The 57,671-nt window shown below is 41.3% G+C and carries 54 protein-coding genes and 8 pseudogenes (1 of these 62 running past the window's edge); 31 read left to right on the top strand and 31 right to left on the bottom strand.

Annotated features, from left to right (window positions below; genetic code table 11):
• The 7 genes and pseudogenes from V7K56_RS34360 to V7K56_RS34335 all read right to left on the bottom strand — a co-directional run.
• Nucleotides 1–181 (bottom strand): annotated as a pseudogene (locus tag V7K56_RS34360) (ATP-binding cassette domain-containing protein); its annotated part reaches 201 nt to the left of the window's first position; the annotation flags it as partial.
• Nucleotides 182–415 carry a DUF6887 family protein gene (locus V7K56_RS34355; RefSeq protein ID WP_334918198.1) on the bottom strand — a complete coding sequence of 78 codons (234 nt, stop codon included), beginning with the start codon at nucleotides 413–415 and terminating at the stop codon, nucleotides 182–184.
• Nucleotides 372–506 (bottom strand): DUF6888 family protein, encoded by a 135-nt coding sequence (locus V7K56_RS37375; RefSeq protein WP_442940368.1) that lies wholly within the window; start codon nucleotides 504–506, stop codon nucleotides 372–374. The genes V7K56_RS34355 and V7K56_RS37375 overlap by 44 nt, the downstream gene beginning before the upstream one ends.
• Nucleotides 507–667: 161 nt before the next feature.
• Nucleotides 668–2,911, bottom strand: a pseudogene (locus V7K56_RS34350) (NHLP family bacteriocin export ABC transporter peptidase/permease/ATPase subunit).
• Between the two features lie 302 nt (nucleotides 2,912–3,213).
• A pseudogene (locus V7K56_RS34345) lies at nucleotides 3,214–3,457 on the bottom strand (hypothetical protein); the annotation flags it as partial.
• Nucleotides 3,458–3,467: 10 nt separating this feature from the next.
• Complete coding sequence (locus V7K56_RS34340; RefSeq protein ID WP_334918196.1) at nucleotides 3,468–4,586, bottom strand: NHLP bacteriocin system secretion protein; 1,119 nt, start codon at nucleotides 4,584–4,586, stop codon at nucleotides 3,468–3,470.
• A gap of 66 nt (nucleotides 4,587–4,652) precedes the next feature.
• Complete coding sequence (locus V7K56_RS34335; protein ID WP_334918194.1) at nucleotides 4,653–5,075, bottom strand: biotin/lipoyl-binding protein; 423 nt, start codon at nucleotides 5,073–5,075, stop codon at nucleotides 4,653–4,655.
• Between the two features lie 226 nt (nucleotides 5,076–5,301).
• Here V7K56_RS34335 and V7K56_RS34330 point away from each other — a divergent pair.
• A pseudogene (locus V7K56_RS34330) lies at nucleotides 5,302–5,508 on the top strand (IS4 family transposase); the annotation flags it as partial.
• 483 nt (nucleotides 5,509–5,991) lie between these two features.
• A complete protein-coding gene (locus tag V7K56_RS34325) occupies nucleotides 5,992–8,040 on the top strand; it encodes a serine/threonine-protein kinase (protein ID WP_334918192.1) in 2,049 nt (682 codons plus the stop codon).
• 970 nt (nucleotides 8,041–9,010) lie between these two features.
• Here the strand turns inward: V7K56_RS34325 and V7K56_RS34320 are convergent.
• Nucleotides 9,011–10,246: a peptidase gene (locus V7K56_RS34320; RefSeq protein WP_334918231.1), complete on the bottom strand. Its 1,236-nt coding sequence runs from the start codon at nucleotides 10,244–10,246 to the stop codon at nucleotides 9,011–9,013.
• A gap of 546 nt (nucleotides 10,247–10,792) precedes the next feature.
• On the opposite strand from V7K56_RS34320, the gene V7K56_RS34315 reads away from it, so the two are divergent.
• The 5 genes from V7K56_RS34315 to V7K56_RS34300 all read left to right on the top strand — a co-directional run bounded on the left by V7K56_RS34315 (nucleotide 10,793) and on the right by V7K56_RS34300 (nucleotide 14,661).
• Nucleotides 10,793–12,853, top strand: a complete 2,061-nt coding sequence (locus V7K56_RS34315; RefSeq protein ID WP_334918190.1) for a serine/threonine-protein kinase — start codon at nucleotides 10,793–10,795, stop codon at nucleotides 12,851–12,853.
• An 846-nt stretch (nucleotides 12,854–13,699) separates the two neighbouring features.
• Nucleotides 13,700–13,933 carry a glycosyltransferase gene (locus tag V7K56_RS37370; protein WP_442940367.1) on the top strand — a complete coding sequence of 78 codons (234 nt, stop codon included), beginning with the start codon at nucleotides 13,700–13,702 and terminating at the stop codon, nucleotides 13,931–13,933.
• Between the two features lie 142 nt (nucleotides 13,934–14,075).
• Complete coding sequence (locus tag V7K56_RS34310; protein WP_334918188.1) at nucleotides 14,076–14,237, top strand: glycosyltransferase; 162 nt, start codon at nucleotides 14,076–14,078, stop codon at nucleotides 14,235–14,237.
• Entirely contained in the window at nucleotides 14,210–14,440 is a 231-nt protein-coding gene (locus V7K56_RS34305) for a hypothetical protein (protein WP_334918186.1), read from the top strand. Before V7K56_RS34310 ends, V7K56_RS34305 begins: the two co-directional genes overlap by 28 nt.
• A gap of 29 nt (nucleotides 14,441–14,469) precedes the next feature.
• Nucleotides 14,470–14,661, top strand: a complete 192-nt coding sequence (locus tag V7K56_RS34300; RefSeq protein WP_334918184.1) for a hypothetical protein — start codon at nucleotides 14,470–14,472, stop codon at nucleotides 14,659–14,661.
• Between the two features lie 63 nt (nucleotides 14,662–14,724).
• On the opposite strand, the pseudogene V7K56_RS34295 reads toward V7K56_RS34300, so the two are convergent.
• From V7K56_RS34295 to V7K56_RS34285, 3 genes and pseudogenes are all read right to left on the bottom strand, one after another.
• Nucleotides 14,725–14,913 (bottom strand): annotated as a pseudogene (locus V7K56_RS34295) (hypothetical protein); the annotation flags it as partial.
• 37 nt (nucleotides 14,914–14,950) lie between these two features.
• The gene (locus V7K56_RS34290; protein WP_334918182.1) at nucleotides 14,951–16,264 is read right to left on the bottom strand and encodes a TldD/PmbA family protein; all 1,314 of its coding nucleotides are present in this window, start codon (nucleotides 16,262–16,264) and stop codon (nucleotides 14,951–14,953) included.
• A 292-nt stretch (nucleotides 16,265–16,556) separates the two neighbouring features.
• Nucleotides 16,557–17,417: a Tab2/Atab2 family RNA-binding protein gene (locus V7K56_RS34285; RefSeq protein ID WP_334918180.1), complete on the bottom strand. Its 861-nt coding sequence runs from the start codon at nucleotides 17,415–17,417 to the stop codon at nucleotides 16,557–16,559.
• A gap of 386 nt (nucleotides 17,418–17,803) precedes the next feature.
• Between V7K56_RS34285 and V7K56_RS34280 the strand changes: the two genes are divergently transcribed.
• Complete coding sequence (locus tag V7K56_RS34280; RefSeq protein WP_334918178.1) at nucleotides 17,804–19,147, top strand: polysaccharide lyase; 1,344 nt, start codon at nucleotides 17,804–17,806, stop codon at nucleotides 19,145–19,147.
• Between the two features lie 96 nt (nucleotides 19,148–19,243).
• On the opposite strand, the gene V7K56_RS34275 is transcribed toward V7K56_RS34280, so the two are convergent.
• Both V7K56_RS34275 and V7K56_RS34270 read right to left on the bottom strand, forming a co-directional pair.
• Nucleotides 19,244–19,891, bottom strand: a complete 648-nt coding sequence (locus V7K56_RS34275) for an HAD-IA family hydrolase (protein WP_334918176.1) — start codon at nucleotides 19,889–19,891, stop codon at nucleotides 19,244–19,246.
• A gap of 163 nt (nucleotides 19,892–20,054) precedes the next feature.
• Nucleotides 20,055–21,248, bottom strand: coding sequence for an NAD(P)/FAD-dependent oxidoreductase (locus V7K56_RS34270; RefSeq protein WP_334918174.1), 1,194 nt, complete (start codon nucleotides 21,246–21,248; stop codon nucleotides 20,055–20,057).
• 258 nt (nucleotides 21,249–21,506) lie between these two features.
• Here V7K56_RS34270 and V7K56_RS34265 point away from each other — a divergent pair, with 258 nt between their 5' ends.
• From V7K56_RS34265 to V7K56_RS34255, 3 genes are read left to right on the top strand one after another with little or no spacing between them, the layout of a single operon-like run.
• Nucleotides 21,507–21,824 carry a hypothetical protein gene (locus V7K56_RS34265; protein ID WP_334918172.1) on the top strand — a complete coding sequence of 106 codons (318 nt, stop codon included), beginning with the start codon at nucleotides 21,507–21,509 and terminating at the stop codon, nucleotides 21,822–21,824.
• Nucleotides 21,814–21,981: a hypothetical protein gene (locus V7K56_RS34260; RefSeq protein ID WP_334918170.1), complete on the top strand. Its 168-nt coding sequence runs from the start codon at nucleotides 21,814–21,816 to the stop codon at nucleotides 21,979–21,981. The genes V7K56_RS34265 and V7K56_RS34260 overlap by 11 nt, the downstream gene beginning before the upstream one ends.
• A 54-nt stretch (nucleotides 21,982–22,035) precedes the next feature.
• Nucleotides 22,036–22,419, top strand: a complete 384-nt coding sequence (locus tag V7K56_RS34255; protein WP_334918168.1) for a hypothetical protein — start codon at nucleotides 22,036–22,038, stop codon at nucleotides 22,417–22,419.
• 29 nt (nucleotides 22,420–22,448) lie between these two features.
• Here the strand turns inward: V7K56_RS34255 and V7K56_RS34250 are convergent, their stop codons facing one another.
• From V7K56_RS34250 to V7K56_RS34215, 8 genes are all read right to left on the bottom strand, one after another.
• The gene (locus V7K56_RS34250; protein ID WP_334918166.1) at nucleotides 22,449–22,928 is read right to left on the bottom strand and encodes a tetratricopeptide repeat protein; all 480 of its coding nucleotides are present in this window, start codon (nucleotides 22,926–22,928) and stop codon (nucleotides 22,449–22,451) included.
• Between the two features lie 396 nt (nucleotides 22,929–23,324).
• Nucleotides 23,325–24,803, bottom strand: a complete 1,479-nt coding sequence (locus V7K56_RS34245; protein WP_334918164.1) for an amidase — start codon at nucleotides 24,801–24,803, stop codon at nucleotides 23,325–23,327.
• A 116-nt stretch (nucleotides 24,804–24,919) separates the two neighbouring features.
• Nucleotides 24,920–26,407, bottom strand: a complete 1,488-nt coding sequence (locus V7K56_RS34240; RefSeq protein ID WP_334918162.1) for an acyl-CoA synthetase — start codon at nucleotides 26,405–26,407, stop codon at nucleotides 24,920–24,922.
• A gap of 144 nt (nucleotides 26,408–26,551) precedes the next feature.
• Nucleotides 26,552–27,133, bottom strand: coding sequence for a magnesium transporter CorA family protein (locus V7K56_RS34235; protein WP_334918229.1), 582 nt, complete (start codon nucleotides 27,131–27,133; stop codon nucleotides 26,552–26,554).
• Nucleotides 27,134–27,193: 60 nt separating this feature from the next.
• Nucleotides 27,194–27,532, bottom strand: coding sequence for a hypothetical protein (locus V7K56_RS34230; protein ID WP_334918160.1), 339 nt, complete (start codon nucleotides 27,530–27,532; stop codon nucleotides 27,194–27,196).
• 156 nt (nucleotides 27,533–27,688) lie between these two features.
• Nucleotides 27,689–29,749, bottom strand: coding sequence for a tetratricopeptide repeat protein (locus tag V7K56_RS34225; protein WP_334918158.1), 2,061 nt, complete (start codon nucleotides 29,747–29,749; stop codon nucleotides 27,689–27,691).
• Nucleotides 29,750–30,188: 439 nt separating this feature from the next.
• Entirely contained in the window at nucleotides 30,189–32,060 is a 1,872-nt protein-coding gene (locus V7K56_RS34220) for an aspartate kinase (RefSeq protein WP_334918155.1), read from the bottom strand.
• Nucleotides 32,061–32,181: 121 nt separating this feature from the next.
• A complete protein-coding gene (locus V7K56_RS34215) occupies nucleotides 32,182–32,751 on the bottom strand; it encodes a Uma2 family endonuclease (protein ID WP_334918153.1) in 570 nt (189 codons plus the stop codon).
• Nucleotides 32,752–32,848: 97 nt separating this feature from the next.
• On the opposite strand from V7K56_RS34215, the gene V7K56_RS34210 reads away from it, so the two are divergent.
• Together V7K56_RS34210 and V7K56_RS34205 are read left to right on the top strand one after the other, a co-directional pair.
• Nucleotides 32,849–33,079, top strand: coding sequence for a DUF433 domain-containing protein (locus tag V7K56_RS34210; RefSeq protein ID WP_334918151.1), 231 nt, complete (start codon nucleotides 32,849–32,851; stop codon nucleotides 33,077–33,079).
• An 8-nt stretch (nucleotides 33,080–33,087) separates the two neighbouring features.
• Nucleotides 33,088–33,450 carry a DUF5615 family PIN-like protein gene (locus V7K56_RS34205; protein WP_334918149.1) on the top strand — a complete coding sequence of 121 codons (363 nt, stop codon included), beginning with the start codon at nucleotides 33,088–33,090 and terminating at the stop codon, nucleotides 33,448–33,450.
• Nucleotides 33,451–33,577: 127 nt separating this feature from the next.
• Here V7K56_RS34205 and V7K56_RS37365 read toward each other — a convergent pair whose 3' ends face one another.
• The 4 genes from V7K56_RS37365 to V7K56_RS34190 all read right to left on the bottom strand — a co-directional run bounded on the left by V7K56_RS37365 (nucleotide 33,578) and on the right by V7K56_RS34190 (nucleotide 36,432).
• On the bottom strand, nucleotides 33,578–33,838 hold the full coding sequence (locus V7K56_RS37365) for a type II toxin-antitoxin system HicA family toxin (RefSeq protein WP_442940366.1): 261 nt from the start codon (nucleotides 33,836–33,838) through the stop codon (nucleotides 33,578–33,580).
• Nucleotides 33,839–33,840: 2 nt separating this feature from the next.
• Nucleotides 33,841–34,059, bottom strand: a complete 219-nt coding sequence (locus V7K56_RS34200; RefSeq protein WP_334918227.1) for a type II toxin-antitoxin system HicB family antitoxin — start codon at nucleotides 34,057–34,059, stop codon at nucleotides 33,841–33,843.
• 777 nt (nucleotides 34,060–34,836) lie between these two features.
• Entirely contained in the window at nucleotides 34,837–35,577 is a 741-nt protein-coding gene (locus V7K56_RS34195) for a Uma2 family endonuclease (protein WP_334918147.1), read from the bottom strand.
• Between the two features lie 48 nt (nucleotides 35,578–35,625).
• Nucleotides 35,626–36,432, bottom strand: coding sequence for a Uma2 family endonuclease (locus V7K56_RS34190; protein WP_334918145.1), 807 nt, complete (start codon nucleotides 36,430–36,432; stop codon nucleotides 35,626–35,628).
• Between the two features lie 167 nt (nucleotides 36,433–36,599).
• Here V7K56_RS34190 and V7K56_RS34185 point away from each other — a divergent pair, with 167 nt between their 5' ends.
• Nucleotides 36,600–37,634, top strand: coding sequence for a serine/threonine protein kinase (locus V7K56_RS34185; RefSeq protein ID WP_334918143.1), 1,035 nt, complete (start codon nucleotides 36,600–36,602; stop codon nucleotides 37,632–37,634).
• A 60-nt stretch (nucleotides 37,635–37,694) separates the two neighbouring features.
• Nucleotides 37,695–39,050 carry a serine/threonine protein kinase gene (locus V7K56_RS34180; protein ID WP_334918141.1) on the top strand — a complete coding sequence of 452 codons (1,356 nt, stop codon included), beginning with the start codon at nucleotides 37,695–37,697 and terminating at the stop codon, nucleotides 39,048–39,050.
• A 178-nt stretch (nucleotides 39,051–39,228) separates the two neighbouring features.
• On the opposite strand, the gene V7K56_RS34175 is transcribed toward V7K56_RS34180, so the two are convergent.
• The 3 genes from V7K56_RS34175 to V7K56_RS34165 all read right to left on the bottom strand — a co-directional run bounded on the left by V7K56_RS34175 (nucleotide 39,229) and on the right by V7K56_RS34165 (nucleotide 40,512).
• Nucleotides 39,229–39,525, bottom strand: a complete 297-nt coding sequence (locus V7K56_RS34175) for a helix-turn-helix domain-containing protein (protein ID WP_334918139.1) — start codon at nucleotides 39,523–39,525, stop codon at nucleotides 39,229–39,231.
• A 448-nt stretch (nucleotides 39,526–39,973) separates the two neighbouring features.
• Entirely contained in the window at nucleotides 39,974–40,171 is a 198-nt protein-coding gene (locus tag V7K56_RS34170) for a hypothetical protein (RefSeq protein WP_334918137.1), read from the bottom strand.
• 14 nt (nucleotides 40,172–40,185) lie between these two features.
• Nucleotides 40,186–40,512, bottom strand: coding sequence for a hypothetical protein (locus tag V7K56_RS34165; protein WP_334918134.1), 327 nt, complete (start codon nucleotides 40,510–40,512; stop codon nucleotides 40,186–40,188).
• 460 nt (nucleotides 40,513–40,972) lie between these two features.
• Here V7K56_RS34165 and V7K56_RS34160 point away from each other — a divergent pair, with 460 nt between their 5' ends.
• Entirely contained in the window at nucleotides 40,973–41,251 is a 279-nt protein-coding gene (locus V7K56_RS34160) for a hypothetical protein (RefSeq protein WP_334918132.1), read from the top strand.
• Between the two features lie 332 nt (nucleotides 41,252–41,583).
• Here V7K56_RS34160 and V7K56_RS34155 read toward each other — a convergent pair whose 3' ends face one another.
• Nucleotides 41,584–41,961, bottom strand: coding sequence for a winged helix-turn-helix transcriptional regulator (locus tag V7K56_RS34155; RefSeq protein WP_334918131.1), 378 nt, complete (start codon nucleotides 41,959–41,961; stop codon nucleotides 41,584–41,586).
• 118 nt (nucleotides 41,962–42,079) lie between these two features.
• Between V7K56_RS34155 and V7K56_RS34150 the strand changes: the two genes are divergently transcribed.
• From V7K56_RS34150 to V7K56_RS34120, 7 genes are all read left to right on the top strand, one after another.
• Nucleotides 42,080–42,697 carry an isochorismatase family protein gene (locus tag V7K56_RS34150; protein ID WP_334918130.1) on the top strand — a complete coding sequence of 206 codons (618 nt, stop codon included), beginning with the start codon at nucleotides 42,080–42,082 and terminating at the stop codon, nucleotides 42,695–42,697.
• Between the two features lie 251 nt (nucleotides 42,698–42,948).
• Nucleotides 42,949–43,443 (top strand): hypothetical protein, encoded by a 495-nt coding sequence (locus V7K56_RS34145; RefSeq protein WP_334918129.1) that lies wholly within the window; start codon nucleotides 42,949–42,951, stop codon nucleotides 43,441–43,443.
• A gap of 228 nt (nucleotides 43,444–43,671) precedes the next feature.
• Nucleotides 43,672–43,995: a DUF6464 family protein gene (locus V7K56_RS34140; RefSeq protein ID WP_334918225.1), complete on the top strand. Its 324-nt coding sequence runs from the start codon at nucleotides 43,672–43,674 to the stop codon at nucleotides 43,993–43,995.
• 512 nt (nucleotides 43,996–44,507) lie between these two features.
• Nucleotides 44,508–45,770, top strand: coding sequence for an ABC transporter substrate-binding protein (locus V7K56_RS34135; protein ID WP_334918127.1), 1,263 nt, complete (start codon nucleotides 44,508–44,510; stop codon nucleotides 45,768–45,770).
• 7 nt (nucleotides 45,771–45,777) lie between these two features.
• Nucleotides 45,778–46,728: a branched-chain amino acid ABC transporter permease gene (locus V7K56_RS34130; protein WP_334918125.1), complete on the top strand. Its 951-nt coding sequence runs from the start codon at nucleotides 45,778–45,780 to the stop codon at nucleotides 46,726–46,728.
• Between the two features lie 190 nt (nucleotides 46,729–46,918).
• Complete coding sequence (locus V7K56_RS34125) at nucleotides 46,919–47,875, top strand: branched-chain amino acid ABC transporter permease (RefSeq protein WP_334918123.1); 957 nt, start codon at nucleotides 46,919–46,921, stop codon at nucleotides 47,873–47,875.
• A 55-nt stretch (nucleotides 47,876–47,930) separates the two neighbouring features.
• Nucleotides 47,931–48,722: an ABC transporter ATP-binding protein gene (locus tag V7K56_RS34120; protein WP_334918122.1), complete on the top strand. Its 792-nt coding sequence runs from the start codon at nucleotides 47,931–47,933 to the stop codon at nucleotides 48,720–48,722.
• 20 nt (nucleotides 48,723–48,742) lie between these two features.
• On the opposite strand, the pseudogene V7K56_RS34115 reads toward V7K56_RS34120, so the two are convergent.
• A pseudogene (locus V7K56_RS34115) lies at nucleotides 48,743–49,662 on the bottom strand (Rpn family recombination-promoting nuclease/putative transposase).
• Between the two features lie 45 nt (nucleotides 49,663–49,707).
• On the opposite strand from V7K56_RS34115, the gene V7K56_RS34110 reads away from it, so the two are divergent.
• The 4 genes and pseudogenes from V7K56_RS34110 (at nucleotide 49,708) to V7K56_RS34095 (ending at nucleotide 51,789) form a co-directional block, all read left to right on the top strand.
• The gene (locus tag V7K56_RS34110) at nucleotides 49,708–49,860 is read left to right on the top strand and encodes a hypothetical protein (protein WP_334918120.1); all 153 of its coding nucleotides are present in this window, start codon (nucleotides 49,708–49,710) and stop codon (nucleotides 49,858–49,860) included.
• Between the two features lie 192 nt (nucleotides 49,861–50,052).
• Nucleotides 50,053–50,472: a helix-turn-helix transcriptional regulator gene (locus tag V7K56_RS34105; protein WP_334918118.1), complete on the top strand. Its 420-nt coding sequence runs from the start codon at nucleotides 50,053–50,055 to the stop codon at nucleotides 50,470–50,472.
• Nucleotides 50,473–50,646: 174 nt separating this feature from the next.
• Nucleotides 50,647–51,045: pseudogene (locus tag V7K56_RS34100) on the top strand (AMIN domain-containing protein); the annotation flags it as partial.
• 147 nt (nucleotides 51,046–51,192) lie between these two features.
• The gene (locus V7K56_RS34095; RefSeq protein ID WP_334918116.1) at nucleotides 51,193–51,789 is read left to right on the top strand and encodes an SPFH domain-containing protein; all 597 of its coding nucleotides are present in this window, start codon (nucleotides 51,193–51,195) and stop codon (nucleotides 51,787–51,789) included.
• Here the strand turns inward: V7K56_RS34095 and V7K56_RS34090 are convergent.
• Nucleotides 51,770–52,058 (bottom strand): annotated as a pseudogene (locus V7K56_RS34090) (transposase); the annotation flags it as partial. The gene V7K56_RS34095 and the pseudogene V7K56_RS34090 overlap by 20 nt on opposite strands.
• Before the next feature lie 26 nt (nucleotides 52,059–52,084).
• On the opposite strand from V7K56_RS34090, the gene V7K56_RS34085 reads away from it, so the two are divergent.
• The 4 genes from V7K56_RS34085 (at nucleotide 52,085) to V7K56_RS34070 (ending at nucleotide 57,538) form a co-directional block, all read left to right on the top strand.
• Nucleotides 52,085–52,624, top strand: coding sequence for a TonB-dependent siderophore receptor (locus tag V7K56_RS34085; RefSeq protein ID WP_334918114.1), 540 nt, complete (start codon nucleotides 52,085–52,087; stop codon nucleotides 52,622–52,624).
• A gap of 386 nt (nucleotides 52,625–53,010) precedes the next feature.
• A complete protein-coding gene (locus tag V7K56_RS34080) occupies nucleotides 53,011–55,299 on the top strand; it encodes a TonB-dependent receptor domain-containing protein (RefSeq protein WP_334918112.1) in 2,289 nt (762 codons plus the stop codon).
• Between the two features lie 319 nt (nucleotides 55,300–55,618).
• Nucleotides 55,619–56,635 carry a helix-turn-helix transcriptional regulator gene (locus tag V7K56_RS34075; RefSeq protein ID WP_334918110.1) on the top strand — a complete coding sequence of 339 codons (1,017 nt, stop codon included), beginning with the start codon at nucleotides 55,619–55,621 and terminating at the stop codon, nucleotides 56,633–56,635.
• Between the two features lie 99 nt (nucleotides 56,636–56,734).
• On the top strand, nucleotides 56,735–57,538 hold the full coding sequence (locus V7K56_RS34070) for a TonB-dependent siderophore receptor (RefSeq protein ID WP_334918108.1): 804 nt from the start codon (nucleotides 56,735–56,737) through the stop codon (nucleotides 57,536–57,538).
• The last annotated feature ends 133 nt before the right edge of the window (nucleotides 57,539–57,671 follow it).

Raw genomic sequence — 57,671 nt, 5'->3', positions numbered from 1 at the left:
CATCTAGGGCAGAAGTCGCTTTATCCATGACCAATACTGAAGGATTTCTCACTAAAGCACGAGCAATTTCTAAATGTTGGCGCTGTCCGCCACTGAGGTTCATTCCCCCTTCAATCAGCTTGGCATCATATTCCCCAGGCAGAAATAAAATCAAATCGTGAATAACTACAGAAGTACAGCTTTACGACTCACTTTGATTTAACTTAGATTTAAAAATAGCTTCGACGTCCTCATAGGGCATATCATAGGGATAAGGATAAATTTTAACATTAGGGTTGCGGCGGTTAATAAATAATTCTCTGATGGCTTCATCATCAGTCGGATGAGTCAAGATATATTTTTTCAATTCCTTACGGGTCATTTGTTTAAAATCAGGTTTCGTCATCAGTATTAAACTCCCAGTTTCCGTTTTCATAAATGGTAATTTCTAAGCTTTCCTCTCTCCCAGCAATTAAAAAGATGTATTTTTGGAGATAATCGTATCTAAATAATAAAATTGGTTGCAATAAATTAGAAAGTAGTTGACAGACAAAGATAGCAGTATCTTTTTGCTTTTCAGTAGGCAATGACTTAATGTTTCCTTTTTTTACTATATTTACAGATTTATCTTATTAACGGTTCACCTCAGCACCAAAATAAACCGCCTCCTTTGCCTTCCCATCTACAATTATCCTTCAGTACGCTGTAAGCTGGCATATTTCCCCCCTGAGTGCCATAACTCCTCATGCGTTCCTCGCTGCACCACTTTCCCCTGCTCCAGTACAATAATTTCATCGCAATCGCGAATTGTGCTGAGTCTGTGCGCTATCACAATACAAGAGCAACCACGCTGTCGCAAATTCCGATCAATCATCAATTCTGTTTGAGCATCCAGCGCAGAAGTCGCTTCATCCATAACCAATAGTGAAGGATTTCTCACTAAAGCGCGAGCAATTTCTAAACGTTGGCGCTGTCCGCCACTTAAGTTCATTCCTCCTTCAATCAGTTTGGCATCATATCCCCCAGGCAGAGATTCAATCAAATCGTGAATTGCTGCATCAGAGCAAGCCCGCACTAAGTCAGTTTGTGGTACTGTGGAATCCCATAAAGTTAGATTTTCCCGAACTGTCCCAGCAAAGAGAAAAATATCCTGTTCTACCATTGCCAAAGAGTTCGCCAAAACAGAGCGAGAAATCTGAGTTCTGGATACGCCATCAAAGTAAATTTCCCCATCCCAAGGTTCGTAAAGACCGCAAACGAGCTTGGCTATTGTAGACTTACCAGAACCACTACCACCCACTATTGCTACTCGTTTCCCTGGCTTCAAAATTAGGCTAAAGTTCTCAATCAAAGGGTTGTCCACGCGGCTGTAGCCAAAGGTGATATTTTGCAACTCAACGTAGCCCTGTAGTTGGAAGGGGAGTGGAGGAGTGGGAGAGTGGGGGAGTGGGGGAGTGGGGGAGTGGGGGGAGACAAGGGAGAGGGGGAAGACAAGGCAGAAATTCCTCCTTGTCCTCTCCCTACTTCTGCATCAACAGCGTTTTGCAGTACGTCATCAAGGCGGTTTAAGTCAGCTTCTAAATCTTGCAGCGTACTGCCGAAATTGACGAGACTGTTGATAGGAGCTAGGAAACTGGCTGTTAAACTTTGGTAGGCGACGAGCATCCCAATACTAAGGCTGCCGTTCATCACTCGCAAGCCGCCGACAATTAAAATAGAAGCCGTGGTCAGTGCTGTTAAAAGAGTAGGTATTGTTGTGAGAATTTGAGTCTGTAAAGCTAATTCCTGCTGGGCGTTGAGTGCTTTGGCATAGTACCCGGCGAATCTAGCAAACAAGTCAGACTCAAGCCCGGAAGCTTTGATTGTTTCTATAGTTTGAATGCCAGCGATCGCCACTCCATTGACCTTACCATATTCAGCCGCCAGCTTCATATTGGCATCCACACGAGTCCGCGATAGCCACTGGAGAGCAAAAAAGTTGATTGCAGTAAAACCAACAGCTACACCCGTTAGTACAAGGTCATATTGAAGCATAATTAGAAAGTAAAAGACTACCATCACCGCGTCGATGACCGTGGTAGCAAGGCGACCTGAGAGTATATCTGCTACTTTATCGTTGAGTAATACCCGACTGCTGATTTCACCTGCGAAGCGTTGAGCATAAAACCCAACTGGCAAGCGGAGAATATGCCAGAGAAACTGCCCCGACAATGTGACTGACAACTTCAGCATTAGCAAGCGTAGGTAGGTAAGCCGCAGTCTGGCAAGTAGTGCCCGTAGCACACCAGTGAGAACATTCCTAATACCAGCGGTCGTATCCAGTCAGTTCGCTCAGTAATGAGAATTTCATCCACAAATACTTGAGTCAAACCTGGCACTGTTAAACGAGGAATTGTCAGTAATAGCCCTACTATTAAGCAGAACACGATACTGTTGCATGAGTGTTTTAAGCGTGAGGCGATCGCAAAAAAATGTTAGTTTTTTGACCTCCAGTTTGAAATTCCTCTCCTGGTTGCATCATTAAAACGACACCAGTGTAAGCACGGTCAAACTCTTCAATGGAAACTGTCCGGCGTCCTGTGGCTGGGTCGTTGAGGTAGACGTGGTTTTTGGCGAACCCTTCCACCACGAGAAAGTGATTGAAATTCCAAAAGACAATGTAGGGGGGTGTCAGGGTTTTGAGGCTTTCCAGAGACTTTTTTAAACCTTTGGCATTTAAGCCATAGTTCCTTGCAGCTTTGACAATATTAAAGGCGTTGCTACCATCTCGCGAGATGCCACAATCGCGCCGCAATTCTGCCAAGGGGACAATGCGCGAGTAATAGCTGAGAATAATTCCTAAAGCAGCAGCACCGCATTCGGTTGCTTCGATTTGCAGCAGCGTGAGGGTACGGACGCGACTCGTTTGAGGTCGGGGTAGGATACTTGGCATAAAGGCAGAAGGCAAAAGGCAGAAGTAAAAGGAAGAATGTTTTTATCGTAAATCAAGGGGTTTAATACCCCTCTCTTACAAAGTTCTGATCGGAGGTTTCCTCCGATCAGACTTTGCGCTACGTCTATACGTAGCATCAATTTCAGTCAGGGTTTAAATCCCCGTCTGAAAGTGTCTTTAATTTTGAATTTTGAATTTTGAATTGTTAAGCATAGGAATAAATAGTGTATCGTCAGAAATGTTGAATAGCGATACAAAACTTTACATATTTAGTTAAAGTAGTTCTAAAAAGCCTAAAATAGTTAATATAATATCATCTCCTCAAGCCAATGAACATAACTGATTTTTTGACACATACACTATTAAATAACGGAATTTATTTAATAGTGTATGTCCTCATTGTTTGGGAATAGATATAAGCTGTAAAATCAAATATGCTACTAAACTAATGTAAATTTTTATAGTTATACCCTTAATGTTTTTGATAATTAATTTATCAAGTTTTAAGTGCATCTTTAAAAACTTCCACAACAATTCAACGCCCCATGCCTTCTTCTTAATATGTGCCCGTCCAAGAGCGAAATATAGGAATAATATAAGAGATAGGTGTGACTTCTCCAACTTTGACGCGGACTTGCGTAGTCGTACCTGATGAAATTTTGAGTGCTGGTCCATTGGAAGAAGACCATTTGTAACCGCTGACAGTGTTTGGATCTTTTTGTAGTTGGACTTGAACTTGCACGCGAGCTGCGTTACTATTTGCAAGGCTTTTAGCTAAGTCTTCGTTACCAACTTGCGCTGTAATATCTTGAGTTGTTACGGGAAAGGGAGAAACGTTAGTGATTACCCCAACAATTCCACCAAAGCGATCGCGCTTGACAACGCTGGGTGTGACTTGTACTGTCATACCAGGTTTTAGAAACTTGCCATCTTTATCAACAAAGTAAACAAGACTGGATAGTTTGGTGTTGGAGTCTTCAGTTTCAATCGTCCCAATCCGGGTACCTGCGCTGACAATTTGACCAGGGAGGACACCAATTGCCAAGACGCGACCATCATATTTGCTGATAATTTGTGCAGACTGAGTTAATTGCAGTTTCAACTGAGCAATCTTGCTTCTAACTTCCTGAATTTGATTTAATGTTTCTATGGACTTTTCTAAATCTTGTTGAACTAGTTTGGTTTTTTGGGCTTCAATATCTTTAATTTTGGTTTTAATATCGTCAATTTTATTCAAATTTTGCAGGTATTCCCGGTTGGCATTGGTTTTTTGAACTTTAATTTCTTGAATGTTATTTTTGATATCGTCAATTCTATTAAGATTTTGTAGATATTCCCGTTCGCTCGACGTTTTTTGAACATCAAGGTCTTTGAGTTGTGTTTGAATGTCTCCCAGTTGCGTCTCTTGGTTCAACAAGTCCTGCTGGGCTTGCAGCAGTACATCCTGACTAATCACTTTCTGTTGAAAGAGATGACGACGATTTTCAACTCGTTGTTGCAAAGTTTGCAGTAATGACCTAATTTTTGATGAGCGCTCCAGAAGACTTTTGCGTTTTTCTGCTAGTGCGGCAAGAGTTTGTTTGTAAAGCACTGGCTCGACTTTTTCTCTTGACAGGCTTTGCTCAACGCTTTGTCGTTTTTGCTCTAACGCTTTTAACGTTTCGGAGTGTAGCATTGGTGCTACTGACTCTCGACGCAGACTTTCTGAAAGGTCTTTTTGCTGCTGCTCAAGGGTTCTTTGTTACAGGGCTATTTGTTGCTTTTGTAGCCTATCTGTATCTTGGTTCTGCTCTTTGATCTGGATAAATTTTGCGTTTTCTTGTTGTAGTTGTTGCTTAATATTAGATTGATCTATAGTAGCGAGTACTTGACCTTGCCTAACGGTATCTCCTGGCTTGATGTTGAGGGTTAACAATTGACCACCACCAAGTGCTTGAAATTGAACCACATTACGAGGTCGGATTAACACCCCAGAACCTGTAACAGTAAGGGGAATTCGCCCAACTATACTCCAGATGCCAGCTACAGCTACCACTAAGCCCATAGAAACCAAGGGTATCCAGGCTTGGCGGCTTGTAAGCTGCATCAGTCGGTCAAGCTGTTCTGGAGAGTTCAAGCGTTCTAACGCTTCTTCACGGAAAAGTTTTCTCGCTTTATTGGGCATCTTGACGGCAAGTGTATTTACGTAGTTATTATCTGCTTGAAAACACTACGTGCATGGGGCAGAGGCAGGAAGAATTAGTACTTTAAAAGCCAAGGCGATGGATTGTTGATTATGGTTACTAGAATACCCAAAACTTGGTTATAAGTTTTATGCTTCGGTTAGATTAGCACAAACAGAGCGCCCTGCTGAACTCAGAGGGTCAGTCAACGAATATCTCTCCTTCACGGGAGGAAACATCTTTGAAGTATCATCTCTCCCATTTGACCGCATTTCTTTAGAAATGATTTACCGAGGACTTTATCATTTTAGTGTTGCCTATGATAAAGGTAAAGCTCTTGACTCCATTCAATACTTTGCTGCCAAGGAAAATCAGGATTTAGGAATAGTCAAAGCCAAACGATTGCCAGTCCCCAAGCTAGATTTATCCCTTTTTTCGCACCCTCTTGACAAAAGTGTGTACCTCACCAACTATAAATCTGCTGTAAATTGCAGTTTTTTTTAGCTAAAGTATCAAATAAATAATTAATTATGGGCAATTTAAAATACTCAAAACAAATTTAGTAAGCATTTTAACTATATTTAATAGTCAGTAATGATTAATTAATCAGGATTTATCTTCAATACTTAGTCAGTTATTGCTTGCTAAGATACAAGCAAAATTACTAGGTTTGAAAAGTTCCAAAAAATATTTTTATTCAGATTATTATATAATCGATAGAATAATTAATCTTATGGCTCTCGTAGTTTTCCACAGATGAGGAAGACTGACTACTATTTACAAAAGCTAACTATATAAGTAATTCCCCAATCCCCAGAACAGGGTTTATCTACCACAAGTAAGCGAGAGTCAATTATCTTAAGGGAAAGTTCGGGACAAACTTAGCCTAAGTTGTCATGCAGTCGCGCCTGTCAGATCATGATCTGCTGCTTAAATCCCGATTGCTCAAATCCCCTGAATCCCAATGGAAAGAAGTTTTGCCAAAGTTGTAACACCCCGCTGGTGTCACTTTTAAGAAATCGCTTCCGTGTCATCCGAGTCCTTTCAGATGAGGGGGGATTTGGCAGAACCTATCTGTCAGAAGACGTAGATAAACTCAATGAACGCTGTGTTATCAAGCAATTAGCTCCAAAATTCCAAGGAACTTGGTCGCAAAAAAAGGCGATGGAGTTGTTTGCAGAGGAAGCGCAGCGACTACAAGACCTTGGGGAACATCCCCAAATTCCGACTTTGATAGCTTACTTTGAGCAAGACGGCTGCCTATATTTGGTGCAGCAATTTATCAATGGGGAAAATTTATTAAAGGAGTTGCAACAGCGCAAGGCTTATAACGCTAGAGACATTCAATCTATTTTGCTAGATTTATTGCCCATCCTAAAATTTATCCACGATCGCAAAATTATTCATCGGGACATCAAGCCAGAAAATATTATTCGCAATAAAAATGATGGACGATTAAGCCTGATTGATTTTGGCTCCTCAAAGCAATTTACCGCCAAAGTTCAACAGAAATCTGGCACATCTATTGGTTCACATGGTTATTCTCCCTTAGAACAAATTAGAGATGGGAAAGCTTTCCCCGCCAGCGACTTATTCGGTGTGGGGGCTACCTGCTTTCATCTGCTAACGGGAAATTCCCCATTTCAGTTGTGGATGGAATCTGGTTACGCCTGGGTAAGTAATTGGCGGGAATATTTGCAAAGTCCGCTAAATCCTGAGTTGGATTTTGTCATCGACAAGCTTTTGAAAAAAGACATCCATGAACGTTACCAGTCAGCCGAAGAAGTCCTTAAAGACTTGACTCCAAAACAACTCCTTGCTCTACCACCTGCGGGTAAGTCATCTGGAAAATTACCACCAACTAAAGCACCATCTTTACCAAAAAGTTATCCCTTACTAAGAATTTTAATCTTAGTCAGTGCTTTCATTCTGTTGTTTGGATTCAGCGAATCTTGGTATAAAAATTTTCGCCGTATTCAAACCAGTTTGGTCTCTAGGTTGATTCAACACAATAGTCCTGCTAAAAATGACGCGATTTTGAGTCAGATTAGCTTGGGTAAGGTTTCCTTAGCTAACACCCTCCAAGGACATGAAAACTCAGTTTTATCTGTCGCCATCAGCCCGGATGGCAAAACCATAGCCAGCAGTGGCAACGATGGCTACGCCGGGCTACGCCTACGCACAATCAAACTTTGGAATCTCGCAACCGGAAAACTAATCTCTTCCCTCAACGGGCATTTTCAGCAGGTGAATGTCGTAGTAATTAGTCCAGATGGCAAACTTCTGGTTAGTGCCAGTGATGACAACACCATTAAAATCTGGAATCTGGCAACGCGAAAACAAATTCGCACTCTTATGGGGCATTCTGACTCAGTTCATGCCCTAGCCATCAGTGCTGATAGCGAGACTCTAGTTACTGGTAGTGATGACAACACCATTAAAATCTGGGATTTGGCAACAGGAGAGCTAATTCGGACACTAGCAGGGCATACATTCTGGGTGCGGTCAGTGGCTATCAGTCCCGATGGTGTGATTCTGGCCAGTGGCAGTTTTGACAAGACGATCAAAATCTGGAATCTAGCAAAGGGATACCCAATCCGCACACTAGAAGGAAATTCTCAAACAGTGACAACTGTGGCTATTAGCCCAAATGGTAAAACTTTAGCTAGTGCTGGCCGCGATCGCACCATCAAACTTTGGAATTTAGCTACGGGAAGAGAAATTCGCACACTAGCGGGACATAGTAACACTATCACATCCGTAGCCTTCAGTGCCGATGGTAAAATTTTAGCTAGTGGTAGCCGCGATCGCACCATTAAACTGTGGAATTTAGCCACAGGAGAAGAAATTCTCACATTGGCGGGACACACTAACACCGTCACATCCGTCACCTTCAGTCCTGATGGCAAAACCCTTGTTAGCGGTAGTGAGGACAATACTATTAAGATTTGGCGGTTGTCTGAGTGAGTGGGGATTAGGGATGAGGGAGAATTATTGAACAAGTTTACTTCTTGTCTGTTTTTGTTCAAATTCAAAAAGATAAATTTGTGGCATCAGTAGTTGGATAGCGCTCTCTATCATCAGATTAAAGCAGTCCGAGCAGGCGCACTTTGTTTGTATAGCTGCGACTTCCAGTCGTCTCAATTATTCTCTAGAAAAAATCAATAGGGTTCAATTAAGGCTAAAACTTTTTGTGAAAGTCAATTTTTTTAACGAACCACAGAGGTACAGAGAACACAGAGAAAAGGAAGAAATGCTTAACCGAACTGTATTGCTATAAAAAATTAGTTTTAACTGAATACGTCTAAAGGAGTTGGTAAAACACGCCGCCTTTGAATTTGCGAAAAGAAATGGCTGAGGAAATCCAAAATCTATGGAATTTGTATAAGTAACCTGTCATAAATTACGTACACTAATAATAATTCTCAAGCACGTAAGCGTAGCCTGTAGTAAACATCGCCTTACTTCACTTAAGCAACCATTCTCCAATGCGATCGCACTTGGCTATCTCAACTTTTCCCATCCCCGTGAGGGTAAAAGATTGAAAACTAAAAGACTTTCGGTAATCCTTGCGAAAGTTTCACCATTGACTCAAAAATGTACCATTTATGTAGTTTATCATAATTTGAGAGCCGTTGAACAAGCCGATTTAATTCTCTACATCGAAGACGGACAGACAGATTTTAGAGCAAGGTACGCACAAAGAATTACTACGCTTAGGTGGAGATTACAGTGCAATGTATGCCTTAAAATTTGCGGTAAATTTCTATGAAGATGATGTGTATGCAGTTGAAATTTAATGAGAAGGAGTAGGAAGTGGAAAAGCAGGGGAGGAGAAGTAAAAGTCAAGTTTTTCCCCTCTGCCCCTTGTGCTCCATACCCAATTCTTCTAACCCGTGTAATTGCAATAGTCTCAACACTAGAATTAGCAATTAGCTCAGAAGATAGTCAATCTATATTTACCGCGTTCCTGTGGATTTTTGGAAGTAACAACTATATAATATGTATCATCTTCAGGCAACCTAGCTCGGTCAATTAAAGCACTGTAGACACCACTTTTATCTTTGTCTTTATCGATAGCGATCGTCTGTCCTTTAGAATTTAGCAAAGTTACGTAAGGAGAAAACTCTTCATCAACACTATCTACACGAATACTTATAAGCTGATTTTTTTTACCTTGAAAATTAGAAACATTGTAAGCGCCTCCATTTTGTTTCAGGGTTGAGCTTTTGGCAGTTAGTTGACCTGATTCATCTAAAGTATAGCTAGCTCTGTCATTCCTGAGAGCCAAGCTATAGCGACCTGTATCTCCAGGATCTTGACTAGTAACTGCAATCTTGTAAGTGCCATTCTTAGGCAGTCGCGCAAAAATAAATGCATCATCGCCACCACTGCTATCCAAAACGCCTTTTTTGACGATGATATTGTTATCAGGATCGTGCAGAAACAACAAGGGTTTTAAACTCAAGTTATTGGATCTGCGTGTATCATTACTACCAATCAGTCTAATTTGCACTAATTGATTTTCTCTGCCCTGAAACTCATAGAAATGAAAATATCTACCTTCAGATTGAAAGTCACTCTTACTTAAAATACCTAATGCAACATCTACAAAGTTAATCTCTTTGTAAGTTGGTGTTGCAGACGAAGAGAGCGCTGAATTATCGAGATTTTGGTTCCTAGTAGCGACATTAGAACTTGGCTTGCGAACTCTCCCGGAGCCACCATTAGAACGATTGGCGTTTGAGTTAGCAATTCTAGCTCTAGACGATCTAGATGCAGAGCCACCACCATTGGAACGATTAGAATTTGAGTTATAAGTCCTACGTCTAGACGACCTAGAAGTAGAGCTATTATCTGAAACGTTAGAAGTTCGCTGAGAATTTTCTCTATGAGACGATACACGAGAAGTCTGCTGTATTGGTGACTCAATAGATGTCTTCCGTCTTGGAGATACTGAAGCTTGAGAAGCAGGAATTTGCTCAATTCCTTTTTTTACTGCTTCTGGTTGTCTCTCATCTGGTGATTTAGCAATTATGAAGTCTTGATAACTTTGAGATTTCACCAAAGCACTTATAGGCAGCACATTACTTGTGATTAACAAACTACTAGTCACGCAACCAATTAAAACATGACTTAATTTGCGACGATAGTTTTTGTTTTCTAATAACATCATCACGCTCCTAATTTTGCTGATAATTTTGTCTTTCAGGAATAGACAAAATTAATACTAGTTGCTGTTTTAACTACAGCAGTTATTTAAACGTAAAGGGAAATTTAGCGTATATACCTTAGCGGCTTGCTATAGGCATCGCCTGTAATCAAATGAATTCATATATCCTACATACCCAAATGTTTGCCACAATCAAATCGGAAAAATTATATTTTCAATTTAGACTACTAGAGGAAATCTCAATTTCGTAGGTATATACTGAGCTACAAACTTAAATTGCTGCTTTTCGGATTTTTGCCCAGATATTTTTGTAAACCTGACTAGATAGCTCATACAGATGTAATACACAAGCAGACCTGATGCCCATCAATTCCTCAAAAGGCATCGCTCAAACACAATTTTTTGCAAATTATCTAAATTGTTCAATACCTGATGAGGTAAGGAAATTGGTGATTTGTATGGTGTCTCAGTGATATTTACTAACAAGAGAGATTATACTGTATGACTTAAGATGAATATATACCCCAATTGAAATGGATTCCCAGTATGCTCTGTTGTGTGAATCCCGATTGCCAAAAACCCTTAAATCCTGATAAAAACAACTATTGCCACAGTTGTAGAGCGGAATTGATACCCCTGCTAGGAGGTCGCTATCGTCCCACTCAGGTTTTGTCAGACGAAGGCGGATTTGGTAGAACCTATCTGGCAAAAGATGTACACAAACTTAATGAATGCTGTGTTGTTAAGCAATTTGCGCCAAAACTTCAGGGAACTGGGCCGCTAACAAAAGCCGTTGAACTATTTAAACAAGAAGCGAGCCGACTGCAAGAACTGGCAGAACATCCGCAAATTCCAACTTTATTGGCTTATTTTGAGCAAAATAGCTATCTATTTTTGGTGCAACAGTTTATCAATGGGCAAAACTTGCTCAAAGAATCGGAAACGCGGGGAAACTATAACGAAACGGAGATTCGCCAACTTTTGCTAGATTTACTGCCAGTGCTGAAGTTTGTCCATATGCTGGGAGTGATTCACCGGGATATCAAACCACAGAATATTATTCGCCGTCAAAGTGACGGGCGATTAATCCTAATTGATTTTGGAGCTTCTAAGCTGTTGACAGTAACAGTGCAGACTAGAATGGGCACTGTTATTGGCTCACACGGTTACACTGCACTTGAACAGATGCAAGATGGAAAAGCTTACCCAGCCAGTGATTTATTCAGTTTAGGGGCTACTTGTTTTCATCTTCTGACTGGGGTTCGCCCATCTCAACTATGGATATACCAGGGTTATGGTTGGGTTGCATCTTGGCGGCAACATTTAACCAGTCCAGGTAGGGAAGAGATTTCCATATCTGTAGAGTTGGGTGAAGTTTTGGATAAGCTGTTGCAACTAGACATCCAAAAGCGTTATCAATCGGCTGATGAAGTCATTATTGACTTGACACCTCAACTACCACCATTGTCATCAGTGCCCCCAACTATACTTACACAAACATTTGCAGCTACCCCAGCAAACAAGGGGCCAGTTTCACCAAAATCAAATAACATTCTGAAAAGCCAACTGCTGTTAGGTTCTAGCATTTTGGTCTTGGGATTAGGGGGAGTTTGGTATTTCCAGTCTCGTCCCCATAGAGTCAGTGAGGTTCCTGAACCTATTTCTCAGCCTATTCAGCCCCAAAAAAACGTCTCAGAAAATTCTTATCTACCCAAACCCTTCAAGGGACATTCTAGTGACGTGAATTCCGTAGCTTTCAGTCCTGATGGTACAATCCTTGGCAGTGCCAGTGATGATAAGACAATCAAGCTATGGAATCTGACAGATGGACAGGAAATCCGCACTTTAGAAGGACATTCCAATTGGATTTGGACTATAGCTTTCAGTCCTAATAGCAAAATCCTCGCTAGTGGCAGTGCTGACAAGACAATCAAACTATGGAATCTGGAGACAGGAAAGTTAATCCGCACCTTGCAGGGAAATAGCGACGGAGTTACTTCCGTAGCTTTCAGTCCTGATGGCAAAACCCTCGCCAGTGGCAGTGCTAGTAAGGATATGAAAATCAAATTGTGGAATCTGGAGACAGGAAAGTTAATCCGCACCTTAGAGGGACATACCAGTGGCGTTGCATCTGTTGTTTTCAGTCCTGATGGCAAAACCCTTGCCAGCGGTAGCTGGGATAAAACAATTAAATTGTGGAATTTGGGCACAGGAAAGTTAATCCGCACCTTAGAGGGAAATGCAGAGTCGATTCTTTCAGTGGCTTTTGCTCCCGATGGTGTCATCCTTGCCAGTGGCAGTAAAGACAAGACAGTTAAATTGTGGAATCTGAAAACAGGAAAGTTAATCCACACTTTGAAGGGACATAATGATAAGGTTAATTCTGTTGCCTTTTTGCCAAGCGTAAGTTCAAATGGTATCACCCTTGTAAGTGGCAGTAGCGACAAGACAATCAAACTTTGGAACCCAGTCACAGGAAAAGAAATCCGCACTTTGGAAACAGGTTCTGGATATATTTATGCTGTTGCCATTAGCCCAGATGGACAAACCATTGCTGGTGGTGGAAGTGGTGAGAACATTCTCAAAATTTGGCAGATGATTAATTAAAAATATCTAATGTGTACATTCGGGATAGATTGCGACTTTTCCGGGTTTTACCTCAGAATATTTAGCTGTGCAAAAATCTCAAATTAATCCTAGCTTCAAGAGATGATATTGGCGAAGACTGGATTATGATAATATTCTTTACATGCTTAGGATTATAGCTTGAAAAAAAATCAAAATTTATCCCTAAACCTACAAAAGTAGGTTTATATAGGTTTTCTACTGTCAAAAAAAATATCTCTAAATAAAAGGTTATGATTAATAATATATTTTTCCTTTTCATCCTATTTTCTTCACTTTTAGGGCGAGTTAAATTTCCAGGAATAAATAAATATTGGTATTCATTATTTATTACTTCCTACATTTAGCTTGGGAATCATTAGTTTATCTTTAAAATCTATACCAGAAGTTGTTAAGAAGCATCAAATAATTTTGATATCTATAAGTCTAATGTATTTGTGGATGTGGCTGTCCTCATTAATGAGTTAGTAATTATACTCGCCAACGCTTGCTTCAAAATACAAATATTAATTCCGAAAAAATAGTTATTTTACCTAATACATTTAATGCTAGTAAGTTTCTAATAAATTCTAAACCTACCTACTTACTCAAGCGATATAATTTAACAGATGAACAGCCTGTAATTTTAACATTCAGGAGGCAGGAGGTCGAAGGCAGGAGGCAGGAGGAACCCACACTTAAAAGAATGGGATTGAAGCAAGGATGTTTTATACCGCACTTCGTGCCGCTACGCTAACGCTGCAAGCAGTCTCGGTATAATTATTTGTTTAAACTGGGCTTTAGACCCAGAACTAAAGCGGAGCAGGAGTTGCTCCGCCTCCGGTTTTTATTAACACTCATTCCCTCCTGCCTCCTGCCTCCTGCCCCCTGCCTTTCTTTGTAACGCGGCTGGGAAGTATGTCAAAATACAAGGGTTATGATCAAATCCTGCATGCTTTAGTTAAAGTGCGATCGTATCTCCCTAATGTTCACTTTATTCTTGCAGGGAAAGGAGATGATATACCTCGAGTTAAAGCTTTAGTTACCAACTTAAATCTACAAGATTGTGTGACTGGAGTTTAGACTAAATTCTATTTTTCAAGCTACAGCCCTTGTGTAGCAAGCATTTTAAACTTGGGAATCTAAACAAGCCTATAAATTAGTAAAACCTTTCTGGATAAGGGTTTGGCGGTTTGGTAAGCAAAATTAGTCTAAACTTCAATGTGTGATAATTGCCGGATTTGTTCCAGATAAAGAATTGTGCGATCATTACAATCTCTGCGATGTTTTTGCTCTGCCTAGTAAAAGAGAAGGATTTGGGATTGTTTTTCTAGAAGCTTTAGCTTGTGGTAAATCTGTATGGCGGGTAATCAAGATGGTTCTATAGATCCCTTGGCTAACGGAAAATTGGGATGTTTGGTCGATCCTGATAATGTTGAAGAAATTGCCCATAATCTAATTCAAATCCTGCAAGGCGATTGCTCTAATCGAGTAATTTATCAATCAAAATACTTACAACAAAAAACTATTGAAGCTTTTGATTTTAGCCAGTTTCGTGCAAGTTTAGCAAAGTTATTTAGTGGTAATTAGTTACAATTTAAGAAAATTTGTTAAAAGAAATGGAAAATTCAATATTTGTTATATTTCTTGGCTTTGGGTTTCTTTGGGTTTTGATGGGAGTTGTAGGTTGGATTGCGTTTCTCAAATCTGAAGGTGAGGAAATTAAGTTTGGGAAGTGGGGGCTTTTAGTTGCTATTCCAATCTTAATACCAATAATTTTTACTCTGATTATTGGTGTATTTTATCATTAAAAAAATCACTAAAATCTATGTTTTTTACTTTTGAATTGCACCTCTAACCAAAATCATTGTACTTTATATACCAGAAGCGATCGCTTCGGGAATATTACTTTGAGTTGCTTGCTGTAGCAATCCCTCGCGAGAAGCTCCCAAAACTACAACATCGTAACCTTCGGTTTGCACTAGGTTAATCACACCTTCGGCGACTGAATTAGCTTGCACTCGGAGAGCAACTACAGTACTGGACAATTTGCGGCGACGAATTGAAGTAGCTTGTCTCCAATTACGAATTACGAATTATTTAATTGTTTCTTCCTGTGGTAGATAGCCCTTCTACTATCAGAGACGGAGTATAACAAGAACCATTCCAATCAACATCGTTACCTAGTGTAACCAATTGCTTCAGGGCTGTGTAAACATTACCTGCAACCATCGTATCCTTAACACGCCCAATTACTTGACCATTTTGGACACGGTAGCCTAAATCGACGTTGATCGAAAAATCTCCAGAAATACTGCCGCCACCACCCAACATTTGATCGACAATCAAGCCATCATCTAGTTGTTGAATTAAATCTGGTAGCGATGCCGAACCTGCCTGGATGAGAAAATTAAATAAACCAGGGGTGGGATAGCTACCTAAACCAGGGCGAAAACCATTTCCAGTGGTATCAGTACCCAGTTGGGAACCGATAGTGCGATCACTATAAAAATGCTGTAAAGTGCCGTTTTGGATAAATACCAGAGATTGAGTAGGAGTGCCTTCATCATCAAAAGGGCAACTGTAAGGGCCAGCTTCTGGATCTTGGTAAATGGTGAGACTGGGTGCAACTACTTCCTTACCCAAACGTTCTGCCCAAGGTGAAGCTGCTTCTAAAACTTGCTTGCCATTTAAAGCGGCTTGCACAGTAGCCCAAAGCATATCGGCGGCTTTAGAAGTGAACAAAATCGGGACGCGACCAGTGGGAGGTGAGATATTTTCTCTGGCCCAAATTAACCGTTGTAAAATTTGATTAGCTAATCTCTCTGGTTCGAGTTCCCCGCGGTTGGTTTGACCATCAGAAACACTTAAAAAATCATCACCACGTACCCATTCTGCTGATACATAGCAGCTAAGGGTAGTATCAGTATAGTGACAATCTAAACCTTTGGTGTTGACTAATCTGGTGGTTTCAATATCACATTCCCAGTCACCATTGCATACAACATCGGGATAGGCATCACGGATGAGTGCGATCGCTTCTTTGCCCCAGTCCACCAAAACCTCTATCGGTAAACTTTCTCCTAAATCGGGGTAGTCAGGCTGAAAGTTAGAGCCTAATTCGACAGTTTCCGGTTGATTTAGTTGACTCAGAGCCAGAGCTTTTTCCACCATTACTTCGGCTAAGACAGAACCGTAAGCCACCGTCAGTCCCGGACACCCGTTTCGCCAAAGCCGTAGTGCTGTGCCTTCAGATTGGTTAGTTTCTAGCTGTTTGAGTCGGTTTGCCTCAAAAAACACGGGACGAGAAAGCGATCGCGACTGATACACCTCAGCAGCTTCTGCTCCAGATTTTATAGCTAGTTCCAGCAACTGCTCGGCTAGTGTATCTTGTGACAAATTTTCAGAACCCATGACCTTTGGTGAATTGTGGATTTTGAACCGCATATCAACGCTGTCTCAAGAGAAGTGCGATGTCTACGACGGGCTACGCCTACGCACTTTCCAGTAATAAACGCAGATAACTATCCAAAAATCATCAGTGTTTCCTTACAGTTACGATTTGGAACCGCAGATCGACACTGATGGACGCAGTTAATTATCCCAAATCATTGTCATGTCTCAACGGATATTGTCATTTGTCATTGGTCATTGGTCATTAGTCATTCCTCCCCCATGCCCAATGCCCCATGCCCCATGCCCATTTTCACAGATTAACCTGTTGCAACAGCCAAAAGCCAGCAAAAGATTGTGCTTTGGGATCGGACTGTATGCCGATAAAATGTACTCCATTAGCTTTTTGCTTGGCTGCTTCAAAACCTTTAGCTTCTGCTAAAATTTGAGGTTTTTTGATATTTGCCACAATCCAGCTCTCAGTTACACCAGTTTCTAAAAGCAATCTCGCCTCTTCGCTGGCGTCAAATCTTAAGAAAGCCAACTCCAAACCAGACATCCAACCAGCCAAAGGCAACGCTCTTGATGAGAAAATCAAAATACCAGGAATACGGGCTTCGGGTGAAACTTTTGCCAACTCTAAAGGGAAAGCTTCACCAAAGCCAATTTCCCACTCTGGCATATCAGCAAAATCCGCAGCATCTAAGGTAACAAATACCCACTGCTGTCCTTCCAAAGCATCTGGTAAACGTTGCGGTAAAGGTTTCTCCAAGCGGACTGAGGGATTAGTCCCCCCTTGATACCCTGCTTCTTGAGGATATACTTCTTCCATGCGTTGTTCTAACCATTGGTTAAGAACCAAAGTCCGACGGCTAGGCTGGGCGGGAATACCCAAATCTTGGCAGGCTTTAGTAATCATATTATTCATTTGGCGGCGGAAAAAGCGGATTTTAATTGGTGCTTTTCCGGCTTGGTTAATAGCCTCCTGCAATGCTGTCCGCAACCAGCCCGAATTTACCTGGGTACTGGGACAATATTGAGCATAGCGAAACAAAGAGTTTGCTTTTGTGCCGATATCCAAGGGGCTTTCGCAGACTAAGACTTCCCAAACTTTTTTTTGATTATCGTCCAAAATTGGACGGGAGTAAAAATCGATTTCCCAAATACTGCCCATATTTTGTGGTAAAAATCTGGCTGTTATGTTTTCCTGATATGTTGATCATACGAGTGTTGGGGCAGCATGGGGAATAAGCGAGGGGGAATGTAGATTGGGAAGCTTGAATTTTTGACGCTGAGAGTTAAATTCGGGAGTATGAAAACCACTGACTTGATGGCCCCATTCCCTCCAACACCCCAGATGATAGACTAAAGACAAACTACCAGAATGTATCGCCCTTCATTCAAGCGGCCTAACAGTGCGTCTCGTAGAGAGAAAAACAAAAGAGCGATCGCATATAAAAGAGCTTGTTCATGTCATAACCAAGCTTTTAGCTATCTCAATCAATCAGGTAGAGTAGTTTCATAACAATCAATTAGGTAGCAGGTTGTTCTAGATTAACTATGATTATTCTACATTCACCGTCTCTTCACTATCTGCGTATATTTCTGATCACACTGACTTTTTTAATTGCTCAAGATTTAGCAGTTGCGGAGCAACTACCGTTGTTTGATGGTGATTTTGAACAAGGCTTAGGTAGCCTACAGCTTGAATCTTGTTGTTCTCATTCATTCTCTACAATACCTATGATTACTCGGCATGGGCGTTACGGAGCACGATTTGAGCTTAGAAGAAGCGATCCTGATGTAGCAACAAGTAAGAGAGCGGAAGCAAAAACAGCTTTTCCTTTGGTTCAAGAGATGTGGTTTAATCTTAATTATCTGTTTCCAAAAAACTACACATCTGAGCAGTCTCCTGAAATTATTGCCCAGTGGCATGATATTCCTGATTTAGGAGAACATTGGCAAAGACCATCGCTTTCTTTATGGGTTTCAAATAACAAACTTCACCTGACAAATCGATGGCAGTTTAAAAAATTTGGTGATGATAAATATGATGGTGAATCCAATTATGATTTAGGAAATATCAACCTTAATCGTTGGATAAATATTGTTGTTCATATTCGATGGGCACTTGATGATAAAGGATTAATTGAGTTATGGCAGGATGGTGTTCAGAAGATTAAAAAAGTAGGTCCTAATCGCTATAATGACGATCACTATCCTTATTTAAAATTTGGAATTTATAAATATGATTGGAAAATAAGACCTCGAATTTCAACATTGAATACTCGAGTACTTTATGTTGATGATGTTCGAATTGGTTATAAAGACTCAAATTACGCTAAGATTAGTACCTTAGGTACTCCTTATATAAAGGATACATTCACTTCAAAAATAAATCCATTTCAGGTAATAACAGGAGGGACATGGCTTCGACATTTAGAACGTTACGATCTTGTATTGCCTGTACAATCAGATGGATTAGTGACTGCTAACCTCGCTCTTAATAAAGGAACTATTCCTACTAATTTCAATTTAAAGATAGATGCTCAAGTTAACTCTCCTAGCAGTGTAGGAGATTATTCGATAGTGTTTAATTATAAAGATTTACGTAATTTTTCTTATATAAATTTTAGTTTAGTTAATCGTAGAGGGTTTAATGGAATATTTACTGTGAAAAATGGAGCTTTGACAACGCTTGCAACATTTACTTCAGCAATACAGGCTGGCAAATGGGATCATATAGAGCTCAAACAAGCAGGGCCTATGATTGAGGTGTGGAGGAACAGTCAGTTAATAGGACAAGTAGGAGGTAATGAGCCGATATCGGGACGTGTAGGGTTTAGTAGTTCTGCAAATAGTGTGTCATTTGATAATTTATTTGTGTATGAGCTTCCGCAATAAAATTCGCTTATTGGGGGAAGCCTTTAGAAATGACCACCGCAGGCATTGCGTCCATTTAAGGCGCTATAAAAAATAGCATTCGTCAAAATATCTCCCTCATTTTCCACGATTGATCCAAACGCCTCTCAGACCAGCGGCTTTAGCTGCATGATAGTCTTCTACAATGCTATCGCCGATATGCCATGCCGCCTCTGGGGAACATTTATGTTTATTTAAGGCAATGGCAAAAATTTGAGGATCGGGTTTAGCTGCACGTACCTGGGTAGAAATGGTGACGGAGGTAAAAAACTCTCTCAATCCCAAACTTTGCAATACTGAGTAAATCCGAGAATCAAAATTGGACAGCACTCCCAAGCTAACTCCCAACCGCCGCCAGTTGATTAAAGCTGGTAAGACGTCGGGATAGACAAACCACGGTTCGCCAGTACCAAAATGAATGTAAAGTTCGCTAAAAAAAGCCGAAAAGTCAGAAAATTCCTTGAGAACACCTGCTCTTTCAAAAGTGTTCAGAGCAATTATCCGCCACCAATCAAACTCGCGCTGGGGAATATCTTGCAGTTCTGTATCTGGAAATATCGGCGGCGGCGCTGCTTTAAAGCTTTGGATGAAGGCTGTATTTAATGTTTCGGCTGAAACTGTAACGCCAAATTCTTGGGCTATCTGACTATAAACTTCGCCCACATTACCTTTGACATCGAAGAGTGTACCCACAGCATCTAAAAAAATAACTTTCGGTTGTTCCATTAAAGTTTGAAAATTTTGAATGTTGAATTTTAGATTTTGGCTTGTTAAGAGCTTCTGTGGGTAGAGTCTAGCATCTGCTAAGTAGATTGGCGCAAATAAAACAAATCATCGTAAACATCTTGGTTTTTACCAATGCCCAATGCTCAATTCCCAACCTTGAAAGTTATCGAGAAAGTGTTTCTACGATCGGACGGACTAGCCAATTAAAACCAACTTTAAGCTGATGGTCTAAAGTTGGCAATCTATATAAATAAGCAACACGGCGGGCGACGTATGCTAAGGGACCATCTAGTTTAATTCCCAAACCAGTGAGAGTGGCGTTGTCTATTCCTAGTGCCATCATTTCTCCTAACTGCTGGTAGTGGAAGGGAAGGAGGGGGCGATTACTCAGAGTTGCCCAGATATTCCAAGCAGTATAATCAGCTTGTTGAAAAGCCGCTTGTGCAGTAGCGGGGACTTGCTGTCCTTCAGCGTCATGACAGTCTGCTAAATCTCCCAAGGCAAAGATTTCTGGATGATCGAGGACTTGCAGATTGGATGTAGTGGTGATTTGACCACGCTGATTTTGCTTGAGAGAAAGAGATTTCACTACAGGCGCAACCCTAGTTCCCACAGTCCAAATTACCAAATCCACGGGAATCGTATCTAACTGGTTTTTGTACTCTAAAGAAATGCTATTTTGCTCTATTGATTCTACTTTGGTTTCTAAGTCAAGAAACACGCCACGGGCTTCTAGAGCTTTCTTTGCTGCTTCCCGATTAAACTCTGGGGAAGTTCGCAAAATTTGGTCGGCGATTTCAACGATCCGAAAGCGTCCTCTTTCGCCTAGTCTGTCGACTAATTTACAAGCTAACTCTACACCACTGTAGCCAGCCCCAACGATCGCTACCCGAATTTTATCAGCATCTGATTCTTCTAAAAATCGCAAGCGTTCTTCTAAACGATAGGCATCAGAGATTGTGCGGAATGTGTAGGCGTAGGCTGTTGCACCAGGGACTAAATCTAGCGGTGTCTCACCTCCTAGCGCTAGTACTAATCGGTCATAAGGGATTTCAGGACCTTCTTGTATATTTACCCGTTGCTGGTCGATGTCAATTCCAGACACAACTCCTTGATAAAAACGCACCCCTGTCCCTTGTAAAAGTTCTTCAAAGGGTGGGGCAATTTCCCAGGTTTGCAACTCGCCAGTGAGTAATTCGTAAAGTAAAGGAGAGAATAGGAAGCGATCGCTTTGATCTACCAGAACAATTTCGGGTTTTTGCTTAGATTCCCAAGGTAATTGGCTTAAGCGCAGGGCTGTGTAGAGACCACCAAAGCCTCCGCCAAGGATACAAATTCTAGAAGTTTGTTCAGTCATCTATTCTATGCTATGCAACAATCAATATTAGTTGGGCTGTTACCTTCACTCTAACTTACTGGGGACTGGGGAATGGGGAACGGGGAATTTTAATAAACCCGCTCCAATGTAAAATTTAGAGCGGGGAATTTTAACTGAAGTTATTTTACTGATTGCGCGATCGCAACTACAATAAATATCCCCCCAGATACCGACCTAGAATATAGCGCCGCCTTCAATCTGTTTTCGCCGAACAACGTTTTATTCTATGACGGATATTTGGGGATTTTGCAAGCGGATGAACGCTACCTCTGGATAATCAATGAATCAGACAACGAGTACAACATCCAGCCGATGTGGACGGAGGTTTGCAACGCACTTAAAGCCATGCCATCAGGTGTTTATGAAGATCCGCTTTATCCCGATGCCCCTTTTCGCACAATAATGATTGGTAAAGATGGGCTAGAAAGCCGAGTGAAAGCACCACCTAAGTCTGCGGTGTTGTTCCAATACAAATGTGAGTTATCGGATATTAGCCGTGTGGTGATTCTTCCTTTCCCTTGGCGATCACTGTGCCGTCCGCACGATGCTACATAAGATGGAGTATAATGGCCCCGCCTTTGCGTTTGATTTAACGCGCACCACTAATATTGCAGATGTTGCAGATGCGATCAAACATGGTTTTGATGGTATATGGAACCCTGCTTTTCTACACTACAGTCCCGATGCTGGTAGAATTTACCATAGTAAGTGATCAGGTCTATCCTTTGCCTATGAAGTTGAGGAGACAGACGACCCAACGAACGATATGTTTCCCGTCCATGAACGGATGCGCGTTCGATATACGGCACGCTCCCAAAGGTTTTGGTACGCACTGCGACACTGCGACAAAGTACTTTTCAGCCGCACAGGAATTAGCGATCGCGGTGGTGCGATCAATTTGGTCAACAAGCTCCAAAAACAATGCCAGGGGAAGCCATTTCATCTCTTGCTTCTTTCTCCCCAAAGCGACGATGAGTTTTTAGACCTTCCAAATGTGCTGCATTACAATGTCGAGTTTAATCCCGATCGTATGTATGACGATTTGGGGCATTGGATGTACTGTACAGAGATGATGCGAGGAATTCTAGAATCCCTTGGTGTGTCCAGCAAAAACCTCTTTTGGTGTCCACCTAAAATACCGAAGGAGTGAGAAAATGGATTTTAGTTCAATCTGATTCACTATTGTGCTTCTTGGAAAGCCTGAATCGCTAGTCCCTGCTGATCTACGGACAGGTAGTTGATAGATGTCAATAAAGCAGTCTCTAGCAAACTCTCTCCATACGTGCTTTGATTGCTTCCTCCACATATTGGATTAAAGGTGAACTGCCCCTTGTTGTACGCGTCAATAAAACGCCGATAGCTGGAAACAGCCCCTTGATAATTACCTGTTTCAATATATGTGCTGCTTATGGAAAGAAAAGCTTTTCCATAGTCGGGAAATTTGTGGACAATTTCTTCATATTGCTTAATCGCTTCTTGAAACCTACCGAGCCTCTTAAGCGTCGCAGCACGATTGTTGTAGTACATTGGATTGGCGTCATCAAGAGTGATAGCTTGATCATAAAGAGACAGAGCATTTTCAAACATGCTCATCTTAGCGTTTACATTACCTTCGTTGTAAAAGAGTTCGGCTTTAACTTGATCTGTGTAGCTTTTCATAGTTCACATTCCCTAGCTGGAGATTTGTGTTTAGCTACCAGATAGTATTCCCAAAAATCTTGTACGGCATAACATTCCTAATCACCCCAGATAAACTGCAACACCCAACAGATAAGCTGTTGTGCTTTTAATTTGCACTTTCAGGTGGCAGAGGGGCAGAAAAGCAGAGGAGAGGGTTTGCAGGTTTTATCTAAAAGATGATAATGCAACTTGTAGGCGCGATAGCTTAACTTTTAGCGGCGTTGCGTATTGCGATTTGCTATGCAGACGATTGCGTTGTTTGAGTGGCTATGAAATGATCTGCCGATTACTTAGGGCTTGTTTTTGTCACAAATCATCACAAATTGCTTGTAAATCGTAGTTGAAAGCCTTTGCATGTTTTATTGCTGCCATTCCTCAATAGCCGAATGGATGGCGGAAATCACCAACGGCTTTGTCAAGTTGTTGAGCGATCGCTAGCAACTCCATCTCGCGCCATCGCTTGCCAATAATTTGGATTCCAATCGGTAAACCATTGTGAGTTTGCCCAATCGGAATCACCACCGCCGGATGACCACTGAGATTAAATGGCATAGTGTAAGCTCCGTTTGCCACTGCATGAGGATAGGATTTGCCGTCTATATCAATAGCGCTCCAAGCCGGACAATGGGTAAATGCAGGAGTTGCTGTCACAGGAGTGAGCCATACATCCCACGCTTCTAAAGCTTCATCGATTTGGGCAATGAAGCGATCGCGCTCGGTGAGTGTCTCAAAATATCCTTTTAAGCTGGGATTTAAAATTTCTGGCAGAAAGCTGCTGAAATTCCCCAATTTTCGCAATTTTTTGTCGCCTTGAGTTGCTGTGCGAAAGAGTAATTCTAAGCTGCGTAGCACATTATAGCGATCCTTGGGTTGGGCGTAGTTGTTGATGTATGCTTCCATCCGTCCGCAGAGGTTCCACACTGTCGATAAATCAAAATCTTTGGGAAGCCAGCGTTCAACATAAGTACCTGCTTGAGCAAGTTTTTGCACCACTGTCTGTACTGCACCTCGAATTTCCGCAGCAACGGGAACCTCTACCCATTGATCAATCCAAGCAATTTTAAGATCCTGCAAAGACTTGCCTGATGGAGTATCAAGGGGAATCGGTGGCACATCTGGGCGACGCAGATCCGCACCAGCGATCAGCGAGAAACAAAGGCGAATATCTTCGAGCGATCGCCCAAAACAGCCAATAGTCAACATTTGTCGCAAGCAGAGCGGCATTCCCGGTACTTCAGGGATACTTCCGGCAGTGGAAATACGGCGATCTGTTGGCTTTAAGCCATACACACCGCAGAAAGTTGCAGGCTGGCGCACGGAACCTGCAATATCGTTACCTATATCTAATGCTGAAAGTCCGGCTGCAACAGCAGCAGCACTACCTCCAGAACTGCCACCTGCTGTATAGTCAAGATTCCAGGGATTATTTACCCGTGGAAACAGAGAATTTGTACTTTGGTAATCACCAGCCAGTTCTGCCATGTTGGTTTTTCCCAGGATAACGGCTCCTGCTTTCCGCAGCCTAGCAACAACGGTGGCATCCTGTTGAGGAATGTAGTTCTTAAGAGGAATGTAACCCGCTGTGGTACGGAGTCCTACTGTTTCAAAAATGTCTTTGATTGTAATCGGAACACCGTGTAGAGCGCCCCAGTGTTCTCCTCTAGCTAGGGCTTCATCTGCAAGCTTTGCTCTGGTACGAGCATTGTCTTCGTCTAAGGTGCAAATCGCATTCAGCTTTGAGTTGTGTTTATAAATCTGCGCCAGGTAAGCATCGAACACTTCGACAGCAGAGACTTGGCGATCGCGAATCATCTGAGCAAGTTGATGAGCGGGTAGAAAAACTAAGTCACTCATAGGTTGATTTCACGTCATTTTTCAGATTTTAAGTTTTGATCGAGTTAATTATATTTACTTCAGTCTAAGGGGTTACAATCTTTAAAACTCTAGGTCTAATAGAGTGTTAGCGATCGCTATGCTCGAAATAGCTCAACCACCGTCGGCTTAATCACTTTCCCCATCGCGTTGCGCGGTAATTCTTCAACTATCAGAATTTGGGTTGGCACTTTATAAACCGCCAATCGCTCTTTTGCCCAACTCCTGAAAGCTTGTAAGGTTAAAGGTTGTGAACCCTGCAATACTAACGCCGCACAAACCCGTTCACCCCACTTTAAATCAGCAACCCCAACCACTGCACATTCTTGAATATCTGGATGCGATCGCAGTACTTCTTCAATTTCTAAAGCTGAAACTTTATACCCTCCGGTTTTGATGATATCCACGCTCATCCGTCCCAGAATTCGGTAGTTACTGTTCTCGATTACGGCGGTATCTCCAGTACAAAACCAGCCATCTTGAAAGGCTTTGGCGGTTGCTTGGGGGTTTTGCCAATATTCTAGAAACACTCCAGGGTCTTTAACTTGAATTTCTCCTGGTGTTCCGGCTGTAACTAACTCTCCGTTTTCATCTACTAATCTCACTTCAACTTCAGGTAAAGGCTTTCCTACATATCCAGATAACCGTTCACCGTGTAAAGGGTTCGATAGCGCCATGCCGATTTCAGTCATACCATAGCGCTCCAGCAGAAAATGGCCGCTGATGCTTTGCCACTTTTCTAAAACTTGAACTGGTAAGGCTGCCGAGCCAGAAACCATCAAGCGCATCTTAGCACAGCCTTCTGACATGATTTGTTGGCGTTCCTTAGAGGCAGTTTCCCAAGCCGCAATTAGCTTTACATAAATTGTTGGTACTGCCATAAATAAGGTTAAGTCACCGTCACAAATTCGGTTCCAAACAGTTTCGGCATCAAATTTGCTCAATATCTCGCATTCCGCCCCAGCCCATAAAGCACAAGTCAGTACGTTAATAATCCCATGAATATGATGTAGTGGCAGGATATGCAAAATGCGATCATCCGATGTCCATTCCCAAGCGGCGATTAAGCTAGTTACTTGCGCTTGAATATTTTGGTGAGTCGTAACTACACCCTTTGGTTTACCTGTTGTACCGCTGGTGTAGAGAATTAAGGCGCGTCTAGTGATATCTACCTCTGGGAGACGACTCACATTATACGGGAGCGTTTCTGAGGTAAGGATAAATCGCAAATTGTGTTCTTGGGCAAGCGATCGCAATACACCCTCAAAATTGGGATGAGCAACAATAATCGATGCTCCAGAATTAGTAATTACATACTCCAATTCTGGGCGGGGATGGGAAACACACAGAGGTACAGCTATGCCACCAGCCCGCCAAATTCCCCATTGAGTTGCTACATATTCAAAACTAGGTGGGATGAGAAAGGCAACTCGCTGCTCCTCTAAATCTTCTACACTCTTGAGAAGACCTGTTGCTATTTGACTAGAAGTGTGAAGCAAATGCTGATATGTAAACGATCCATCTGTTGTCGCGATCGCTCTTTTCTCTTTGTGTTTTTCAGCACAAATAATCAATGGAAAATTCACGTTTATTTACCGATTTATGGTTGATTTAGTCTAACTAATAAAACTATATATATAAATTTGATTTGATTTACTTTGAACTGACAGGCTGATAACCAAGACTTTTTTAATAAATCGATAATCATTTTATTTGTAACTTGATAGTTACTACAACCAACGTTGTTTTTTGGCATAGATAATACTGCCAATCACAATTAATGCCATCATGCATATCACTACAGGATAAGCCCAAGGTTGTTCTAACTCTGGCATATATTTAAAGTTCATACCATAGAACCCAGACATAAAAGTAATTGGTAAAAATATTGTCGATAAGATAGTCAGGCGATTAATTCGTTCACCTGTTTTACTAGCAATATTATCGCGTTGAATTTCCATTAATTCTGACATCCAGGCTCTCAAAGCTTGATATTCTTGCCAGAGTTTATCAACGTGATGAACCAGTTCTTGATTAAATAATTCTTTCACTGGCTGGCTGACCCATTGGAAATCTTCATTATCCATAATAGCCATAAGTAACTTGATGCTTTGAAAATTACGGCGTCCAGAACGAGTAGATTGCCTCATTGTGGCAAGTTTCTGGTACGTTGATTCATCACCAGAATTGTCTAAAACTTCGTCTTCTAAATCATCAAGTTTTCTAGAAATATCGGTAAATACAGTTTCGTAATTATTCAAAATATATTTAAAAATAATATAAAAAAGATAGTCAATTCCCAACTTTTGAATATCTAGAGTTCGTTTTGGCAGATGATTAGTTAAAAGATTGAAAACTTTTAGTTCAGTGATCTAAAAAGTTATAATAAAATTATTTCCAACTATAATATTACCCCGTGCAACCTCCAACTCATTATTTTTGATTTGAGGAGTTAGAATTTCATAGCTATCAAATAAACAATCTTCTACGTTTTCATCAATTCCTACAGGTGAATGGTTGAAAATCATGTTAACACGAGATGGATTGAGTCCAAAGTGCTTAATAATTCTAGCTGTTCCAGTGCGATCGCGGAAGTGAATACAGCGCAACCAAATATTATGAGAACCATCAATTCTTTTCAGTACTGTATCGACATCCCTATTAGTGAATATTTCCAAGTTATCTGGATAAAAAGTCAGGAGAGTTAGCATATAGCAATCCTAATTGAGTCGTAAAAAAATACTGTGACTCATCGTAAGTAATAAAGACTAAAATTATTATTTTATAAGCACTAAAGTGCTTACTATTAAGCTTGATAAAGTACTAATGGTAAAATTGTAAGATAAAACACATTATTGAGTGGTAACTTAGTTTTTTTCTATTTTCCCAGATTTTGGGCGAGTAGTTGGCGCTGGCGCTGATTTGTTTTGCAAAATTGCAATTTCCCGCTGTGCATCTTGATAACTATCTTGTTCCCCTTGCTGTTGGAATAGTTTTGCAGCTTTTTTGAAGTCTATGATCGCACCCGGTTTATTTTTCTGCTTGGTGCGAATCACACCCCGATTATAATAGGCTAAGGCATTGTTAGGATTAATTGCGATCGCTCGTGAATAATCCTGATTTGCAGCTTTTTTATTTCCCAGTTCAAGATAAGCGTTACCACGGTTGTTGTAAGCTACTATATTATTTGTATCTAGTTTCAGCGCTGCGGTATAATCTTCAATAGCACCTTTATAATCTCCAAAAGAAAAACGGTGAATACCTCTGTGAATATAAGCTGCAATAAATTTAGGATCGAGCTGTAAAATAGTGTTGTAATCTTCAGTAGCTTCTACTTGATTTCCCAGATCGCTGTAAATATCACCACGATTCAGATAAGCTTCTATGTATTTGGGACTGATATTGATTGCATCTGTGTAATCTTTAATTGCTTCATATTTTTGTTTATTAACAGATTGAGTTAAACCCCTTTGATAATAGGCTTTAGCATCACTAGGATCAATCTTAATTATTTTATCAAAATCTTGGATTGCTTCAAGTCTTTGTTTGAGACGACGGTGGAGAATACCTCGTTGCAAGTAAGCTTCGGTATACTGAGGTTTGAGAGCGATCGCTTTGCTAAAATCTTCAAGTGCGCCTTTATTATCCTTCGATTGAGCACGAGCTAATCCTCGTCCATAGTAAACATAAGCATCTTTGGAATTTAACTTTATTGCTTGGGTATAGTCTGCGATCGCTTGTTTGTATTTGCCTAATTCCGAAAAAGCAAATCCTCGGTCAAAATAGGCATTAGCATCTTGGGGATTGAGTAAAATAGCTTGGCTAGAGTCTGCTTGTGCTTGCTCGTAATCTCCTAATCGATAATAAGCATCACCTCGCCGATTATAAGCTAAAGCGTTTTGCGGATTTAATTCAATAATTTGATTGAAATCTGCAATTGCTCCTTCATAGTTTCCTGACTCATATTTATTTACTCCCTCTTGGTATAATGTCTGTTGGGCATCACTTACAAGTTTTGGCGATCTCAATTGCCACGCTGTGACAATAAGAGTAATACAGCCAGCTATCCCCGCTAGAATTAGTAATAATTTTTTCTGATGCTGTTTTTGTTGATCGTCATCAACATTTATTAACTTTTTCAGGTCGTCTAAAACTTCGGTTGCATACTGGTAGCGCTTACGATAGTCAAAACGCACCATTTTATTAATAATTTTTGCTAATTTTCTGTTAACTTTTAAATTTTTATCGCGCCAAAGTATTTCACCTGTCAGCTTATTTTTCTGACTTCGTAAATTAGATATTTCCTTTGTCGGTAAACCTTTTAGGGCTGCGATCGCAACAAGACCTAAAGCATATATATCGCTGTTGTATTTGAGGTTGCCGTTAATTTGTTCTATAGGCATGTATTCAAGATTATTAACAGTATTATTAATAGCTTCATTAAAAGTACCAAAATTAACCAAAACTAACTTTTTATCTGATTCACGGCGAATAATATTTGCTGGTTTAATATTCCGATGAATCACACCATAGCTGTGTACAACGATCAAAATTTCTAATATCTCTGACAAAAGACTAATTACTTCATCTTCTCTCAAAGGTTGTCCCTGGATAATTTCATCAGTAAAAGGATTACCGGGTATGAATTCTTGGACTATATAAAATTCTTCATTTTCTTCAAAAGAAGTTATGAGCTTTTGGATTTGGTCGTTTTTCTGTCCAAGCTTTTCTAAAGTTGCTGCCTTATTGGCAAACAAGCGGCTTAGAATTGTTAAAGCTTGAGGATTGCTACTAGAAGAACGTAACTGTTTTACTATAAATTGGCTGCCAAGAAGATTAACATCTTCAACTAGATAGGTTTTTTCTTTTTCCCTATCCTTGAGAACTTTTAGTATTTGATAATGTCCATCTAGGAAATGACTATTCATCAATATAAATATAGTCTGATAAATTGTTTGATTATAGCTTACGTGTTATAGGCAAAAGGCAGAAACTATTTTTATCTAATGTTAAGTCTTGCATTTTGTACCTCATTTACTTGCAAACTGCTGTAAATATTTATTTATTACAGCTATTTTCAGGTAAATAGACCACGCGGTAGGGGCGCAAGGCCTTGTGCCCCTAGAACAGATGTGGTTCAAATATATGAAAACTGGTGTAAGCAACTTCAAATGAGATAGGACTTACACAAAAATCGCCAAAAAGCTTAATTTATCGAACCGCCAAGACTGCCAATAACGCCAAGAATTGTAGAGTGTGCGTAAGTCCTATGAGATCGATGCGTGGGCTGCTGCCATGTGTATATTTCAAAGTCCCTCTCCCAAGCTTGGGAGAGGGATTTAGGGTGAAAGCTCATTGATTCAGGTTTTATACTGGAACGACAAATTTCTCGCTACCAGCTAGTTCAAAGGCTGTATGAATGGCTTGCAAAGCTTTAACACCTTGCTCTTGCGCCACAACACAACTAATTTTGATTTCTGAAGTGGCAATCATTTGAATATTGATTTGTTGTTGAGCTAAAGCTTCAAACATTTTAGCAGCAACACCTGGTTGTCCTACCATACCTGCACCGACAATACTCACCTTAGCGATCGCACGATCTAAAACAACTTCACCCCATCCTAATTCTGCCGCTACTTGGGTAAGCATTTCTTTAGCATTTTCCCCGTCTATCTGCGAGACTGTAAAAGCAATATCTCGTCTGGGAACACCATCAATCACCCGGCAGCGCTGAGATTGGATAATCATATCAACGCTGATATTATGTCGCGCTAATAGTCCAAACAACTTCGCCGCCATCCCCGGACGATCTGGCAATTGGCGAATCGCAAGACGCGCTTGGTTCAAATCGAGGGCGACGCCTCGAACCAGGGGAGAGGGAGGAGATAAGGGAGAGGGGGGAGACAAGGGAGAAGTTTCTTCAATGATTCTTCCTTGTCCCCCTTGTCCCCCTTGTCCCCTTGTCCTCTCTTTCCCTGCTTCGATCTCAAAGGCAGTGCAGAGTGCGCTAACGGCGCGATCGCATTCGGCGGCATTGACTACGCAACTTACTTTCACTTCGCTGGTGGAAATCATTTGGATGTTCACGCCAGCTTCAGCTAATGTGGCAAACATCTTTGCAGCTACACCAGGACGCCCAATCATTCCTGCACCTGCGATGCTGACTTTGGCAATGTTACGTTCTACCATTACCTCGGCTTCGTCAAATTTGGGGTTAGATTGACTCCTCAGTGCTGGAGCGATCGCTGTTGCTACTGCTTCTGCCCGTTTTAATATTGGTGTTGTAACCGTAAAGGCAATGTCATTACTGTTACCTTCATGAACTGATTGAATAATCAAATCTACATCTACTTTTTGCCGAGAAATTTCCCCAAATAATCTAGCTGCAACACCTGGTTTGTCGGGGACGCGCAACAAAGCGACCTTTGCTTGGTTAGTGTCAAATTCTACATGATCTACAGGACGGGCAATTTCTAGATTGATTAGCGATCGCCCTTGGGGTTTGGCTGATGTCACCCAAGTTCCTGGTTGATCAGTCCAGCTAGACCTAACCACAAGGGGAACACCATAGTTACGGGCAATTTCCACAGCACGGGGATGCAGCACTTTTGCACCCAAGCTAGCTAATTCCAACATTTCATCGCAGCTGATCGCATCCATCAACTGGGCTTCGGCAACTAAGCGGGGGTCTGTAGTGAGAATCCCTGGAACGTCTGTATAAATTTCACAAAAATTCGCTTTTAATGCGGCTGCGATCGCCACTGCTGAGGTGTCGGAACCACCACGACCCAAAGTCGTAATTTCCATCTCTCCGACGCTGGATATACCTTGGAAGCCAGCTACTACTACTACTTTACCTGCATTTATGTGGCGAGTTAGGCGAGTAGTTTCAATATGCAAAATCCGAGCGCGGCTGTGTTCAGCTTCAGTAACAATTCCTACCTGAGCGCCAGTCATGGAAATTGCAGGCTGTCCGAGTTCCTGCAAAGCCATACTAAGTAAGGCAATAGTTACTTGTTCGCCAGTAGAAAGCAGCATATCCATTTCCCGGCGGTTAGGATTTGGAGAAATTTCAGTAGCTAGTTTGACGAGTCCATCGGTGGTTTTGCCCATTGCCGAAACTACTACGACAATAGAGTTTCCAGCTTTAACAGTTTTATAAACACGCTGTGCAACAGCTTGAATACGTTCGACCGAACCGACAGATGTACCACCGTATTTCTGAACTATGAGCGCCATAACTTTTTATTTAATCAATTGTGCCTGCTTTCATCAACGCTTCCGCCTGGTAAGGAAGCCTTCAAGGCTTATCAGTTATATAGTTTACTAAATATCGCGGCGAATGCCCCATCATAATTGATTATTCAAAAACTACATCTTCGTAGAGTGCTGCCATTGTTTCCTCAAAATCCACGCTGTTAAGTCGAAATGATTGATGTTCTGCTGTGTAGGATTGTAAAACCCACAACCCTTGCTCATTGCGTCGAAAACACTCAACTCGTTGACGTTTTGTATTAATTAAAACATATTCTTGCAGACTTTCCAGGGTTTGATAATCGGCGAATTTGTCGCCCCGGTCGAAGGCTTCGGTAGAATTAGATAAAACTTCGACAATTAAACAGGGAAATCTTTTATAACCTGGCGTTTCTCGATCTCGTTGGTCGCAAGTAACCATCACATCAGGATAATAAAAGCGATTCAGAGATTCAATTCTGGCTTTCATGTCAGCGATGTAAACACGACAACCAAAACCGCGCAGATGATTACGGAGGAGAGCGAATAGGTTTCCAGCAATGGTTACGTGTGCATCAAACACCTCAGCCATTGCGTAAATGTAGCCATTGATGTATTCATGTTTTACAGGGTTTTGTTCCTCCATTTGGAGGTACTTTTCAGCAGTGAGATAGTTTTGTTGGGGCGAGGCTATCATAGTTGAAACTTCAAGGTTTGAGTAATACTGATTTCTAGGGTAGCCTTTGCTGTGGATTGAAGTTAGTTTTTGAGAGAGATTTTGGAGAGATAATTTTATGTTAGGTCTAGACAGAATTACATTTGACCTTAGCATTATGGGTGGACAAGCTTGCATTCGCGGAATGCGAATTCCGGTTTCTTTATTAGTCAATTTGGTAGCTAATGGAAAACCTGTAGAAGAAATTTTAGAAGAGTATCCTGATTTAGAAGCAGAGGATATTCGTCAATCTCTACTTTATGCAGCGTGGTTGACTCAAGAACGGGTTTATCCATTCAAAATTGCTTAACCAGTAAAATGAAGTTTTTGGTAGATATGGGAATTTCACTACGTACTGTATCTTGGTTGCGTAGCGATGGTTATGATGTCGTGCATTTACGCGATGAAGGTTTGCAAAGACTACCAGATAATGAGATTTTAATTAAAGCCCGGACAGAAGGGAGAATTTTATTAACTATAGATTTAGATTTTGCTCAACTTTTAGCTGTGAGTGGAGATAGTTTACCGAGTGTTATTTTGTTTAGATTAGGAAATGACAACTATGATGCAATTAATGAACGTTTGACAAATGTTTTAAGTGAATGTCAAGAAGATTTAGAGGTTGGGGCAATTGTTTCTGTAAGTAATGAAACTTTCCGGGTGAGGCGATTGCCCATATAAGTAAGAAGTAGATTACAATTTTAGGTGATCGCTTGTCTATTTACACTTTGTAGTTAAAAATTAGGTAATAAACCTGCTTGTTTACATATTTCATTAGCAGTAATACGATCAATAGTACGATGCCGTTTTAGAGGATGTTTGAAAAGTCCTCAAGCGTATGTTTCACTACCCTGGCTACCAAGAAACTGCTACCAGAGAATCGGAGTTTTGGGATTTGAGAGTGTACCCCTGAGTCATACTTGAGGCTCAAGCCAACCCTTTTCAAACAACCTCTTACAGGAAGAGTTTTTATATCATTAGTATAAATTGAATGATTTCCTCCTTCCCTTAATAAATAAAAGCCATTTTGTTCTAAGTATTTAATTAGCTCTTTTCGTTTGACTGACACACTCAAACCTCTATAGGAATTTGTTCGAGCAAAGAACCACCTATGGGAATTTCTTTATTTTGTTGGCGATAGGCAAGAATCATTTCTTTGGTTGCGTCTTGTAACATAGCCCTGCATTCTTCTAGGGTTTCTCCTTCTGTAATGACTTCTTGCCATTCAATGAGTTGTCCCATATATCCACTATTAATTTTTGTATATTTTGCAGTGTATGTAATTAACATTTCTGTGTTAGTGAGGATAATTATATGATTTATCGTAGCTGATTTTTTATTGCGGGGGCTGTATCTCTTTATCATTCACAACCACATAAGTGCGTAGGCGTAGACATCGCTTGCATTTACACTTCTTTTCTAGAGCGATCGCCAGCTTTCGGCTTAATGATATACCAAAATGAATGCGTGAATTACTCAAATGAGTAAGCAAACTGGGGTTTGAGAAAGTAAAAGCTGATTTTGCTTGCGGAAAACACCAAAATGAGAAAGCAAACTGGGGTTTGAGAAAGTAAAAGCTCCTTTTGAGTAAGTAAAAGCTTATTTTGCTTGCGGAAAACACTAAAATGAGAAAGCAAACTGGGGTTTGAGAAAGTAAAAGCTGATTTTACTTGCGGAAAACACCAAAACGAGAAAGCAAACTGGGGTTTGAGAAAGTAAAAGCTCATTTTGAGTAAGTCGAATGGCATTTTTACTTAGTTCAATATGAATTTTAGTCTAGGCAATCGCGCTTTTCAGTTTTATCACGGTACGCTTTGCACAAAACTAGCTGATTCTGGATTTGGGGGGAGGCGATCGCAGCTGCTGTCAGCGATACTGGCTCCATAATCCCAAGATATACGAGATTTTACTTATGGTTCTCAGTCTAACAGACTCTAAACAGGTAACAAAGAGCAAATAACAGAACAAATTATAAAACTTTGTTTAGCGATCGCCTCTGATAAAATCCGAGCAATGTCTGACAACAAGACATTCCACCTCTACCAGTTTTAACCTGATTCTAAAATATTAGATTTCTGGTTCCACACTTAGCGATCGCAATTGAGCAATCAGAATCTCATTTCGTTGGCGTTCTTGTTCAGCGCGTTGGCGTTCAAGTTCTGCTCTTTTATCGCCAGTCAACAACAAATTACCTTGCAAATCCCACCAACGTAACCAGGGCAATTCCATATTTTGGTAAACTCCATGCCAGATACCTAGCTCAACGCCTAAAGGATGTATGAGATAATGTCCCCGTTCGTTTGTTGGTAATGGCTGATACTTGCCCTCAATTAAGTGATACACTTCTACGCTGGCTTTATCCACTTCATAAATGCCATAAAACGGAAGACGAATTACTTGCTCATAAATCCAAAATTTGCCTTTCCAAGGAGTTTGATCTCGTTCGTCACTACCATCTCCAGAGACAAATTCTAAGGCAATTAATGGGGCAATAAATTCTCGCCACAGTACATAAGACCTGCGTATTTGCCCGTCGAATAAGGGCGGGACATTGGCGACATAAAACCAGTCTGGTGCGACTGCGCCTTTTTCTGGCGGGTCAGTCATCCGCCAATAGATGCCACAATCTTGACCAATACAATATTGCCCATCAGGGTGAAGTTTTTGCAATATCGGTTGAATCGAGTCGGTAAGGAAAATGCTTTGGGGATGTTCCTGGAAGTTTTTCACAAATGTGCCATCAGACTCTGGTAGTTGCGTGTGGTCTGGGAAAGGGGTAAGGTCAGTGGGGTTGATGGCAGAGGTCATAAACTTACCTTTGCACTGGTAAAGGTTGTTTTTAGTTTAGCAATAGACTTAAGCTTCCGGTTCCACACCAAGCGATCGCAATTGGGCAATCAGAATCTCATTGCGTTGGCTTTCCTGTTCAGCACGTTGGCTTTCCTGTTCAGCACGTTGGCTTTCCTGTTCAGCACGTTGGCTTTCCTGTTCAGCACGTTGGCGTTCAAGTTCTGCTCTTTCATCGCCAGTCAACAACAAATTACCTTGCAAATCCCACCAACGTAACCAGGGCAATTCCACGTTTTGATAAACTCCAAGCCTTATGCCTAACTCCGCTCCTAAAGGAGGTATACGATAATGTCCTCGTTCATTTGCTGCTAATAACTGGTATTGTCCACCAATGAATTCATACACTTCTATACTGGCTTTATTCACTTCATAAATGCCATAAAACGGAGGACGAATTACTTGCTCATAAATCCAAAATTTGCCCTTCCAAGGAGTTTGATCTCGTTCCTCACTCCCATCACCAGAGACGAATTCTAAGACAATTAATGGAGCGATGTGTTCTCGCCAAAATACATAAGAACGGCGCGTTAATCCATCGAGTAAGGGCGGGACATTTCCTACATAAAACCAATCCGGTGCTACTGCTCCTTTCTCTCGAGGATCTGTCAACCGCCAGTAAATACCTAAGTCCTGACCTATACAATATTGACCTTCTGGATGTAATTGCTGGAGAATGGGTGTAATTGAGTCAGTTAGTAAGATACTTTGGGGATGTTCTTGCCAATTTTTCACGAATGTGCCGTCAGAGTCTGGTAGCTGCGTGTGGTCAGGAAATGGGGTGAGATCGGTATCGAGGTTGGTTGCAGAGGTCATAAGTTACCTTTGCACTAGCTAAAGGTTGTTTTTAGTTTAGCAATAGAGAGAGAAAAAAGCGTAGGCGTAGCCCATCGTAAACATCGCAGTCTTTCTACAAAGCTAGGCTCAAGTTATTAAGGCTCTCTTGTGTGAGAATTAATCTAAGCATTTTGGGAGTTGCAAAGATGGCTTGGGTAGCTGGCGATCGCTTGCAAGGTGGAAAATACACCATTGAAAAAGAGTTGGGAAGAGGACGCTTTGGCATTACTTATTTGGTAAGAAATAGGAATGGCGATCGCTTTGTCATTAAAACCTTAAATGACGATTTACTAAATTCCCTGAACCAGTTGGAACGCGGACGACTGGAAACAATGTTTTGGCAAGAGGCGGTAAAACTTACTCAATGTAAACACAAACATATTGTGCAAGTTGCAGAACCGTTCAAAGAAGGAGAACACTGGTGTTTAGTAATGGAATATGTGGATGGTGTGAGTTTAGCTGACCGTCGCCAACAAATACTTTCTGAATCAGAGGCTTTACGCTACACTCAACAAATTGGAGAAGCACTGATTAAAGTACATGAAAATCGGTTGATTCATCGAGATGTACATCCAGGAAATATCTTTTTGCGAGTGCGAGAAGGACAGCCGGAAGCGGTGCTAATTGATTTTGGTTTAGCTCTCGATTTCGACCATATCTTAACCACAAGTAGAACTAAGGAAACTTCTGAGGGATTTACACCGCCTGAGCTATATGCTCAACATACTAAACCAACTGGAGCATATAGCGATATCTATTCTTTAGCAGCAACTCTTTATGTACTTCTGACTGGAAAAACACCAGTCAGTGCGCTCAAACGTAAGGTGGACAATGCTCCTTTAGTGGAACCGAAAAAACATAATCCTCTAATTAGCGATCGCACAAACCGAGCAATTTTAACAGGTATGAAACTAGACCCGAAACAGCGATCGCAGTCAATGCGAGAATGGCTCGATTCTTTGGGACTGACTGGGGAAACTCCTATACCTGCGTCAATACCCTCTAAACCTAACTCAAATTGGGATAAAAAAATTCAGTTTTGGACTGTGGTTATAGCGGCGATCGCAGCTTTAGGAGGCTTACTTGCAGGGGTGGGTGCTGTGATGGATAAATTAAAATCCCCTGCATCTAATAGTCCACCATCAGTATCTCCTAGTCCGTCATCTAGCAAAACACCGTAGAATTAGCTAAACTCTCATTAAAATGCTTGCATTAAAGTAATTTTTTACTTAGAGGTATTCATGCCCTGGATAGCAGGACAGAAATTGCAAAGTGGCAAATATGTAATTGAGACAGTCCTGGGACAGGGGGGATTTGGGATTACTTACAAGGCTTTGCATGTTGAACTAAATCAGACAGTTGTAATTAAGACACCGAATGAATATCTCAGTCACGATCTGGAATATGAAAAGTACATAGAGAGATTTATCCAAGAAGGGCGAATACTCGCACGCTTATCAGAAGACCCACATCCTCACATTGTGGGAGTAATTGATTTGTTTCGGGAAGGTGCTACCCACTGTTTAGTGATGGACTTTGTTGAAGGAGAAAATTTATTTGAGGCAGTGAAGCGTAGGGGGGCTTTACCAGAAGCAGAGATTGTACCCTGCATCCGCCAGATTGGGGAAGCTTTGAGCGTAGTGCATCAAGCAGGTTTAGTACATAGAGATGCCCATCCTGGAAACATCATGGTGCGGAGAAATGGCAAAGCCGTCTTAATTGACTTTGGAATCGCTAAAGAACTTTTACCTAAAACTTTGAGTTCAAAGGGTATTGCAGGTAATGAAGGGTTTGCGCCCTATGAACAGATGAGCAGAGGTAGTCGTGAGCCAACAGTGGATGTTTATTGTTTGGCTGCTACACTTTATTATGCAGTAACAGGTCAACGCCCTACAACTTCTCTAGCTCGCAAGCTCGATAATGCTTCCCTGAAATCACCTAAACAAATTAATCCAAGCATTAGCAACAGATTAAATCAGCCAATTCTCAAAGGTATGGCGCTGGAAGCAAAAGACCGCCCTCAATCGATGCAGGCATGGTTGGCAATGCTAGAAGCACCAAAAGCAACGCCTCCACCACCCGTTGAGTCAGTTTATAGAAAAGAAGTTGTTCGTTCCAAAGCCAAGCCAAACTTAGAGCCAATTTTAGATGATAAACCACCTATTAAATCACCTAGAGTTATTCCCTGGGGCTGGTTAGTTGGTGTATTATTAAGCTACCTATTAATAGGCTACCTGTTGGCAGCGTTAAACGCTCTGTACATAATTTTGGCTTGGGTTGTGGCTGTAGCTGGGGCTGTGGTTGTGGCTGGGGCTAGGGCTGGGGCTGTGGTTGTGGCTGTGGCTGTGGCTGGGGCTTGGGCTTGGACTGTGGTTGTGACTGGGTCTGTGGCTGTGGCTGCGGCTGTGGCTGTGGCTGCGGCTGTGGCTGGGGCTGGGGCTGTGGCTGTGGCTGGGGCTGTGGCTGGGGCTGTGGCTGGAGATAAATTACTAGAATCTTTTAGCAAATTTCATACTTTTCTAATTTTAGCTGGCACTTATAGTCTAGGCTTGGGTTGGGGATGGTTAGGACATAGGATTTTTAATCCAGGTTCATAGCTTACTCAAGCTCTAGAAGCTAAATGACAAAAAATTTTGTAGCTGTTGTATCGAGTAGAAAAGCGATGTCTAACAACAAGCCGCTACCTATCTACGCACCTTTCACCTCATACCAAAATATTAAATTTTTGGCTCAATACCAAGCACTGGTTTTAAGAGTGTTGTTATGGAAGATAAGCTAAGTAAATAAACTGATATCTACATTAAAATAGTCCGCCAACGCTTCTGCTTGAGTTTTACTAATGGTGCGATCGCGAAGCGTCTCCGTTCGCGCAGCGTCCCGAAGGGAAGGAGAATCGCCATTAACAATTTGCAAGGCAATTTCCAATGAACCAATTACCTCAGCTAATGCTTCGTTTGTAGTATCGCGTGCGTCCATCAGATGCATTAACATCGAATTGGGTGTACCTTGGAGAATTGGGTAATGGGTTTCTTCAAACTGCTCAATTAAAGTCACCAACAGTTGCAACAGCATTTCTTCTTCTGGTGTACGATTGGGACGATGTTCTAAGGTTAATGCGAGTGCGTAGACGCAAAGCGGCTTGTCTCTGACATCGCTTGTTCGTTTTCTGCATCCGTGGTAATGATTTTTGGCATTGCGGCAAAATATTATTGTAATAAGCTAAGGAGCTTAAGGTGGTTATCTATGGCAATACTGACATTTAAAACATACCGACTCACCTACCGAATATATTCCCCAAACGCCCTTAGCTAAGAAACTGTGGGAAATTCGTCAGCGAGCGATTGCCTCTGGAATAAAATTACTCAACAAAGCAGAAATTGGACAAGAGCTTGCCGAACGTCGGGGCGGATACCGTGAATCGTAAAAAGACTTACATTGACTCTGGGGTTCTCATAACAGTTAGATTATGCTTTTGGTTAAACGCAGAGCGATTGATTGCTCTTTCGTCTATTAGGTTAACTTAAAAAATGGATGGCGCAATCGTTGAGAGTTGCTTCTTTAAATCTTGTGACAATGATTCCAAAAACATCATATCATTGGTGATGTCTGAAACCTCATCATCATTCAAATTTTCTCTCTCTAATTGCTTTTGATAAGCTTCAATCCTATATTCTAGTGCTTCAACAATAAATCGAATTGCTTTAGGAGAAAAATTCACGTTCAACAACTCCCTTAATTGACTTTGTAAAATGCCTCACCAACTAACCGCAATGCAGTTTTATAATCTTCTATTCTCATAGTGTAGCTTGGTTCCCACAGCCAATGATTACCGTAATCATTCACCAATCGAAGTTCGTTGGGAATATCAGTTCCTCTATCCAGCTTCCACCAATTTTTTCCAACCCCCTGAACTGCAAACGTCGAAATTCCGCCTGAGCCTGCAACAACCCAAGTATCACCATCTTCTTTGTAAGTTTCAATATCTTGCGATCGAATATTATCTATTCTCGAAGAAATCGCATTTCCCATACAGTACAAATCAATCGGGGTTTTTCTCATACCAATCAGCCAAAGACCTAAACCTCTGGTTCAACGTTGAGCGATGTCTAACGACAAACCGCTATGCGTCTAAGCAATATTTCTCTAAAACTCAAGCGATCGCTATTTAAATGTTATCTTTTTTCTACGAATTCAATAAACAATCGCCCGAATTCAATAAACAATTGCCCGAATTCAATAAACGACTGCCCAAATTCAATATCGCGCTTCTCGCTTGATTGCAATATCGAACTTCTATTTAATTTTTGCGAAGCTCGGTGCGCCTTTATCTCACTTCGTTGATGAAGATTCCCTGCGATCGCCCTGATTACTCATGCTTAATCTATGTAAAAATATTTAGAAAAGCATTTATACAAGTATAAAATATGCCCTATTATAGAAGCATAAGAAAGGCGATCGCCCTCGCGCAAGAGTCTGCGATCGCCTTCTTTTAACCCCAAAATCGGAGTCAAATATTATCATGGCACAATCAAAAAAGTTCGCCAAATCACAACCAGCCCAGTTTCTCCGCAGACAAGGCGGTGACGTACCTCCTTTCCATTCATCTTTCCAAGACTCATCACCCAGAAGGGAACGGATTAAACATTTATTAATTGGTTCACCTAAAGCTGTTACCAGCACCATTCACTTGTTGCATGTTTTGGGCTATGCAAATGTAGGTGATTGGAGTCCACTACTACCAACAGATAATCCCAATGAAATCATGAGTATTTTAACCCGTCAGATTTTGACGCAATAATTCATACTGGGGTGCCCTTTGCACCCCTACATCCCATATTTTGCATGAGTAATTGTACTCAATTTTTTCCTTTTTGCAGGTTGTTTTGTCAAAACATGAATAGTGATTAGCCAGACGTGATATAACGACAAACCGCTATGCATTTACGGAATATTTCTAAACTCAAGCGATCGCTATGAAAGGGAATTGGGAAGGGGACGGTTTGGTATTACTTATTTGGTAAAAAACAGGAATAGCGATCGCCAAGTCATTAAAATATTAAATGATGATTTACTTTTACGCCCCCTGAGCTTTACCTGGAAATTAAATCCCAAAATTCGGGGATGGGCAAACTACTTGTTACTGCAAATAGTAGTAAAACCTTTACTTTCTCTGGCAGTTTCTACTTCATGAAAATGATTTATTGACCAGTGGCATAGTAGCCGAAGTGGCTCAACTAACGTTTCTCCTAACGCTGTCAAGGAATACTCTACAGTGGGAGGATTAGTAGGATAAACTTTACGCTTCACAAGACCATCTCTCTCCAAATCACGCAGAGTACGAGTTAACATTCGTTGTGAAACGTTTCCAATTTCTCTATGCAACTCACCATACCGTTTCTTACCTTGGGATAGAACGTAGATGATTGCTGTAACCCATTTGTCAGAAACCAGTTCAAGTGTCTGCCGTAAATAAGGATGATCGTTGAGGATTTGAGGTGATTGAGCCATGTTTAAGATAGATGCTACGTACACTTGTGTTCCTACTTGTGCAATGCTTGATGTTCGTTTCAGAATAAGTCTAGAGATTTCTAAGATCATATCAACGGTCAACTAAAAAAACAGCACAATGAAATTTTCTGACTTCACTCAAGAAAACTCGGCTATGCTTCTGATTGATCATCAAGTTGGCACTATGAAGCTGATCAAAAACTTGCCTCTGACCGAGGTAGAGAAGAATACTCTTGCACTTGCAAAAGTGGCAAAGGTACTTAAGATACCTGTGGTTTTGACGAGTAGCCAAGAGGAGCGGTTTCAAGGTTTGCTGATGACTGCTTTAGCACAAAGCCTACCTGAAGCTTACAAGGTAAGAATCAAGCGTGCAGGTATTGTAAATGCTTGGGACGATAAGAACTTTGTTCAAGCAGTCAAAGATACAAATCGTACTAATTTAATTATGGCTGGCATAACTACGGACGTTTGCTTAGTTTATCCGGCTATCAGCGCAGTGCGCGAGGGCTACAGTGTTCAAGCAGTTATGGATGCTTCTGGTTCACCATTTCATCTCTCGGAAGATTTAGCACGGCAACGGATGCGTGATTCTGGGGTTGTGCTAACTGCTACGATCACTTTGATTGCTGAGTTGGTTAAGGATTGGAGCCGTCCCGAAGGCGTCGAGTTACAGCAATTATTGTTTAGTGATGTGTTGCCCCCTGAGTTCATTGAAGGCACTAGCACTCCATATTAAAGGACTTCCAAAAAATAAATTATTCCAAATTAATTTGTCCGTGTGTGGTTTGGCACAGCTGTGCATTGGTGTCAACTTAAGCTCAAACGCTGCTTATCCCACATACTCTTTACCCCACCCCCAACCCCTCCCCTTGGTAAGGGGAGGGGCAGTTTTTTAGACAAAACCGGGGTGGGGTGACGTTGATAGTACAAATATACTAAATAGCTGCTAAAATGCTTTAAAAGTCAGCTAGCCTTGCTTGAGGTAGTATGAAAAAAATCCAAGACACGGACAAAAAGCCCATTTTGCTGTTCCAGCCTACATTTGTAACTACTGCTATAGTGCCACTGCAACCGCAAGAAAAAAAGATCATCAGTGAACAGGAGCGTTTTATAACACAAGTTGAACGCATCAATCAGATGGCACAAGAGTTAGAAGCAGCGATATTAGAGTTGAAAGCGATCGCTAACAAAATGAATACTCAAAAACGTTACCCATTCTTGATAAAGGAGATATGCAAAAATATTTGTCAGTATTTCGCAGTTAGCATCCCTTGGGTGAAACGAAAGTCTGACGAATCATTTATTTTGACAACGCGAAAAGTTGATTTATTCCGAGCCGAAAGGGAAGCTACACTGCTAGCACAGCAACTTCGTCAGCAAACCAGAAAAAGATTAGCATCGCAGCGACAGAGAAAAAACAAGAATGGGGCTGAAGCAGACACAAAACGCTTCTTCAAAAAGGTATTAGTCAACAAATCTTAAAATTATCAACATTCAACGGCAGATCACCCCTGAGGTTGTAACAGTTATGCTGATTGAAGTGGCAGAAGGAACTTCTTCCTCAAAATTGCTAGATACTACACTGCCATTATTTCTTTGCAACCATAGTTGGTGACAAAGAAACAAAGCCGCCCTAATATTTGCACTTCCGTAAAACCAGAGTGTAACATCAGGGACAATCAATCAGCGCCTAAAAGAGGTAAAAAGAAGGTGTTAAAAGCACTTTTAGTGATTGCCATTGGTTTTTTACCGTCCCTGTTTTCCCTGTGGATGATCCGTAAAACCCAGCGATCGCGCTTGCGGATGAGGCAAGCAGCCAGGAATTTTCCAGTGGTACAGGGACGGCAAAACCTTAGACCTGTGGAAGGCGATCGCTATTATTTAGAAGGGGTAGGTTATCTGATTGGCGATATCAGCTGCAAATTTAATGCCCGATCTGGCTACATGCGTTGTGCTGTCAATCCCCAAGGCCCATGTAATGGTTGTCGTCACTACGAACCTAAGGAATTAGCTGGTAGTGAAAAAAGGGGTTAATAAGTTTTACCTGCATAATACTCAAACAATCTCAAATTATTAAAGAAGGAGAAGGGGACAACTATGGAGAGAGCATTTATCCAATGTCTCAAACTAATCCTTCACCCTAGAGAAAAACTGTTGTAACTATGGGCCACTATTAACAAAAAGTGCTTTACAGGTAAAAGTTTGTTTATACCAGAGTTTATGTCTGAACAAATCATCTATCAACTTAGTTTGATACTCTGTCCCTAATCGGCTGCATGATTTCAGATACCTAAGTTTGACTCGAACATCTGACACTTGACAGCGCTCACGCTTAACGATTCCCAAGTTGTACCTGGGAATGGTAAAATTATGGCTAATTATAATTTGTATTTACAAACACTTTGAATATTTCTCTTTGCATGGTGAAATAAGAATGATTTAATAGAATTCGTGCAAAAGTGTAAATCTGCGTCATTTTATTTGCAGATTATGAAATTTACTATTAACTTTTGCCGAATATCTCATAACCAGATGATTATCCAACGATGAACAACGCGATCGCTCGGACAACAGCATTATTATCAACTTGCGCTTTGCTACTAACAGGCTGTGGTGGTGGCACTAGCACAGTGACAAATTCTCCAATTAATAGTCCAAATAGTACCCCAAATAACACTGCAACCAATACCCCAGCGACAACGGGCACATTATCAGGTGCTATTCCCATCGGTATTGGTGTTGCCCAAACTAGCAATGTGGCATTACTCGGCCAAGAGCAAGTTGCTGGAGCTAAACTTGCCCAGAAGTATTTCAATAGTAAAGGTGGTGTTAATGGCACACCAATTAAATTAGTATTTCAAGATACGAGTGGTGATGAAGCAGGAGCAATTAACGCTTTTCAAACTCTAATTAATAAAGATAAAGTTATTGGAATTGTCGGCCCAACTTTGTCACAGCAAGCCTTTAGTGCCGATCCCATTGGCGAACGGGCAAAAGTACCAATTATTGGACCATCAAATACTGCTAAAAATGTTCCCGAAATTGGTGATTATGTTGCTCGTGTTTCTGCACCAGTTTCCATTGTTGCACCTAATTCTGTCAAAGCTGCACTTAAGCAAAATCCCCAACTGAAAAAAGTTGCAGTTTTCTATGCTCAAAATGATGCATTTAGCAAGTCAGAAACGGAAATATTTCAGCAAACAGTTAAGGATCAAGGGCTGGAATTAGTAACAGTACAAAAATTCCAAACCAGTGACACAGATTTTCAAAGCCAAGCTACCAATGCGATTAATCTTAAACCAGATTTGGTAATTATTTCAGGTTTGGCTGCTGATGGTGGTAATTTAGTTAGGCAATTGCGGGAACTAGGTTATCAAGGTTTAATTGTCGGTGGAAATGGTCTAAATACATCAAATCTATTCCCAGTTTGTAAAGCACTTTGTGATGGGGTATTGATTGCTCAAGCCTACAGTCCAGAACATCCAGGTGAAATTAACGCGACGTTTCGTAAAGCCTATATTGAAGAATATAAAAAAGAACCACCCCAATTTAGCGCCCAAGCTTTTGCAGCAGTGCAGGTTTATGTAGAAGCACTGCAATCTTTAGATAAAAAGAGCAAAATCAACAAACTACAGCTACCAGAATTACGAACGCAGTTAAACAAACAAATACTTGAAGGAGCATACAATACACCGTTAGGTGAAATTGGTTTTACTCCCACAGGTGAAGTTGTGCAAAAAGATTTCTATGTTGCCCAAATCAAAATGGAAAAAGATGGAAGTCAAGGTAAATTCACATTTCTAAAATAGTTGCTAGATGAATATTAATCTCTTTTTACAGCAATTATTAAATGGGTTATCCATTGGCAGCGTCTATGCAATTTTTGCCTTGGGATATACCTTAGTTTATTCTATTTTGGGCATCATAAATTTAGCTCATGGCGCGATTTTTACCTTGGGTGCATATTTCACTTATGCACTTATGGGTGGAAACTTTGGATTTAATGGCTTACTAGCTAATGCAGTCTTACCGATAAAATTACCATTTGCTATATCCTTGATTTTAGGAAGCACCTTGGCGGGATTAGTAGGGGTAGTGATGGAACGTGTTGCTTTTCAACCTTTGCGCCGTCAAGGCTCCGATCCCTTGCTAACTGTTGTTTCCAGCTTGGGGGTAGCAGTGGTAATTGTGAATTTAATCCAGTATTTAATAGGCGCGGAAAGTTACACGTACCCTGCAAATACTTATGGTAATTTGCCACCTGCGATTAACTTTGGTAGTTCAGAAAACCCAATTCCGATTCGCAGTGTTCAGGTGGTAATTTTTACTGTATCAGTGGTGATTGTGGCAATTCTTACCTATTTTATCAATCGAACTAAATATGGTAAGGCAATGCAAGCGATCGCAGAAGATCCAATTACAGCTAGTTTGTTAGGAATTAATAGCGATCGCTTTATCATCCTAACATTCTTCATCAGCAGTTTTTTAGCAGGATTAGCAGGAACTTTAGTCGCTTCTAGTGTTAGTATTGCAGGGCCATATTTCGGCATTGCTTTTGGTTTGCGGGGTTTAGCGGTAATTGTTTTAGGTGGTTTAGGTAGTATTCCCGGTGCAGTGGTAGGAGGTTTGTTAATTGGATTAGTCGAAGCGTTTGTCCCTGCTGAATTCTCCGGATATAAAGACGCAGTAGCCTTTGGAATTTTGTTTATCATGCTATTAGTTAGACCTCAAGGTTTGTTAGGACGGCGGTTTATTCAGAAAGTTTAAAGAAACGTAGCGCCATGAAAACATACACAACATACACCAAATAAAAATTAACTTTTGTAATTGCAAATAACAAAGGACAAATAACTAATGACTAATGACAACCAACTCCAAAAATATTTTACAAATGATTTAGGACTCCTATAGGTGAGAATAGCAATAGTTTAATTAAACTTAATCATAATGTTTGAAAATGACTGATTTTTTAGCTACTTACGCTTCTTTAATTGTCTCTATGGTATTGGGGGCGCTACTAGGGTTATCGCTTTACTTACCGCTAATGACAGGACAATTGTCTCTAGCTAGTCCTGGATTTTATGCTTTAGGTGGATATATTGCCGCAATTTTATCCACAAAAGTTTTAACATCTAGCAGTAGTTTATTTCCGATTCCATTGTTGTTATTAGAGATGTTGATTGCAGGTGTGATTTCTGGGTTGTTGGGTGTATCAGTCGGAATTCCAGCGTTGCGGTTGCGAGGAATTTATTTAGCGATCGCAACTATCGCTTTTGTGGAAGTTCTGCGCGTCATCTCGCTCAATTTAGATATTACAGGCGGTGCTGTCGGAATTTTTGGCATTCCTCAACCTTTTCAAACACAAATTGAATATTTATGGATTGCTCTGCCTTTATTATTAATTAGTATGGTGCTGCTTTATCGTTTAGAACGCATCCGTGTAGGAAGGGCTTTTATCGCTATCCGCGAAGATGAATTAGCTGCGGGTGCAATGGGAATTGATCCCACCTATTACAAAGTTTTAGCGTTTACACTAGGGGCTATACTTGCAGGAATTGTAGGTGCAATTAGCGCCCACTTCCTTAATACCTGGAATGCTCGTCAAGGGACTTTTGATTCCAGTATTATATATTTAACTTTTGTTTTGATTGGTGGTTCGAGAACTTTTTTAGGGCCGGTAATTGGAGGTATGGTGTTTACAGCCTTACCAGAGATTCTGCGAAGTCTTGCTGATACTGGTGGTTTACCTAATTGGTTAGCACAATTTTTGCGCGATGGAAGATTAATTATTTTTGGCTTACTAATAGTAATAGGTACAATCTTTTTTCCCCAAGGGCTAATTACTCCAGATATTTTTCAAAGACATAAAATCATGGAAAAACGAACCGCAAAGGACGCAAAGGGCGCAAAGTAAGAAAAGTTTTAGAAAGTTCTTGCATAAGTCTTACTATTCATAATAATATGCAAAAATGTCACATAGTATTCCAGAAACTAACAGCAGTATTGTTTTAGAAGCAAGAGCATTGACTCGTCGCTTTGGTGGTTTAGTGGCGGTAAATAATGTATCTTTTAGTGTAAATAAACATGAGATTTTTGGACTGATTGGCCCTAATGGTGCTGGCAAAACAACACTATTTAATTTGATTACTGCTTTCATTCCACCTTCTAGCGGTAAATTAGTTTATCAAGGTGCAGAACTTTCTCAATTGCGTCCTCATAAAATTGCTGCTTTAGGTATTGCCCGGACTTTTCAAAATATCCGCTTGTTTGGAGAATTATCCGCATTAGAAAATGTGATTATTGCTCGACATTTACACACTAAAAGTAATATGATTACAGGTGTTTTTGGATTACCACCAGCGCCTAGTGAAGAGTTTAAAACTAAGCAGAAAGCTTTAGATTTATTGGATTTGATGGGATTAAGCGATCGCTGTAATGAAAAAGCCAAAAACTTTGCCTACGGCGATCAGCGTCGTCTAGAAATTGCCCGCGCTTTAGCATTAGAACCGCAAATTTTACTTCTCGATGAACCGGCGGCGGGAATGAACCCCAACGAAAAGCAGCAATTGAGTGAATTTATCCGTAGTCTGCGCGATCGCTTCAATTTGACAATCATCCTTATTGAACACCATGTACCATTGGTTATGGGTTTGTGCGATCGCATTGCTGTATTAGATTTTGGTCAATTAATTGCCTTGGGTGAACCTGCAGTTGTCAGAAATGATCCGGCTGTCATTGAAGCTTATTTAGGAAATGAATGATATCTAACTATCTACTGAAATTACAAAATCTGTTGTAATTCCTCAATATTATTTGCAGTTACAACATTCCGTAAAATTGTCTTCAAGCGCTCTATATCATTAATTTCCGTGATTTGTGGCATTAACTGTAACCCGTTGTTGCCAAATTTTAACTCCAAATTAATTTCAATACTAGAAAGTATTCCTCGCAGATCTCCGCGTGCCTCTCCGCGTGCTTCTCCTTCGCGTAAAATTTCTTGATACCAAGGCGACTCACGTAACACAACCATATCCCACCTCATGATTTCTTGAACGAGTGCAGTTTCTAAAACAAACGTAGCAAAAAAAGCTAAGACCGTTTCCAGCTGGTTCAGTTGTTCATTAGCATGGAGAATTTGCAATGCTTCTCTAATAGTAGATTCATTTTCACCACCTTTAAGAATGGGCACAAAGGGCGAGAAATCTGAGCGGAGGTTTCCTCCGTTGGCGTAGCCCGCCGCAGGCATCAGAACTTCGTAAGTAAAGATGGTAAGGGTTGTTGAAAAGCAATATTGACATCAACTTCCCACAGGTTAATTACTCGATAATCTTGTATTGCCCGTAATCCAGCAATATTTGATGTAAAGCTTATGGGTATTTCGTTGTTGCCAATTTTAAGAATGTTAATGAGAACAGGGTATGTTGGCAAGTTATATTTTTCTTCCGCAAGTGCAGCGTATGCACGCATCCGACGTGGCATTTTGGATTGATAGCGTAATTGCAATTCGTTAAGAAGCAGAAATTCTCCATGTTGGGGACTGTTGACACGCATTAAAACATCAGTTTCCCGGCTAATCCACTGAAATTCGCCACTTAAAATTTCTTCAGCAACGACATCAGAAATCTGCGTTACCCATCTTACCCAGTTATCGGGTGCAAGGCTAATTAATTTTTTGGTGCTGACATCGGCAGGCCTTGTCATCAGGGTGTAGATGCTCTCAATAAGTAAGATTTATCGTAACTTGAAGTGTGGCATTACACCAAAGAATATTTGTCAGGTAAGATTTTGCCTGACAAATATTCTTCAGCAATGTTGGTAACGGCTAGTGATGGGTTTGTGCGATCGCCAGCTATTAAGAATGAGTTACAAAAAAATTTAGGCGCGTGGCTTGTGTGGTGAGGGGAAAACTGCCATGATCGATACCAACCCTAAGCTTTGCTAACGCCATACTAACTTACAATTAATGATAAATATTATTATTACTACTAACCATGACTATTATTCTGACGACAAAAGAGTGGGATAAATTATGGGCAGAAGCTAAACTGAACAGCTTGCAAAATCCAGAAGCTAATGTATTTGCAGGTGAGAGTGCTGGAACTGATCAGGTTGCAGTTAACTCCGATGCTGGTGGATCAAGGTGGAGTGCAAAGACCGCCACGACTGAAGGCAGAAACCATCGCTCGGATTCATCATGCCAGAGAAATTTTGCACTCTCGTATAGAGAATCCGCCGTCATTGCTGGAATTATCGCAGTTGGTAGGAGTGAGCGATCGTACCCTGAGACGTGGATTTCAGCAACTCTTTGGCACAACTGTATTTAGCTACATCACCAATCAGCGTATGGAATGGGCAGAGTCACTATTGCGGCAAGGCAATCTCTCTGTTGCTGAGGTTGCCAACAAGGTCGGTTATTCTAACTTGGGACACTTTGCAGCTGCCTTTAAACGTAGGTTCGGCATTACACCAGGGAAATGTTTAGTGGGCAAGAAGTCCGTTTCGGGATCTTAAGCCGTTTCTGAGTAGACTTTATTGCCAACTCTTCTGTATACTCTGTTTCACTTAGAACTAAAAAATAATTGCAATAATCAAGATTTTTTACTGAAGTCATCCTTCGGTGTTGCTGGGGGATTGCAAGGTATGTTAATAAGCAAAATTTTGTGAACAGGTGTGTAAGGATTTGTCATGAAGCGTTGGCGGTTTCCTAATAGTGTTTATCTATGGCTGGCACTGATAACGGGATGCCTGAGTGCTGTAACTATTTCACCAGGATGGGCAGAGGTTAAACCAAGCAATGAAAAGTCAAAATCCGCGCTAACTTCAAAGATTCGTCATTTAATAGAGCATCCGATCGCCAGCGCTCAACAGCTTGTGCAGTCGCCTGCACCGCCAAACACGCCCTCAGCAGAAGTTGTACAAGTGACGGCAGTGAAAGCTAATCCCACCGCCAAAGGTGTAGAGGTGATTCTACAAACCACCAAAGGTGAGCAGTTACAAGTTACTAATCGCAGTATTGGTAATAGTTTTATCGCTGATATTCCCAATGCCCAGCTGCGCTTACCGTCAGGCGAGGGTTTTTCCTGGTGCGCCGTTTACGGTGCAGGGAACGATTTCGTGGCAATTTTAAGTACTTTCAAGACACTGCTGATCAAACTACACTACCCAACTACTGACTATCACCATTTTTCAGACAGACAGCAACCCTAGCGGCATACGAAATCACCAAGAGCAATGTCGCAACACCAAATTAAGGTCAATGATGCCGAAGGAAGTCCGATTGAAATTGCGGCGGTTGTTGTCTGGCAGGTTTTCGATTCAGCTAAGTCAAAGTTTGCAGTCGATGATTACTCTGAATTTGTCGCCATTCAAAGTGAAACCGCCATTCGGTCTTTAGCCATTCGATATCCCTACGACAGTTCAGATGAAACACAAGCCCCTTCACTGCGAGGAATTCCTGATGAAATCGCTCACGCTTTGCAAAAAGAACTCCAAGCCCGTTTGGAAGTAACGGGTGTAGAAGTGATTGAAGCACGCCTCTCGCATCTTGCCTATGCACCAGAAATCGCTCAAGTGATGCTGCGACGACAGCAAGCAAAAGCTTTAATTGATGCGCGACGGCAGATTGTCGAGAGTGCAGTGGGGATGGTGAATGAAGCGTTGAATCGTCTTAGTACTGAACAAATGGTTAATTTGGATGATGAGCGCAAAGCTTCTATGATCAATAACCTGTTGGTTGTCCTCACCTCTGAGCAAACCGCCCAACCTGTTATCAATGCTGGAACGCTTTATATAGCCGTAGCCATTTTCATTAGGACGCTGCTTGCTTAAGAACGGTTTCAATTGCATCGCGTAAATGATCCGATTTGGGTAACAGCTTGCGAACTCTGCTTTTCAACCATGCCCAACACTTTTCAATCCGATTGAGGTCTGGGGAGCAGGGCGGTAAATAGACTAGCTGACACCCTGCGGCTTGAATTAATTGGGCAATCCGACCGCCATGATGAAACGTTGCATTATCTACTCTTCCCCCACTCACCCGGACGCAAGACCGGAATCAAACAAGTTTCTAGCCAGGTCTCAAACACAGTACGGTTACATCGGAATCAAACTTGATGTTGGCAAGTTGACTGGGACCCTGGCATATTTTGATATTACGAAAACAAATATTGCCACAACCGATCCGAACGAATCAAATTTTTCCATTTTGACGGGAGAGGTGAAAAGTCGGGGTGTGGAGTTGGATGTAGCGGGTGAAATTCTGCCGGGTTGGAATATCATCGCTGCCTATGCCTATGACGACGCTTTCGTGAGTGAAGATAACAGCACTCCGGTTGGCAATCGATTAGCCAATGTCTCCCGTCACTCTTTCAGTTTGTGGAATACCTATCAGATTCAACAGGGAGATTTTAAGGGTCTAGGATTTGGTTTGGGATTTTACTACGTTGGCGAGAAAGCAGGAGATTTAGCTAATTCTTTCGAGGTTCCTAGTTACTTCCGTACAGATGCCTCTATCTTTTATCGTCAGAACAATTGGAAAGCACAGCTAAACTTTCAGAATCTGTTCGACATAGACTACTACACGGGTTCAGGAGAGTTTCGTGCAGGAGGTGTCTTTCCTGGCGCTCCTTTTTCCGTCGTAGGTTCTATCTCTATTACATTCTGAGGGTTTGAGTTGAAGTGTTTCAATTATCTGGGCGATGCCTGCGGCGGGCTACGCCTACGCATTACCTCAAAAGAGCGTAGACTTTCTTGGCTTGTCGCCAGACATCGCTTTTTAAATTCCCTCCTGGAAACTAGCGCATAGGATTATTTTTACTGGCAATGATGATTTTTGAAACAAACAAGCTAAGAGCAATTCAAGTCTGATCTTTTTCTGAAAACAACGATTCTATATCTCGATGCGCACTCACTAACTATTCGTCTTAATCAGAGAAAATAATATCAAGTTGCAGCGATCGCTCAAATTCTTGTATTCTCCTACATAGAGTTAGATACAAATAATTATCAACTAGCAAGCTGTATTTGGAAAATCTGGTTGGGTGCGGAGTGATGATGAATCAGTTGCAACAAGTGGTGTTGATGGTAAGTACATTATTCGTGTTGGGTATTCAAGCTGGGTTAGCACAAACGCAACAGCATAAATCTGCGATTGCTAATATCCCTAGTATCCGCGAACTCAAACTTCCGCTCACTAGCGCCGAAATGTTAGTGCAGTCGCCAATATCAGAAGCTGTGCAAGTTACTGGAGTGAAAGCAAATCCCACCGATAAAGGTGTAGAGATAATTTTACAGACAACAAGAGGCGAACAATTACAACTAGTAAATCGCAGTGCTGGTAATAGCTTCATTGTCGATGTTCCCAATGCTCAACTACGGCTGCCTAGTGGCGATGCATTCACATTTCGCTCACAAAAACCACTTGCGGGTATTACTGAGATAACGGTAACAAATTTTGATGCAAACACTATCCGAGTAATAGTTCAAGGTGAGGCAAGTGTGCCAGTTGTCGAGTTGTATGATAGTCCAAATGAAGGTCTTGTCTTCTCTGTCGCCAGTGCTGTACCTTCGATGCAACAGAACCAACAACCACCGAAACAACAAACACCCCAAGTTGGTAAACCTGAAAATCAGACTCAGCCTAGTCTTTCATCAACTTCTGGCGATGAGCCGATTGAATTAGTGGTGACAGGTGAGCAAGATGGCTATCGCGTGCCTGATGCTTCAACTGCCACAAGAACTGACACACTAATCCGCGACATTCCTGCATCTATTCAAATCATTCCACGCCAACTGATTGAGGATCGCGCTGTCACCAATCTAACGGATGTGCTGCAAAACACGAGTGGTGTCAATGCAGTCAATTTCACTGGAAATAACACTAATACTTACTTGCGTGGCTTTTCCGGCAGCAACACCTTTTTTAGAAATAGCAGTCCAGTTCTCAATTTCTTTGACAACTTCAATCTAGATAATCTGGAACGAATCGAGGTTTTAAAAGGACCTGCTTCTGTGCTTTTCGGTCAAGGGAACCCTGGTGGAATTATCAATCTCGTTACCAAAAAGCCTCTGAGCAAGCCATACTACAATCTCAGCTTTCAAGCCGGGAGTTTCAGTTATTATCATCCATCCTTCGATATTTCTGGACCTTTGAATCCTGAGAAAACGCTTTTATATCGATTTATCGGCTCTTATGACAGAGCAGACAGTTTTGTAGAATTTGCCAACTCAGAGCGCTATTTTTTCACACCCACCATCGAGTGGAAGATTTCTCGCAACACAAACTTAGTAGTTGATTTCGAGTTCACCGATTCCAGTACGACTAGTATCGACTCCATTCCTGTCATTGGACAAAACATCGCTCCCATTCCCATATCTCGCGCTCTGGTAGAGTCAGGCGGTTTTGGCAATCCTTTTAATAAGTTTGACAATCGACGATACACTTTCAGTACAACCTTCAACCGCGATGAAACCAACACAAATTACGGTGTTTATCTTCAAGATCAAATTGCATTTACAGACAACTTGAAGCTAGTACTTGGCGGACGTTATGACAATTATCAACAAGAAACCTCTAATCGATTAACTCCAGTCAATACAAGTCAAACCTCTTCTGCTTTTAGTCCGAGAGTCGGGCTTATTTACCAACCGACAGAATCTGTGTCTCTTTATGCTTCGTTTGTACAGGGATTCGATCCAAACACTGGTGTTATCCTGGTAGACAATTCTGCTCCCTCACCGCAAAAAGCCACCCAGTACGAAACAGGTGTCAAACTTGATTTTGGCAAGTTTGCTGCATCTCTAGCTGCTTTTGAGATTACGAAGACGAATGTACCAACGGCTGATCCCAATCCAGCAAATTTAGATTTTTCTGTTTTATCGGGAGAGGTGAAAAGTAGGGGTGTCGAGTTTGATCTATCAGGTGAAATTCTGCCCGGATGGAATATTATTGCTGCCTATGCTTATACCGATGTCTTCGTGAGTAAAGATAATATAATTCCTGTTGGCAATCGATTCACTAACACGCCTCGTCACTCTGCAAGTTTGTGGAACACTTATCAAATTCAACAAGGAAATTTGAAGGATTTAGGATTTGGTTTAGGGTTCTATAGTGAAGGAGCGATACTTTTTAGGAGTAACTTCTCTAGCTTGGGCTGTACCCTAAGCGTAGCTATGCCGCAGACTTTATGCGATCGCATCTATTCAGGAACTTGCACCAACACCGCGATTTCCTCTCCCAATCTGATGAAATATTTCTGTGCATTTGTAAATTTACTAATAGCAATTTGCGCTCTGATTAATTGCTTGTGTTCAGGCTTAATATTAATAGTCATAAGTTAAATACTTTAATTTACAACTATCACTCAGTTTAGGCGATGTCTGACGACAAGCACTACGTATCTGCGCTCAACATTACTCACTAAGTAAATTCTGAGTTTTGTACTTCAATATTTGGGGATAGATAAAGGCGATGTCTACGACGGGCTACGCCTACGCACTTTTCTTGCTGGAACAGGGGGTCGCCTTTATCATGTCTTTTACTATCTAACTACTCAGGCAGACTAACAAAAGCACAGACGCTTCACCCCACTTCATGAGAAACTATTGCAAATATTGCGTTCACGAAGTGACTCGAAAGAGTATCGCCTGGTTTGCAAAGATGACCATTAACATATCGCGACATAACCTTTTTGATATTTTTTTTGAAGTAGAACAGACCAAACAAGGTTACGATCCTGCTGACGAATTTGATATTCTTTGGCAGTATCCATCCCAGTTTGGTGAAGGATACTGCCGAACCATCGAACTACAACAAGGATTGGGACTGCTGATCGCTCAACATCAACTCCATGAAGATTTAGCGATCAAAGCCTCGGAACGTGGAGATGATTATTTATTTTATGGCTGTTGTCTTTCAGGGAGTTATGAAGGTCGGGATGTCCACAGCAGCAGTAATAGTGCTGGTGGAGCAGGACAATATATTCTTTCTAGCGGTGGTGCATTATCTAGCGAAATCATGGTAACTTCAGCACGGCAGCCCTTTGCGATCGTCGATGCCTGGATGTCGCCGGAGCGATTCTGTTCCTTTGCAGGCAATGCGTCAGGAGAAATTCCACCAGAATTGGAGCATCTGCTCAGGCAATCAACCCAACAACCGCATACCCGATATGAAACGACCTCGCCTGCAATGCTCTTAGTCGCCCAGCAAATTCTGCATTGCCCTTACTGGGGGATGACCAAGCGGATCTATCTAGAAAGTAAAGCTCTAGAACTGTTGGCACTGATGATCGCAGAGGAAAGGGAAGCACAGCAAGGTAAACAACTGCCATCCAAATTGAAATTGCAACATGTTGACTGCATTCACCACGCCAGAAATATTTTGCTAGGAAATCTTGACAATCCACCATCATTAATGGAATTAGCGCGAAAAGTAGGATTAAATGAACGTAGTCTTAGGCAAGGATTTCGTCGAGTCTTTGGTACAACTGCCTTTGCCTACCTACATGACTATCGCCTGGAGAAAGCACGCCAACTGCTCAGTAGTGGGGAAATGAAAGTGATTGAGGTGGCGTATAGCATCGGCTTTGTTAATCGTAGTTACTTCGCAGCCGCATTTAAGAAAAAGTTTGGTCTTAGCCCTAAAGAATATCAGATGCAGCAGAAAAAGTCCGGTTAACGTTCAAAAAAAGTCCGTATCACGTTCAAAATTTCTTTGAATCACACTAGTTTATCCAGTATTCTTCTTGAGAGTACTTGTCAGGTTTGGTATGGTGTGATGAGAAATCAGTTGCAACAAGTGGCGTTGATGGTGAGTGCACTGCTAGTATTGGGTGTTGGACCTGCCTATGCATCAACTGCAACTAAAACCGATACTCCCCTACGCGATATTCCCCAGTCGATTCAAGTCATCCCCGCAACCGTAATTCAAGATCAAGGTGCAGTGCGTCTCAACGAAATTGTCCGTAATGTCAGTGGTGTGTCAACTTCAAACAATGATGGTGGTCAGTCACAAAGTTACAAAATTCGGGGATTTGATGCTAACGTTTACAAAAACGGTTATCCTGACGATTATTTCTCCGATCAAGACAGCGCTAATATCGAGCGAGTTGAAGTCCTCAAAGGTCCAGCTTCGGTGTTGTTTGGACGCTTGGAACCTTCGGGTATCATCAACTTGATAACCAAGAAGCCATTAGCTTCACCCTACTACAATGTAGGTTTTACCGCAGGTAGCTATAGTTTTTATCGCCCCACATTAGATTTTTCTGGTCCACTGACAGAGGACGGAAAATTGGGTTATCGTCTCAACATTGACTACGAAAATTCTGGAAGTTTCCGCGACTTTGTAAACAAAGAAAGATTTTTTATTGCTCCTGTACTCGCTTGGAAAATTGGTGATCGGACAAACCTGACTTTTGAAGGTGAATATCTTCACACGGAAAGTCCTTACGATCGCGGGCTAGTGACAATTGGCGATCGTGTTGCAGATATTCCGATTAGCCGCTATCTCAGCGATCCGAGAAATCTAGTCGTTGCGGATGGGTCGAAAACCTACCTGACTTTAAATCATGACTTTAATTAGAATTTATCGTTGCGTACTGCTTTTCGGGTGACGACTTCATTAGACTTGTCGCTAAATAAGAGCAAAAAATGATGAAATAGAATTCTCACTTTCACTCATCAATTTATGCAGCTATCAAGTAGAAATTCCACAG

The sequence above is a fragment of the Nostoc sp. genome (assembly GCF_036917535.1).
GTDB lineage: Bacteria > Cyanobacteriota > Cyanobacteriia > Cyanobacteriales > Nostocaceae > Nostoc.
This window is presented reverse-complemented; position numbering and strand designations above follow the sequence as displayed.

Excerpts from the sequence above, each read along its gene's own strand:
- V7K56_RS34145 (WP_334918129.1), top strand. The coding sequence starts at position 42,949 with ATGAAAAAAATCCAAGACACGGACAAAAAGCCCATTTTGCTGTTCCAG.
- V7K56_RS34165 (WP_334918134.1), bottom strand. The coding sequence starts at position 40,512 with ATGAGAAAAACCCCGATTGATTTGTACTGTATGGGAAATGCGATTTCT.
- V7K56_RS34340 (WP_334918196.1), bottom strand. The coding sequence starts at position 4,586 with ATGCTACACTCCGAAACGTTAAAAGCGTTAGAGCAAAAACGACAAAGC.
- V7K56_RS34095 (WP_334918116.1), top strand. The coding sequence starts at position 51,193 with ATGTCGCAACACCAAATTAAGGTCAATGATGCCGAAGGAAGTCCGATT.
- V7K56_RS34335 (WP_334918194.1), bottom strand. The coding sequence starts at position 5,075 with ATGCCCAATAAAGCGAGAAAACTTTTCCGTGAAGAAGCGTTAGAACGC.
- V7K56_RS34210 (WP_334918151.1), top strand. The coding sequence starts at position 32,849 with ATGTTAGGTCTAGACAGAATTACATTTGACCTTAGCATTATGGGTGGA.
- V7K56_RS34245 (WP_334918164.1), bottom strand. The coding sequence starts at position 24,803 with ATGAGTGACTTAGTTTTTCTACCCGCTCATCAACTTGCTCAGATGATT.
- V7K56_RS34305 (WP_334918186.1), top strand. The coding sequence starts at position 14,210 with ATGGCGGGTAATCAAGATGGTTCTATAGATCCCTTGGCTAACGGAAAA.
- V7K56_RS34215 (WP_334918153.1), bottom strand. The coding sequence starts at position 32,751 with ATGATAGCCTCGCCCCAACAAAACTATCTCACTGCTGAAAAGTACCTC.
- V7K56_RS34320 (WP_334918231.1), bottom strand. The coding sequence starts at position 10,246 with ATGTTATTAGAAAACAAAAACTATCGTCGCAAATTAAGTCATGTTTTA.
- V7K56_RS34185 (WP_334918143.1), top strand. The coding sequence starts at position 36,600 with ATGGCTTGGGTAGCTGGCGATCGCTTGCAAGGTGGAAAATACACCATT.
- V7K56_RS34205 (WP_334918149.1), top strand. The coding sequence starts at position 33,088 with ATGAAGTTTTTGGTAGATATGGGAATTTCACTACGTACTGTATCTTGG.
- V7K56_RS34315 (WP_334918190.1), top strand. The coding sequence starts at position 10,793 with ATGCTCTGTTGTGTGAATCCCGATTGCCAAAAACCCTTAAATCCTGAT.
- V7K56_RS34195 (WP_334918147.1), bottom strand. The coding sequence starts at position 35,577 with ATGACCTCTGCCATCAACCCCACTGACCTTACCCCTTTCCCAGACCAC.
- V7K56_RS34125 (WP_334918123.1), top strand. The coding sequence starts at position 46,919 with ATGACTGATTTTTTAGCTACTTACGCTTCTTTAATTGTCTCTATGGTA.
- V7K56_RS34255 (WP_334918168.1), top strand. The coding sequence starts at position 22,036 with ATGTTTCCCGTCCATGAACGGATGCGCGTTCGATATACGGCACGCTCC.
- V7K56_RS34280 (WP_334918178.1), top strand. The coding sequence starts at position 17,804 with ATGATTATTCTACATTCACCGTCTCTTCACTATCTGCGTATATTTCTG.
- V7K56_RS34150 (WP_334918130.1), top strand. The coding sequence starts at position 42,080 with ATGAAATTTTCTGACTTCACTCAAGAAAACTCGGCTATGCTTCTGATT.
- V7K56_RS34130 (WP_334918125.1), top strand. The coding sequence starts at position 45,778 with ATGAATATTAATCTCTTTTTACAGCAATTATTAAATGGGTTATCCATT.
- V7K56_RS34220 (WP_334918155.1), bottom strand. The coding sequence starts at position 32,060 with ATGGCGCTCATAGTTCAGAAATACGGTGGTACATCTGTCGGTTCGGTC.
- V7K56_RS34225 (WP_334918158.1), bottom strand. The coding sequence starts at position 29,749 with ATGAATAGTCATTTCCTAGATGGACATTATCAAATACTAAAAGTTCTC.
- V7K56_RS34250 (WP_334918166.1), bottom strand. The coding sequence starts at position 22,928 with ATGAAAAGCTACACAGATCAAGTTAAAGCCGAACTCTTTTACAACGAA.
- V7K56_RS34285 (WP_334918180.1), bottom strand. The coding sequence starts at position 17,417 with ATGGGCAGTATTTGGGAAATCGATTTTTACTCCCGTCCAATTTTGGAC.
- V7K56_RS34080 (WP_334918112.1), top strand. The coding sequence starts at position 53,011 with ATGATGAATCAGTTGCAACAAGTGGTGTTGATGGTAAGTACATTATTC.
- V7K56_RS34135 (WP_334918127.1), top strand. The coding sequence starts at position 44,508 with ATGAACAACGCGATCGCTCGGACAACAGCATTATTATCAACTTGCGCT.
- V7K56_RS34300 (WP_334918184.1), top strand. The coding sequence starts at position 14,470 with ATGGAAAATTCAATATTTGTTATATTTCTTGGCTTTGGGTTTCTTTGG.
- V7K56_RS34155 (WP_334918131.1), bottom strand. The coding sequence starts at position 41,961 with ATGGCTCAATCACCTCAAATCCTCAACGATCATCCTTATTTACGGCAG.
- V7K56_RS34175 (WP_334918139.1), bottom strand. The coding sequence starts at position 39,525 with ATGCTGTTGCAACTGTTGGTGACTTTAATTGAGCAGTTTGAAGAAACC.
- V7K56_RS34070 (WP_334918108.1), top strand. The coding sequence starts at position 56,735 with ATGAGAAATCAGTTGCAACAAGTGGCGTTGATGGTGAGTGCACTGCTA.
- V7K56_RS34325 (WP_334918192.1), top strand. The coding sequence starts at position 5,992 with ATGATCTGCTGCTTAAATCCCGATTGCTCAAATCCCCTGAATCCCAAT.
- V7K56_RS34275 (WP_334918176.1), bottom strand. The coding sequence starts at position 19,891 with ATGGAACAACCGAAAGTTATTTTTTTAGATGCTGTGGGTACACTCTTC.
- V7K56_RS34355 (WP_334918198.1), bottom strand. The coding sequence starts at position 415 with ATGAAAACGGAAACTGGGAGTTTAATACTGATGACGAAACCTGATTTT.
- V7K56_RS34270 (WP_334918174.1), bottom strand. The coding sequence starts at position 21,248 with ATGACTGAACAAACTTCTAGAATTTGTATCCTTGGCGGAGGCTTTGGT.
- V7K56_RS34230 (WP_334918160.1), bottom strand. The coding sequence starts at position 27,532 with ATGCTAACTCTCCTGACTTTTTATCCAGATAACTTGGAAATATTCACT.
- V7K56_RS34290 (WP_334918182.1), bottom strand. The coding sequence starts at position 16,264 with ATGGGTTCTGAAAATTTGTCACAAGATACACTAGCCGAGCAGTTGCTG.
- V7K56_RS34260 (WP_334918170.1), top strand. The coding sequence starts at position 21,814 with ATGCTACATAAGATGGAGTATAATGGCCCCGCCTTTGCGTTTGATTTA.
- V7K56_RS34200 (WP_334918227.1), bottom strand. The coding sequence starts at position 34,059 with ATGTTAATTACATACACTGCAAAATATACAAAAATTAATAGTGGATAT.
- V7K56_RS34075 (WP_334918110.1), top strand. The coding sequence starts at position 55,619 with ATGACCATTAACATATCGCGACATAACCTTTTTGATATTTTTTTTGAA.
- V7K56_RS34190 (WP_334918145.1), bottom strand. The coding sequence starts at position 36,432 with ATGACCTCTGCAACCAACCTCGATACCGATCTCACCCCATTTCCTGAC.
- V7K56_RS34120 (WP_334918122.1), top strand. The coding sequence starts at position 47,931 with ATGTCACATAGTATTCCAGAAACTAACAGCAGTATTGTTTTAGAAGCA.
- V7K56_RS34180 (WP_334918141.1), top strand. The coding sequence starts at position 37,695 with ATGCCCTGGATAGCAGGACAGAAATTGCAAAGTGGCAAATATGTAATT.
- V7K56_RS34160 (WP_334918132.1), top strand. The coding sequence starts at position 40,973 with ATGGCACAATCAAAAAAGTTCGCCAAATCACAACCAGCCCAGTTTCTC.